Raw genomic sequence first — 54322 nt, forward strand, 5'->3', positions numbered from 1 at the left:
TTCGCGCGGTTGCCGGTCACCGTGTTGGCCCGGATGGTCACGTGGTCGGCGTTGGTGACCGACATCCCCACCCCCGACACGACCTGGCTGCCGTCGCGGCCGGCCAGGCAGTACCGGTTGTTGGCGACCGCGGCGTTGGCGGTGATCCGGAAGTCGCCGCCCTGGACGTTCCCCGTGGCGTCGGGCACCTCGGTGGCGGCGTCGTCGAACATGAGCACGCCGACGCAGTTGCCGGTGACCGTGTTGCCGGTGATCCGGCCGCCGCGGGACTCGCGGATGAAGATGCCCAGGTTGTAGCCCTGGACCCAGTTGGCCGTGATCCGGGCGTTCGCGCCGTTCGAGTCGCCGATGCCGATCCCGCCGGTGCCGGCGTACCAGGGGGCCCCGCGGTCGACGCCCTTCTCCACGTTCGCGGCGATCCGGATGTTCGTGGAGGCCGCGGCGCTGATGCCGTACCGCTCGTGGCCGGTGCCCGAGGTGGCGTGCACGTCGAAGCCGTTGGCCCCCCACGCGACGATCCCGTTGGCCGGGTGGTTGCGGGTGCTCAGCGAGGAGACCGTGACCGGGCCGTCGGGGTAGAGGAAGAACAGCCCCGAGACGTCGTCGGCCAGGGTCCTCGGGTTGCCCTCGGCGTCCGACCGCTCGTGCGCCTCCCAGCAGGGGTTCGTGGCCACCTCGGGCAGCGGTGCGGCCTGCCCCCAGTCGGGCCAGGTGATCGTCGTCCGCCCCATGCCCGCGCCGACGATCTTCAGCGCCTTGTGGTCGATGCAGACCGCCTCGGTGAAGGTGCCGGCACCGAGCCGGATCGTGTCGCCGGAGGCGGCCCGGTCGACCGCCGCCTGGATCGACTCGCCGGGGTTGACGGTGTGGGTGCTGCCGCCGCGGGCGGCCGCGGTGCCCGCAGGCAGGGCGGCGAGCACGAGGGCCCCGGCCAGGACGACCACCCGGCTCCGGGAGCGCCATCGGCTCCTGCTGGTCCTGGCCGTGCTGGTGCTGCCGGTGGTGCGCATCATCGCCCTCCCCGTTCGAGCCACGCTGGTCGACGAGCCGGTGCGGAGCTGACCTCGGCACCCGGTCCCTGGCGAGGACCACCCTGACCTGCGCGCCCGCCCAGGCCCAGCGGCCAGGAGTCGGCACCTCGGCCCGCCCGAGGTGGCAACCCCCGACCAGCGCCGTGGGCCGGGTACGACCTGGGGCGTGTGCCTGCACGACCGCCGGTGCGCGCCCGCGGCCCGGCCTCCCCCGCCCTGCGACCGATTCGGCCGCGACCTCCCGGGACGACGTCGACAGCGTGTGGCCACCGGAGCACAGTCCGGCCATGCAGCCTGCGCAGACCGTCCGGTCCGGGCCTGCCGCCGAGCGGCCGGCCACCGACGAGGTGGTGGTGATCTCCCGGCTGACCAAGCGCTACGGCTCCCGCGCCGCCGTCGAGGACCTGTCGCTGACCGTCCGCCGCGGGGAGGTCTACGGCTTCCTCGGCCCCAACGGCGCCGGCAAGACCACCACCCTGCGGGCGCTGCTGGGGCTGGTGCGGCCGACCAGCGGGACGGCGACCGTGCTCGGCCGGCCGGCCGGCGCACCGTCGCCGGGGGTCGGCGCGCTGATCGAGGGGCCGGGCTTCTACCCCTACCTCTCCGGGCGGCAGAACCTCCGGGTGCTCGCCCGCTACGCCGGCGCCGCCCCCGACCGGGTCGACGCCGTGCTCGGCACCGTCGACCTCCTCGACCGGGCCGACGACCGCTACAGCACCTGGTCGCTGGGCATGAAGCAGCGGCTGGGGGTCGCGGCGGCGCTGCTCAAGGACCCGGAGGTCGTCGTCCTCGACGAGCCCACCAACGGGCTGGACCCGGCGGGCATCACCGACATGCGGGCCCTGCTCCGCCGGCTCGCCGCCGACGGCCGCACCGTGCTGCTCTCCAGCCACCTGCTCGGCGAGGTCGAGCAGGTGTGCGACCGGGTGGCGGTCATCTCCGCCGGTCGCCTGGTGGTCGAGGGCAGCGTGGACGAGCTCGTGGGGCTGCGCCGGCTGGTGGTCGAGGCCGAGCCGCTGGGCGAGGCCGCCGCGGTCGCCACCCGGCTGCTCGGCGCCGACCGGGTGTCCGTGGTCGACGGGGCGCTGCACCTGCAGGCCGGACCCGAGGACGCCGCCCGGGTCAACCGGGCCCTGGTGCACGCCGACGTCGACGTGACCGGGCTGCGCCAGGAGGCGCAGACGCTGGAGGCGGTCTTCCTGCGGATGACCGGGCCGCCACCGGGCGCCGCCGGCCCGACCGCGGACGGTGCCGGGCGCGGAGCGCTGCGGTGAGCGCGGCGACGATCGCGCGGCCGGCGCCGCGCCGGGCCGCCGGGTCGCTCGGGGCGATGGTGACCGCCGAGCTGGGCAAGCTGCTGCGGCGGCCGGCGACCTGGGTGCTGCTGGGGCTGTGGCCGTCGCTGCAGCTGGTGTTCAGCACCGTCATCCCCTTCGTCAGCTACCGGCGCGGCGCCTCCTACGAGGGCAGCCCGCCGGAGGAGCTGCTGGCGGGCACGCTGCCCGACCGGCTGGTGGAGAACAGCCTGTCCGGGCTCCCGCTGTTCGGTGGCGCCCTGCTGCTCACCCTGGGCGCGCTGCTGGCCGGCAGCGAGTACGGCTGGGGGACGCTGAAGACCCTGCTCGGCCAGGGCCCCCGCCGGACGCAGGTCCTCGCCGCCCAGCTGCTCGCGCTGCTCGTGGTGCTCGCCGGGGCGGTGCTGGTGAGCTTCCTGGTCACCGGGTGCGTCAGCGGGCTGATCGCCGCCGGCGAGTCCGCGCCGGCCGACTGGCCCTCGGCCGGCCGGCTCGCCCGGGGCCTCGGCGGCGGCCTGCTCATCGCCGCCACCTGGGGGGCGCTCGGCGTGCTGCTGGGCACCGCGCTGCGCAGCACCGCCCTGCCGATCGGGCTCGGGCTGGTGTGGGTGCTGGCCGTGGAGAACCTGGTGGTCAACGTGGCCGCGCCGCTGCTGGGGTTCTTCGATGCCGCCCAGGCCGCGCTGCCCGGGGTGAACGCCGGCTCGCTGGTCGCGGCGCTGGCCGGCGAGCAGGCGACGCTGCGCACCCCCGGCGTGGCCGCGATCGTCGACGGGACGCAGGCGGCCTGGGTGCTGGGCGGCTTCCTGCTCCTGTTCACCGCGCTCACCGGCCTGCTGCTGGCCCGGCGCGACGTCGTGTGAGGGGCGGCCCCGGCCGCTAGGCGGCCGGGGAGTGGTCGCGGTTGACCAGGATGGCCAGCTGCGTGCGGGTGCGCACCTCCAGCCGGCGCATCACCGCGGTGAGGTGGCTCTTCACCGTCGCCGGGCTCAGGAACAGCCGGCGGGCGATCTCCTCGTTGCTCAGGCCCTGCGCCACCAGCGCGGCCACCTCGCGCTGCCGCTCGGTGAGCCGGTCCAGGGCCCGGCGCTCGGGGGAGACCTGGGCGCCGTCGCCGGTCAGGTAGGTGACCAGCTGGGTGGTGACCGTGGAGTCCAGCGCCGCCTCGTGCCGGGCCAGCGCCCGGACCGCCTCGACCAGGCGCTGCGCGGCGGCGCGGCGGGGCAGGAAGCCCCGCACGCCGGCCTGCAGCACGTCGACGAGCGCCGCCCGGTTGCCGGCGCAGGACTCGGCCAGCACCAGCACGGCCGTCCCGCGCTGGCACAGCTCCCGCAGCAGCGGCAGGGTGGCGCCGCCCACCAGCCCCTGCCGGACGACGACGACCTGCGTGCCGGGGCGCTCGGCCACCGCGAGCGCCTCCTCGAGGTCGGCGGTCTCGGCCACCACGGCGATGTCGGGCTGGGCCTCGAACACCGCGCGCAGCCCGAGCCGGAAGACCTCCTGGTCCTCGCAGAGCAGCACCTGCACCAGCGGTCGCGGCGGCCGGCTCGCGCAGGGCTGCAGGACGTTCGGTGACCGCCGTTGCTCCGGCACCCGGGCCACGTCGTGGAGGAGGGCGCGTGCCCTCGGCTCCTCCGACGGGCGCAGCTGCAGGCCGCGGTGGCCCGGATCCGTCCCTACGTCGTCGCTGCCCATGCGGACTCCCCTGCTCCGCCCCGTGACGCAGCCCATCCACCGCCCCGGGGGCCGGCGGATCGCGGTCCGCTCGTCCCTGAGCTGACGGTGATTGCGCTGCACAGACGGTAGCGGACGATTCAGTGCGGATGACAGTCGTCTCCCACATTTCGCACAGCCTGCGCACAGAGCCCTGTGCGCCGTGCTGCGCCGCGGCTCAGCCGGCCGGGCCCTCCCCCCGGGCCAGGCCGGTGGCCCGGTGGAACTGGATGGCCAGCTGCGTCCGGTCGCGCAGCCCCAGGCGCCGCAGCGCCACGGTGATGTGGCCCTTCACGGTGGCCCGGCTGACGTCGAGCCGCTCGGCGATCTCGGCGTTGGTCAGGCCCTCGGCGACCAGCCGGGACACCGCCATCTGCCGCGCGGTGAGCGCGCCGCTGAAGGCCGACCGCGCGCCGTCGGCGTGCCGGGGCGTGTCGTCCAGCCGGTGCAGCAGCTCGCCGGTCGCGGCCTCGTCCAGCACCGTCTCCCCCTGCGCCACCGCACGCACCCCGTCGACCAGGCGCTGCGGGCTCACCGTGGTGTGCACGTACCCGCTGGCGCCGGCCTGCAGCGCGTCGACCAGGTCGCTGCCGGCACCGGGCTCGCCGAGCAGCACCACCCGCACGCCCATCCCGGTCAGGGACCGCACCAGGCCCTGCACGACCGGTCCCCAGACCCCCAGGCCGACCACCGTGACGTCGGGCCGGGTCCGGGTGGCGAGCTCGAGCGCCTCCGCCGCGTCCTCCGCCTCGCCGACGACGAGGAGGTCCGGCGCGCGGAGCAGGACCGCGCGCACGCCGTGCCGCAGCACCTCGTGGTCGTCGCAGACGAGGACCCGGACAGCCGCCCGGGCGGCCGGGCCGCCGGCGGGCACGGCGGGGGCGGTGCCGGGCAGGCCGGCACGCACGCCGGGCGAGGCCTGGTCGGCCATGCCGAGGTACGCGTCGCCGGCCATGGGCCCCTTCTCCGCTCCGGACAGGCCGCGTGGACCGAGCCCGATCAGTTCCGGTAGTCGGAAGCTAGGGGATCGCGCTGGTCGGGCGCCACACCTCCCCGCGCGTCGCACCCGATCCGGACCAGGGTTCATACCCGGGTAGGGGGTCCGGCCGCCCGGGGAACGGGGCGGGCCACCCCGGGTGGGGGAGCCCTGCGCCGGAGGGCGGACCGGACCACGCGGACCGGTGGGCGCCGACCGCTCCCTCCGGTGGGGGCGTGCCCCCGACCCCACCCCCGGGTGGCCGCCGGAACCGTCCGTCCGGCCGATGCCCGGCCCTGCACCGCCGCCCTAGCGTCGACGGCGTCCGACGGTCCCGCCAGCGCAGGAGCAGCCGTGCACGAGACGATGATCATCGCGAAGATGGCCCCGGGCGACGCCGACGAGGTCGCCGCCGTCTTCGGCCGCCACGACGCGACGTCGGTGCCCCACGAGATCGGGGTGCGGCAGCGGTCGCTGTACCAGTTCCACGGCCTCTACGTGCACCTGATCGGCTTCGACCGGCCGGCCCCCGAGGCGATGCGGATCGCGCAGTCGCTGCCGGCCTTCCGCGCCGTCAGCGAGGACCTCGCGCCCTACATCGAGGCCTACGACCCGAACTGGCGCTCACCGCAGGACGCGATGGCGCGCCGCTTCTACCACTGGACGTCCTCGCCCGAGTGAGGCTCCGACAGCACCCGGTTGAGAGGCAGCCATGACGCGTTCCCCGATGACCACCCCAGGTGTGCCGGCCCCGCCCGGGCAGGCGGGCTGGACCGCCTGCCCGGCCTGCGGCTGGCTGCTCTACCGCAAGCGGCTGGAACGGGACCTGCACGTCTGCCCGGAGTGCGACGAGCACCTCCGGCTCGACGCCCGCACCCGGATCGACCAGCTCACCGACCCGGGCAGCTTCACCGAGACGGTCGCCCCCTGCCGCGACTCCGACCCGCTCGCCTTCACCGACCTGCGGCCCTACGCCGACCGCGTCCGGGACGCCGCCCGGCGCTCGGGCGAGTCCGAGGCGGTCGTCGCGGGCACGGCCTCGATCGGCGGCTTCCCCGTCGTCCTGGCGGTCATGGACTTCGGCTTCCTCGGCGGCAGCATGGGCGTGGAGGTGGGGCGCCGGGTCGGCGGAGCGGCCGCGCTGGCCCTCGCGCAGGGCCTGCCGCTGGTCACCGTCTGCGCGAGCGGGGGCGCCCGGATGCAGGAGGGCGTGTTCTCGCTGTTCCAGATGGCCCGGGTGAGCGAGGCCTTCGGCCGGCTGCGCGAGGCCGGGCTGCTCTCGGTCTGCGTGCTCACCGACCCGACCTACGGCGGGGTCTCCGCCTCGTTCGCCACGCTCGGCTCGGTCCTGGTCGCCGAGCGGGGGGCGCACGTGGGCTTCGCCGGCCCGCGGGTGGTGCAGGAGACCATCCGCGCCGAGCTCCCCCGCGACTTCCAGACCGCGGAGTTCCTGCTGGCCCACGGCCTGGTCGACCGGGTGGAGACCCGGGCCGAGCTGCGGCCGCTGCTGGTCCGGCTGCTCGCCCTGCACGACCGGACCCGCGTCCCCGACGTGCGCGCCCGGGCGGCGGAGGCCGGCACCGACGACGCGGACCCGACCGGGTGGCTCGGCGACGACGACCCCTGGGACGTCGTCCAGCGGGCCCGGGTGGTCGACCGGCCGACCACGCTGGACTACCTGCACACCGCCTTCGACGACTTCGTGGAGCTGCACGGCGACCGGGCCTGCGCCGACGACCCGGCGGTGGTCGGCGGGATCGCGGCCATCGGCGGCCACCGGGTGGTGGTGGTCGGGCAGGAGAAGGGGCACTCGGTCCGCGAGCGGGTGGCCCACCACTTCGGCATGCCGCACCCGGAGGGCTACCGCAAGGCCCTGCGCCTGCTCGGCCACGCGGAGGCGCACGGGATGCCGGTCGTCACCCTGGTCGACACCCCCGGGGCGCACCCCGGCCCGGAGGCCGAGGAGCACGGCCAGTCGCACGCGATCGCCGAGATCATCATGCGCAGCAGCCGGCTGCGGGTCCCGGTCGTGGCGGTGGTGACCGGCGAGGGCGGCAGCGGTGGAGCGCTCGCCCTGTGCACCTCGGACCGGCTGCTGGTGCTGGAGAACGCCTACCTCTCGGTGATCAGCCCCGAGGGGTGCGCGGCCATCCTGTGGCGGACCGCCGGCGCCGCGCCCACGGCGGCCCGGGCCATGCGCCTGGGCGCCGGCCACCTCTACCGGTCGGGCATCGCCACCTCCGTCGTCCCCGAACCGCCCGGCGGCGCCCACACCGACCCGGCGGCGGCGGCCCGGCACCTCCGGGCGGCGCTGCTCCGCGAGCTCGACGAGCTCGCCGGGTGCGACGTGGAGACGCTGCTGGCGGCCCGGTCACGCCGGTTGTCCGGTCTGGACGGCGAGGGCGCGCGGCCGGTCCGCGCGCTGCAGCCGGTGCTCCCGGGGAGGTCCTGACGTGTCCCCCGGTGAGCTCGCCCCCCGCGCGGCCGTCAACGGCGTGCCCGCGCCGGCCGAGGAGCGCACCCGGACGCTCAGCGACGAGGTGGTGCAGCTGGCCCGCACCCTGCCCGGGGACCTGCGCCGGCTGACCGTCCGCAGCGGCGACGAGACGATCGAGGTCGAGTGGGCGCCGGACGACCGCGGCGCGGAGGGGGCGGTGCGCGCGCCCCGGACGAGCACCGCGACCGCGGACGACCCACCCGGCGTCCCGCCCGACGTCGTCACCGTCTGCGCCCCGCTGGTCGGCACCTTCTACGCGGGACCCTCGCCCGACGCCGGCCCGTTCGTGCGCGTCGGTGACGCCGTCGAGCCCGGCCAGACCCTCGGGATCGTCGAGGCGATGAAGCTGATGAACCCGATCGTCGCCGAGGAGGCGGGCGTGGTCAGCGAGGTCCTGGTCGGCGACGCGGAGTCCGTCGAGTACGGGCAGGTCCTGCTGCACCTGCGCCCCGCCGGGGGGCCGCGGTGATCAGCCGGCTGCTCATCGCCAACCGCGGTGAGATCGCCGTCCGGATCGCCCGGGCCTGCCGGGAGCTCGGCATCGAGGTCGTCGCCGCCTGCTCCACCCCCGACCGGCACTCCGCGGTCGTGGAGATGGCCGACGAGGCGGTGCACATCGGCCCGCCCGCGCCACGGCACAGCTACCTGCACGTGCCCAACCTCATCGAGGCGGCGCTGCGCACCGGCGCGGACGCCGTCCACCCCGGTTACGGCTTCCTCTCCGAGGACCCGGACTTCGCCGAGATCTGCGAGATGGAGGGGCTGACCTTCGTCGGTCCGCCCCCGGAGGTCATGCAGCAGATGGGCAACAAGGCGACCGCGCGCCGGCTGATGGCCGACGCGGGCCTGCCGCTGCTGCCCGGGGTGGTCGAGCCGGTGCGGACGGCGGAGGAGGGCCGGGCGATCGCCGACGAGATCGGCTACCCGGTGATCATCAAGGCCGCCGCGGGCGGCGGTGGCCGCGGGATGACCGTGGTGCGCGCGCCCGCGGAGTTCGCCGACGCCTTCACCGCGACCCGGGCGGTCGCCCGCGCGGTCTTCCGCGACCCGGCCGTCTACGTGGAGCGGTACCTGACCCGGGCCCGGCACGTGGAGGTGCAGGTGCTCTGCGACGGCCACGGCGCCGGGATCCACCTGGGCGAGCGGGACTGCTCCCTGCAGCGGCGGCACCAGAAGCTGCTCGAGGAGGGCCCGGCCGGCCACCTCACCCCCCGGCAGCGCGCCGAGCTGGGCGCGCTGGCGGTGCGCGGGGCGCTCTCCGTCGGGTTCACCGGCGCGGGCACGGTCGAGTTCCTGGTCGACGACGCCGGCGCGTACTTCATGGAGATGAACGCCCGGATCCAGGTCGAGCACCCGGTCACCGAGGTGCTCACCGGGGTCGACCTGGTGCGCGAGCAGCTGCTGGTCGCCGGTGGCCGGCGGCTGCAGCTGCGACAGGAGGACGTCGTGACCCGCGGCGCCGCGATCGAGTGCCGGATCAACGCCGAGGACCCCACCCGCGGGTTCGCCCCCGCCCCCGGGCACCTCGACGTGCTGCGGCCCCCGGGCGGCCCGTGGACCCGCTTCGACACCGGCTACCGGCAGGGCGACGACGTCAGCCCGCACTACGACTCGCTGCTGGGCAAGCTCGTGGTCTGGGCGCCCGACCGGGACCAGGCGATCCGCCGGATGGACCGGGCGCTGGCCGAGCTGCGGGTCGAGGGCCCGGGCCTGCGCACCACCACCGCGCTGCAGCGGGCCCTGCTGCGGCACCCCGACGTGCGCGCCGACTGCCACGACATCGAGTTCCTCGACCGCTGCCTGCCCGACCTGCTGGTCGAGGCCACCGCTCTCAGCGCGACGCCCACGGCCACCCTGCCCGCCCCGCGCGGCCCCCTGCAGCTCGTGCCCGCCCCGTCCGACCAGGACTGGCCGGGACCCCTCGCCCACGCACCGCTCACGGAAGGAACACCGCCATGACCGCACCGTCGTTCACCCTCGAGGACCTGATGGACCTCCTCGCGGAGAAGGCCGGGCTGCCGCCGGAGCAGCGCACCACCGACCCCGACGCCCACTTCGCCGACATCGGCCTGGACTCGCTGGCCTTCCTGTCCATGCAGACCGAGCTGCACGACCGCTTCGGCACCGAGATGCCCGACGACAGCCCCGACGGCTACACGCTCGGCGACATCGTCGCGACCGTCTCGGCGGCGCAGTCCCAGATGGCCTGATCGCCGCACCGATCCGCCCCCACCCACGCACGACCGCCGGAGGACCCAGATGAGCACCCTCGAGGACCAGAGCCGGACCGTCGGCCACACCGACAACTCGATCGTCATCGACGCCGACATCGACCACGTGTGGCGGATGACGAACGACCTGCCGTCCTGGCCCGACCTGTTCACCGAGTACGCCGAGGTGGAGGTGCTCGCGCAGTCCGGCTCCACCTTCCGGTTCCGGCTGAAGATGCACCCCGACGAGAGCGGGCGGGTGTGGAGCTGGGTCTCCGAGCGCACGCTCGACGAGTCCCGGCACGAGGTGGTCGCCCGCCGGGTCGAGCCCGGGCCGTTCGAGTTCATGGACATCCGGTGGAGCTACGCGCCGGAGGGCGCGGGCACCCGGATGCGGTGGGTGCAGGACTTCCGGATGCGCCCGGACGCACCGATCGACACCGCGGCGATGACCGAGCGGATCGACGCCAACAGCAAGGTCCAGATGGCGGTGATCCGGGACAAGGTCGAGGCGGCCGCCCGGCAGCGCCCGGAGCCGGCGCGGTGACCGGCCCGCTCCGGGAGGCCGCCGTCGTCCTCCCGGGCGAGGACGCCGTCGTGCCCGGCGCGCTCGACCCGTGGCTGACCGACCAGGCCGCCCGGGACGTGGTCGAGGAGGCCTCGGAGGTGCTGGGCCGCAACGTCGTCCCGTGGTGGCGCGACCGGCTCAACCTCTGCGACCCGGTGGCTGCGGCCCTGGCGGCCGTGGTGACCGGGGTGGCCGGCGCCCGCAGCCTGGTCGCCCAGGGCCTGCAGCCGGTGGCGTACGCCGGGCACGGCGTCGGGGAGTACGCGGCGCTGGTGGCCGCCGGCGCCCTCCGGCTGGACCAGGTCGTGGCCCTGGTCGACTGGCGGGCCGAGATGCTCACCCACGCGCCGCGGCCGTGCTGCGCGGGCATGGCCGCCGTGGTCGGCCCGGGCGCCTCCGAGGTCGCCCGCCGGGTCGTCGCGGACGTCGGGGCCACCGGCAGCCTGACCGTCGCCTCGGTGGACGCCCCCGCGCAGGTGGTGCTCTCCGGCGGGTGCGACGAGCTGGCCCGGGCCCGCACGGCCGTCACCGCCGCCGGGCTGGACCTCGTGCGGCTGCCCGGGCGGGTCGCCTGCCACGGGCCGCTGGTGGAGTCCGTCGCCGCCCGGCTGGCCGCCCCGCTCGCCGACCTGGACTGGTCCGTCCCAGCGGTGCCGGTGCTGCCCAACGTCGACGGCCGGCCCACCCGCGACCCCGACCAGCTGGCCCGCGGCCTGCGCCGGCACCTGACCTCGCCGGTGCAGTGGGAGGCCACCTCCCGGGCGCTGGTGGAGGCCGGCGCCCGCTGCGTCGTCGAGGTCGGGGCGGTGCCCACCCTCGGCCCGCTGATCCGCCAGGTCCACCCGGACCTCCCCGTCCAGCTGGCCGGGGGTCCGGGGCTGCCCGCTCCGGCCACCCGCCCGGAACCCGTGCTCACGGGTCCGGCGCCCACCCGAGGAGAGAGATGACGACGATCCAGCACCCCGTGGCCACCGTGCGCTGCGGGCCGACCGTGTCCCGGGCGGACACCCTGCCCAACCGCCGCCGCGGCGGTGACATCCGCGTGCTGCTCTCCCCCGCCAGCGTCGGGTCGACCGCCGGCTTCCTCGGCACCCTCACCCTGGAGCCGGGCGAGGTCGTCACCGAGCACTGGCACCCGTACTCGGAGGAGTTCCTCTACTGCGTCGCGGGCGAGGTGGTCGCCACGCTGGACGGCGAGCAGCGCCGGCTGCCGGGCGGGTCGGCGGTGCACATCCCGATCGGGGTGCGGCACCGGATCGTCAACGACGGCGCCGGCCCCGCCGAGCTGGTGTTCTTCTGCGGCCCGCTGGCCCCGCGGCCCGAGCTCGGCCACGTCGACACCGAGCCCGCGCCGGGCACCCGATGAGCCGCGCCACCGGGCGCCGGGTGGTGCTCACCGGCATCGGCGTGGTCGCGCCCGGCTCGATGGGCCGGGAGGGCTTCTGGGACATGATCACGGCCGGCCGGACGGCGACCCGGCGGATCACCTTCTTCGACCCCAGCCGCTTCCGCTCGCAGGTCGCGGCCGAGGTGGACTTCGACGGCCGCAAGCTGGGCCTCACCGCGCACGAGGTGGCCCGCAACGACCGCTTCGTGCAGATGGCGATGGTCGCCGCCGACGAGGCGGTCGCCGACAGCGGGCTGCGGTTCGGCACCGGCGGCGCCGACGACGCGCCGGACCCGGACCGGGTGGGCGTCGTGCTGGGCACCGCCGTCGGGGCGACCATGCGGCTGGAGAACGAGTACGTGGCGGTCAGCGACGCCGGCACCCACTGGCTGGTCGACCCCCGCTACGCCTCGCGGTTCCTGCACCACGCCCTGGTGCCCAGCTGCGGCGCCACCGAGCTGGCGGTGCGCTTCGGCGCCCACGGGCCGGCCACCGTGGTCTCCACGGGCTGCACCTCGGGCATCGACGCGGTGGGCTACGGCAGCCAGCTGATCGAGGACGGCGACGCCGACGTGGTGATCTCCGGTGCCAGCGACGCCCCGATCTCGCCGATCTCGATGGCCTGCTTCGACACCATCCGGGCGACGACCGGCAACAACGCCGACCCCGAGCACGCCTCCCGCCCGTTCGACGCCCGCCGCGACGGTTTCGTGATGGGCGAGGGCGCGGCGGTGCTCGTGCTGGAGGAGCTCGAGCACGCCCGGCGGCGGGGCGCGGAGGTGTACTGCGAGGTCAGCGGGTACGCCAACCGCTGCAACGCCCACCACATGACCGGGCTGCGCCCCGACGGCGTCGAGATGGCCGAGGCCATCCGGCTGGCGCTGGACCAGGGCCGGGTCGACCCCGACGAGGTCGGCTACGTCAACGCGCACGGGTCGGGCACCAAGCAGAACGACCGGCACGAGACGGCGGCGGTCAAGCTCAGCCTGGGCCCCACGGCGCAGCGGGTCTCGATGAGCTCGATCAAGTCGATGGTCGGCCACTCCCTCGGCGCGATCGGCTCGATCGAGATCGCCGCCACCGCGCTGGCCGTGCAGCGCGGCGTCGTCCCGCCGACGGCGAACTACGGGGTGCCCGACCCCGAGTGCGACCTGGACTACGTGCCCAACACCGCGCGCGAGCAGAAGGTGGACGTCGCGCTGTCGGTGGGCAGCGGCTTCGGCGGCTTCCAGTCGGCGATCGTGCTGGCCCACCCCTCGCGGAGGACGGCATGACCCGGCTGGTGGTGACCGGGATCGGCGTGGTCGCCCCGACCGGCATCGGCGTCGAGGCGCACTGGTCCTCGCTGGTGCGCGGCGAGGCGGCGATCCGGCCGATCGAGGGCTTCGACCCCGCGCAGTACGGCGTCAGCCTGGCCGGGCAGGTGCGCGACTTCGAGCCGAAGGCGTTCGTGGCGCCCCAGCTGATGGTGCAGACCGACCGGTGGACCTGGACGTCGCTGGCGGCGGCCACCCTGGCCGCGCAGGACGCCGGCTACTCCGAGCCCGAGGACGCCTACGCGACCTCGGTGTTCCTGGCCGCCGGCTCCGGTGGCAACGAGTTCAGCCAGCACGAGATCCAGGGGCTGTGGGCCAAGGGGCCCAAGTCGGTCGGCGCGTACCAGTCGATCGCCTGGTTCTACGCGGCCAGCACCGGCCAGATCTCCATCCGCGACGGCTACAAGGGCCCGTCGGGGGTGGTGGTCAGCGAGGGCGCGGGCGGGCTGGACAGCATCGGCTGGGCGCGGCGCGTCGTCCGGCGCGGGACGCCGGCGGTGCTGGTCGGGGGCACCGAGGCCGGCGTGACGCCCTACGCCCTGCTGTGCCAGGCGACCAGCGGCCGGCTGTCGACCGCGACCCGTCCGGAGGACGCGTACAAGCCCTTCGACCGGCGGGCCGACGGCCACGTCGTCGGCGAGGGTGGCGCGATCCTGCTGCTGGAGGAGGCCGGCGCCGCCCGCGCCCGCGGGGCCCGGCAGGTGTGGGGCGAGGTCGTCGGCCACGGCGCCACCCACGACGCCCACCACCACGAGGACCCCGCGCCCGACGCCACCCAGTACGCCCGGGCGATCCGGCTCTCCCTGGCCGACGCCGGGGTGACCCCCGACGAGGTCGACCTGGTGCTGGCCGACGGGGCCGGCGTGCCCGAGCTGGACGCGCTGGAGCTGGAGGCGCTGCAGCGGGTCTTCGGCGGCCGGGCCACCCCCGTGCCGGTGACCGCGCCGTCGTCCTGGACCGGGCGGCTGATGGCCGGCGGCTCGGCGCTCAACGTCGCGACGGCGCTGCTGGCGATGCGCGACGGGATCGTGCCCGGCACCGCGTTCCTCGACGACCCGGTCGACGCCCCCGGCGTCGACCTCGTGCAGCAGCACCGGGTGCAGGAGGTCGGCACGGTCGTCGTCCTGGCCCGCGGCTTCGGCGGGTTCAACAGCAGCCTGGTGCTGCGCCGTCCCCAGGAGGAGACCTCATGACCGCTGTCCAGGACCCACCCACCACCACGCAGGGCGGCGCCGTGCGCACGCTGCTGCGGATGCGGGTGCGCGAGGGCTGCGAGGCGCAGTTCGAGGAGGCCTGGCAGGCGGCGGCCGCGCAGATCGCCGCGGAGCCGGGCAACGTCCGGCAGGAGCTGCTGCGTGACGCCGACGACCCGCGGACCTTCCTCATCGCCGGCGACTGGGCCGACCGGGCCGCGGCGGACGCCTTCGGCCGGTCCCGGGCCCGCGAGACGCTGACCGCCGCCCTCCGCGACCTGCGCGAGGACGCCGACCGCAGCACCTACGAGGTGCGCTGCGGCATCGCCGGCGGGGAGCAGGGCTCGCACGTCCGGGTGGACATCAGCACCCGGGTCGGGCCCGGCGAGGAGGAGGCGTTCGAGCGGGCCTACGCCGTCGTGACCGACCGGCTGCGCGGGACGCCGGGGCTGATCCGGGAGGAGCTGCTCCGCGAACCGGGCTCGGACATCTACCACATCTTCGCCGAGTGGGAGTCCGACGAGGACTTCCGCAACTGGGTGGACGACCCCTCGCACGCCGACCAGAGCGGGCCGCTGATCCGCTGGCTGTCGGTGTTCTTCGAGCGCAAGCTCTACGAGATCCGGTTCCGCCCGCAGGAGGCCGGCGTCCGCGGCGTCCGGGCCGCGACGACCACCCCGGCCCCGGCCGGCCCGGTGGCCGAGTCGGTGCCCGCGCCCCGCCCCGCACCGGCGGCCGCCCCGGTCGCCCCGCCCGCGGCCGCGCCGGTCCGCACCGCCTGCGAGGTGCTCGTGGTGGGCGCCGGGCCCACCGGGCTGACCGCGGCGATCGAGCTGGCCCGCCGGGGCATCGCCGTCCGGGTCGTGGACAAGCGGAGCGCGCCGGCCGCCCAGGCGGACAAGGCGATCGGCGTGCACTGCCGGACGATGGAGATCTGGGAGGACCAGGGCGTCGTCACCGAGGCGATGGACGCCGGCAGCTGGCTGTACGGCCAGACGGTGTTCGTCAACGGCCGGCAGACCCACCAGGTCGACTGGTCCGGGCTCGAGGAGCTGCCCTACGCCCACCTCGGGCTGCCGCAGTACGAGACCGAGCGCATCCTCGGCGACCGGCTCGCCGCGCTGGGCGTGCGGGTCGACCGCGGGGTCGAGCTCACCGGCTTCAGCCAGGACGACGACGGCGTGACCGCGGAGCTGGTGGACGCCGACGGTGCCCGGTCCAGCACCCGGGCGCAGTACCTGGTCGGCGCCGACGGGTCGGGCAGCGCGGTGCGCGCCCAGCTCGGGCTCACCTTCGACGGCGGCCTGTCGATGTTCCCGCAGCTGTTCATGCTCGGCGACGTCGACGTCGACTGGGAGATGCCACCGGGGCACCTGGTCCGCTGGGTGCGGATCGAGGAGGACGGCGACTTCACCGGCATGCTGGTCTGCGTCCCGCTCAAGGGCCGCAACCGGTACCGGGTGGCGACGCTGGCGCCGCAGCGGCTGCAGCAGACGATCGGCAGCGGGGTCGTGCCGCCCGGGTTCTGGAAGGAGTACGACCCGCCGGGGCTGGCCGACATCCAGGCCGCCATCGACGACCTCGGCCCGGCCGGGACCACGGCGACCAACCTGCGCTGGTCGTCGGTGTTCCGGGTCAAGCACGGCATCGTCGACCGGTACCGCGACGGCCGGGTGTTCGTGGCCGGCGACGCCGCGCACCTGCACCCCCCGGCGGGCGGGCAGGGCATGAACACCGGCATCCAGGACGCCTGGAACCTGGCGTGGAAGGTCGCCCTCGCCGTCCGCGGGCAGGCCTCCCCCGGCCTGCTGGACAGCTACCAGGCCGAGCGGCGTCCCGCGGGCAAGGCGATCGTCGACCGCGCCGTGGCCATCGCGTTCACCGACGAGATGGACATGGACGACGAGCGGGCGCAGTTCCTGCTCGAGATGCAGATGACGATGAACTACGCCGGGAGCCCGCTGGTCGGGGAGGTCACCGACTCGCAGGGGTTCGCCGGGGGGCCGGAGCCCGGCCACCGGGCGCCGGACGTGCTGGGGCTGCGCCGGTTCGGCGTCGCCCACGACCTGCGGCTGTTCGACCTCACCCGGGGCACCCACTCCACGCTGCTGCTGCACGCCGGGCCCGGCACCTCGCCCGACGAGCTGCGGGCGCTGGAGGAGCTGGCCGTGGCGGTCCGGGCGTCGACCGGCGGCCAGGTGCGCCCGTACCTGCTGGCCGCCCCGGGGACGTCGGTGCCGCCGCTGGTCGACCTGCCGGTGCTCAGCGACGCCCGCGGCGCGTTCGCCACCGCCTACGGCACCACCGGCAGCGGGACGGCCGCGTACCTGGTGCGGCCCGACGGGCACGTCGGCTTCCGCACCCGCCCGGTGACCGAGCAGGCGCTGCGCGCCCACCTGGCGCAGGTGTTCACCGGCTGACCGGCGGCGCGCTCACCGGGCGACTCTTCCGGTGCAGGTATCTCATCGCTAAGGTTTCTCGGCATGAGTGCTCGGCGCGTGCGCATCGGCATCGACACCGGGGGCACGTTCACCGACGTCGTCGCCGTCGACGAGGAGACCGGCGAGGTCGCGACCACCAAGACCCCGTCCACCCCCAGCGACCCGGCCGACGGCTTCCTCGCCGGCGTCCAGAAGGTCCTCGGGCAGCTGGGCCTGGACGGCAGCGCCGTCACCGCGGTCAGCCACGGGACGACGGTCGCCACCAACCAGCTGCTCGAGGGCAAGCTCGACCGGATCGGGTTCATCACCACCGAGGGCTACGAGTCGGTGCTGGAGATCGCCCGCCAGTCGGTGCCCGACGGCTACGGGAACAGCTACTTCTGGGTCAAGCCGCCGCGGATCGTCCCGGCCGACCTGGTCCGCACCGTGCGCGGGCGGCTCGACGTCACCGGCGCCGAGGTGCGCCCCTTCGACCGGGACGACGCCGTCGCGGCCGCCCGGTTCTTCCGGGACGCCGGGATCACCACCATCGGCGTCTGCTTCCTGCACGCCTACGCCGACGACGCGCACGAGCGGGCCATGCTCGACGTGCTCCACGTGGAACACCCCGGCGCGGTGGTCTCGATCAGCTCCCAGGTGCTGCGCGAGTACCGGGAGTACGAGCGCTCGGTCACCACCCTGGTCGACGCCGCGGTGAAGCCCAAGGTCGGCGCCTACGTGTCCGGCATCCGCCGCCGGCTCGACGAGATCGCGCCCGGCGTCCCCTTCTACGTGATGAAGAGCAACGGCGGCGTGCTCAGCGCGGCCGAGGTCGTCAACCAGCCGATCACCACGATGCTGTCCGGCCCGGCCGCCGGAGCGCTGGGCGCGGCGCTGATCGCCGGGACGGCGGGCTTCGACCGGGTGCTCACCTGCGACGGCGGCGGGACGTCGACCGACGTCACCGTGGTCATCGACGGCGAGCCCACGCTCACCACCGAGGGGTCGGTCGGCGACTACCCGTCCAAGATCCCGATGATCGACGTGGTCACCGTCGGAGCCGGCGGCGGCTCGATCGCCTGGCTCTCCCCCGAGGGCACGCTCAAGGTGGGCCCGCGCTCGGCCGGCGCCGACCCGGGCCCGATCTGCTACGACCAGGGCGGCGACCAGCCCACCGTCACCGACGCCCACGTCGTGCTCGGCCGGATCCCCCCGCACCTGCTGGGTGGGGAGATCCCGCTGTCGGTCGACGCGGCCCGGGCCGGGCTGGAGCAGCTCGGCGGACAGCTGGGCATGGGCGTCGAGCAGCTGGCCACCGGGATCCTGGAGATCTCCGCGTGGAACCAGGCCAACGCGCTGCGCCAGGTCACCGTCGCCCGCGGGCTCGACGTCCGGGACTTCACGCTGACCACGTTCGGCGGCTCCGGCTCGCTGCTGGCCTGCCGGTTGATGGACGTCCTCGGGCTGCCGCGCACGCTGGTGCCGCCGAACCCGGGCAACGTCAGCGCGTTCGGGCTGCTCACCGTCGACGTCCGCAACGACTACGTGCAGACGATGGTGTCCCGGCACGCCGAGCTCTCCCCGGAGTCCGTCGCCGGCGCCTTCGCCGCGCTCGAGGCCCAGGCTGCCGCCGCGCTGGACGAGGAGGGCTTCGGCCGCGACCAGCAGCGGGTGCAGCGCACCGCGGACCTGCGCTACGTCGGCCAGGCGTTCGAGGTCCGGGTGCCGGTCGGCGCGGGCGAGCTGGACCCCGCCGCCCTCGACGCCGTGGCCACCGCCTTCCACGCCGCGCACCACCAGCTCTACGGGTACGACTTCGCCGACGACCCGCGGCAGGCCGTGGAGTGGGTCAACCTGCGGGTGAGCGGGATCGGGCCCATCCGCCGTCCCGACGTGGTGGAGCTGGCGCCGCGCGAGGGCGGGGTGGACCGCTCCGTCACCGGCACCCGCCGGGTCTTCTTCGACGAGTGGACCGACGCCCCGCTGCACTGGCGGCCGGACCTCGCCCCCGGCGACGTCGTCGTCGGCCCGGCGGTCGTGGAGGAGTTCGGCTCGACCGTGCCCGTGCACCCCGGTTTCGTCGCCACCGTCGACCGGTACGGCAACCTGCTGCTGACCCGAGAGGACGCCCGATGACCACCGCCGACCCGGTCCTGGTCGAGATCGTCGCCGGCACGCTGGCCGCGATCGAGAAGGAGGTCGAGACGTCGATCGGGCGCACCTCGCGCTCGCCGATGATCCGCGACGCCCACGACTTCCGCGCCGGCATCCACGACCGGCAGCTGCGCAAGCTCACCGGCCGGTCGTACTCGGCGCTGGTGCACCCCGTCGTCCGCGACCACCCGATCCCGACGATGAACCCCGGCGACGTCTACTTCCACAACGACGTCTACCTGTCCGAGGGCGGGATCGGCCACCTGCCCGACCTCTGCGTGACCGTGCCGGTCTTCGCCGCCGGCCCCGACGGCCAGCCGGAGGTCGTCGCCTTCGTCCAGGCGTTCGGCCACCACGACGACATCGGGGGCGCGGTGCCCGGGTCGATGCCCTCGGCCGCGACGTCGGTGTTCGAGGAGGGGCTGATGGTCCCCCCGATCAAGCTGTGGGACCGCGGCGTCCGCAACGAGGCCGCGCTGACGATCATGACGCGCAACTCGCGGATGCCCGACTCGCTCGCCGCCGACCTGGACGCCGAGTGCTCGGCGTGCCTCGCCGGTGCCCGGCGGCTGGGCGAGCTGTTCGACCGGTACGGCGTCGCGGCGGTGGAGGCCTGCTTCGAGGCCATCCTGTCCAGCTCCACCGCGGTGTACCGCCGGGAGGTCCTGTCCCAGATCCCCGACGGCTCCTACGTCTGGGAGGACTACGCCGAGCACGACGGCGTCGAGGAGCCGCAGCTGCACCGGCAGCGGATCACGCTGACCATGGACTCGACGGCGGAGGTGCCGCTGGTCATTGACTTCACCGGCACCGGACCGCAGGCCAAGGGGCCGATCAACCACTGCGGCGACTACGCCGACGGCAACTTCCTGAAGAAGTGGCTGGCGCCTGTCCTGCGCAACCTGGCCGCGACGCCGGAGCGGATGGCCGAGCTCGACGTGAACGAGGGCGTCGTGCCGCTGATCGAGATGCGCTTCCCGGAGAAGGGCACGCTGCTCACGCCGATCTTCCCCGCGCCCACCAACGCCCGGACGTTCGTGATCCTGCGGCTGCTCGGCGTGCTGGCCGGCGTGCTGGCCAAGGCGACCGGCGGCCGGATGCCCGCCGACCAGGAGACGATCCGCTACACCGGCGTCTACGGCACCGACGCCGCCGGCGAGCCGTACCTGATGCGCGAGGTGCTCGGCGGCGGCTCGGGCGGCCGCTACTACGCCGACGGCGAGGACACCATCCACGTCGTCCCGGACTCCCGGAACCTGCCGACGGAGTTCACCGAGTCCCGGTTCCCGCTGCGCATCGAGCGGCTGGGCCTGGCCGTCGACTCCGGCGGCCCCGGCCGGTACCGCGGCGGCTGCGGCTACGAGAAGGACATCCGGGTGCTCCGCGACGCGCACTTCATGTCGATCGCCGACCGCTCGATCCTGTCCTGCTGGGGCGTCAACGGCGGGAAGGCCGGCCGGCCGTTCTCGATCACCGTCGACCCGGGCGGCCCGGACGAGCACGAGGTCGACGCGCTGGCCGACGCCGAGCCGCTGCGGGCCGGCACCGTCGTGCGGGTGCGGACGACCGGTGGCGGCGGGTGGGGCGACCCGCTGGAGCGCCCGGTCGAGGAGGTGCTGCGCGACATCGCGTGGCGGAAGGTCAGCGTCGAGGGGGCCCGGCGCGACTACGGCGTCGTCGTCACGGCCGACGGGACGGCCGACCACGCCGCGACCGAGGCGCTGCGGGCGGAGGTGCGCGCCGGGCGGGACGACGTCCAGCCGTTCTTCGACCGCGGCCCCGGCTACGCCCTGCTCTCCGGCGGCGCCGCCTACAACGAGTTCGACCTGCTCTAGCCACCACCGGCACTCGGCGCCGGGACCGGAGCGGGTTCCGGCGCCGAGAGCTGGTCGGGATGCGGGGCTGGCTAGTCAGTGCCGAGGTCGGTGCTGCCGGCGGCGGGCTTGGCGCTGTCGCCGGTCTGGCCCTCGTCACCGGTGTTCGTCGGGTCGTCGGTGCTGCGCGGGTCGTCGTCGGAGTGCTCGACCGACCCGGGCACGAGCGGCGTCTCCTTGAGCACGTCCTCGCGGGCCTGGTCGCGGTCCGTTCCTGGTACCTCGGTCACGGTGGACCTCCGTCCTCTCGGGAGCCCTGCGCCTACCCGGCTGCCCGGCCGCGCACCCGTCGGCGGTGTTCGCCGTGCGCGAAGCGCCGCCGGTGGGCAGGCTCGCGGCATGAGCGAGCACGAGGGCGAGAAGGTCAACCTGCACCCCGGGCAGTACGACGAGGGCGGCCACGGGGGCATGGCCACCCGCGAGCTGGCCGCCCACCACGGTGCGGAGCCGGTCGAGGTCGAGGTCCTGGCCGAGGACACCGAGGACTGACGGTCAGGCCGCCCGGCGGCGCCACCAGCCGCGTCGCCGGGACGGCGGGGGCTCCGCGACGGCCGGGGCGGGCGGCGTCGGCGGCCGCGAGCGGCGCCACTCGGCGACCACCTGGTCGACGTCGGCCATGCCCACCGGCACCCACACGCCCTCGACCGGACGGCGGTAGTACTGGTCGACGCGCTCGTTGTGCGCCTCGACCAGGGCTCGCACGGCGTCCTCGGAGGTCTGCTGGGCGACCTTGCCGGGCAGCTCCTCGCGCTCCTTGCGCAGCGCCAGCCCCGTCGGCAGCATCGCCGCGACGTCGGCCTCCTCGCGCCGCGCCCACTCCAGCGCCCACTCGTAGCTGGTCTTGTCCCGGTCGCGGCGCGGCAGCGGCTTCCCGGCCAGGGAGAGCCCCTCGAAGGCGCCCTCGTCGTGCGCCCGGCGGATCTGCTGCTCGACCCAGGTCTCGAACGTCATGCCCTGCGGCTTGCGCTCCGTCATCGGCGTCCTCCCGTCTGCCAGGCTAGGTCCCGTGCGCGCGACGAGCAGCCGGGAGGTCTACCGGAACCCGTGGATCCGGGTCCGCGAGGACGCCATCGAGCGGGACGACGGCTCGACCGGCATCTACGGGGTCGTGGAGCGGGACCACTTCGGGCTGGTGATCCCGGCCGAGCGGGACGGCTTCTGGCTGGTCGAGCAGTACCGCCACCCGCTGGGCCGTCGCTCGTGGGAGTTCCCGCAGGGCACCTGGCCGGCCGGGCACGACGGTGCGGCCGACGACCTCGCCCGCGCCGAGCTGGCCGAGGAGACCGGCCTGCGCGCCGCCGAGCTGCGGCACCTCGGGCACCTGGACCTGGCACCGGGGCTGATCACCCAGGAGTTCGACGTCTGGCTGGCGGCCGGGCTCACCCAGGGGCCGACCGCCCGCGAGGAGACCGAGGCCGACATGCGCACCGCGTTCGTGCCGGAGACCGAGTTCCGGGCGATGGTCCGCGACGGCCGGTTCACCGACGGCCCCTCGCTGGCCGCCTACAGCCTGCTGCTGCTCAGCCGGCCGTAGCGGTCGCGGCCGGCTCGGCGACCGGGCGGCGCAGCGGGAGCAGCGCGGTGGTCAGCCGGAGCAGCTCGTCGAGCATCCCGTTGCCGCCGGCGGTCAGCTGCTCGTTGGGCTGGAACTCGCCGTCCTCGGTGAGGAACTGGGCGAAGAACGGGATGGTGGCGGCCTCCACGACCGGCACCATCCGCAGCGAGGTGAGCACCGGCTTGAGCGCGGTCGCCGCACGCAGGCCGGCCGAGACGCCGCCGTAGGAGACCAGCCCGGCGGCCTTGTCGGCCCACTCGACGTTCAGGTAGTCCAGCGCGTTCTTCAGCGACGCCGGGAAGGAGTGGTTGTACTCCGGCGTCACGAAGACGTAGGCGTCGGCGCGCGCGACCACGGCGCTCCAGTCGCGGGTGTGCTGGTGGGTGTACTGCTGCAGCCGCGGGTGGTTCGGCTCGTCGAACACCGGCAGCGCCACCTCGGCCAGGTCGACCAGCTCGACGTCGAAACCGCCGTGCTGCTGGGCCAGCTGCTGCACCCAACGGGCGACCGCCAGGCCCTTGCGGCCGGGGCGCGTGCTGCCGACGACGACCTGGAGGACGGGCTGGGACACGGGGCGGCTCCTGGGTGCAGCGCTGGTTGAGGCCTCAACCGTAGCTGCCGCGGCATGAACTGCGCCCCGATCGGGCAGGACGGGGGCATGGAGGAGACCGATCCCAGCGTCGAGGTCACCGTCACCGAGCAGGACACCGAGCACGCCGCGATCCGGCTGGTCGGCGAGCTCACCGAGAGCGCCCGCCGCCCGTTGGTCCGGGTGATGACCGACCTGCTGCTCGGCGCGCCCCAGCTGCGCCGGGTCCAGCTCGACACCTGCGCGGTCGGCTTCATGAACTCCGCCGGCATGTCCGCGCTCGTGCAGGTGCAGAAGATGTGCCAGCCGCGCGGCATCGACCTCACCCTGGTCGTGCACGGCAGCGCCGTCAGCCGCCCGCTGCAGCTGAGCGGGCTGTGGCACCGGTTCACCGTCATCGACCGCCGGGACGACGCCCCGCCCGTCGTCCACGAGGCGACCCACGAGCGCACCGAGCACAGCTGAGGGACGCCGTCCCGGCTCAAGCCCCCTTGAGGTGATGAGCCCGCAGCCTGCACACTCGCGGGCGTGGACGAGCTGCTGGGCATCGGTGAGGTCGCAGCGCGCTCCGGTGTCTCGGTGCCGGCGGTGCGCTACTACGAGACCCGGGGGCTGCTGACCAGCGTCCGGGACACCGGCAACCGCCGCCGCTACCCGCGCACGGTGCTCCGCCGGCTGGCCTTCGTGTCCGCGGCCCAGCGGGTCGGGCTGTCGCTGGAGGAGATCGCCGCGTCGCTGGCCGAGCTGCCCGAGGGCCGCACGCCGACCCGGGCGGACTGGACCCGGCTCTCCCGCTCCTGGCGCGGCCGCGTGGACGCCCGGATCGCCGAGCTCGAGGCGCTCCGCGAGGACCTCGACGGCTGCATCGGCTGCGGCTGCCTGTCGCTGCGCCGCTGCGCGCTGTCCAACCCCGGCGACGCCGCGAGCGCGGAGGGGCCCGGGTCCCGCTGGCTGCGCCAGGCCCGCGCCGGCCGCCGGGTGGGCTAGCTCGCGTCCGGGACGCTCCCGGGCACCCGGCCCAGCGCGACCAGCCAGCGGCGCAGCAACCCGGCCAGCTGGTCGGTCTCCTGCTCCGACAGCCCGGCGAGCATGGCGCGCTCGGTCTCCAGGTGGTCGGGCAGCGCGGCGTCGAGGGCGCGCCGCCCCTCCTCGGTGAGCGTGACGACGACCGCCCGGCCGTCGGCGTCGCTGCGCCCCCGGGTGATCAGGCCGCGCTCCTCCAGCCGGTCCAGCCGCTGGGTGATCGCCCCGGAGGTGACCAGCGCCGTGCGCATCAGCGCGGTGGGCGTGAGCTGGTACGGCTCGCCGGCCCGGCGCAGCGCGGCCAGCACGTCGAAGGACGGCGCGTCCAGGCCGTGCCGGGCGAAGGTGGCGCGCTGGGCCAGGAACACCTCGCGCTGCAGCTGGCTGATCCGGCCGATGACGCCCATCGGCGAGCAGTCCAGGTCGGGGCGCTCCCGGGCCCACTGCTCGAGGATCACGTCCATGGCGTCGCCCACGCGCTGCACCGTAGTGGGCTCGCTCACCGGGTCGGCCGGGTCACCGGGACGCGGCGCCGGGCACCGGGAGGTCGGCCAGGTGCTCGGCGAACGTCCGCGGCGGGCGGCCCAGCAGGTCGGTGAGCACCCGCGGGCTGCCGGTGAACCCGTTGGCGCGGTAGTGGTCGAACATCGTGCGGCGGCAGCGGGCGGCGTACCCGGTCGGCACCTCACCGCCGGGGACGACGTCGTCGGCGACGACCTCGTCCCCGAGCCAGGCGGCGATCCGCTCGGCCAGGTCCGGCGCGGTCAGCGCCTCCGGCCCGGCCGCCTCGAAGGTCCCGCCGTCCAGGCCGTCCTCGGTCAGCAGCACCGCGGCGGCGGCCGCGACGTCGCGCAGGTCGACCAGCGACTGCGCCGTCCGCAGCCCCCAGTAGCTGCGCAGCACCCCGCTCACCTGGGCCGCCTCCAGCTGGCCGTCGAGGTTGTCGGCGTAGGCGCACGGCTGGAGCACCCGCCAGGCGCGCAGCCCGCTGGCGTCCAGCGCCTCCTCGGCACGGTCCTTGGCCGCGTGGTGCGGCATCGCCCGCAGCTGCGGCCGGAGCACCGAGTGGTAGACGACCCGGGGCACGCCGGCGCGGCGCGCCTCGGCGAAGACCGCCGGGGCGCCCTCGGCCTCGTCGGGGTCGAAGTTCGGCCAGATCAGGTAGAGGGCGTCGACCCCGGTCAGCACCTTCGACCAGGCCATCGGCTGGGTGAGCTCGCCGACGACCACCTCGGCGCCGAGCCCGGTCAGCTCCGGGCGGGGGCCGCGGTGGTTCACCACCGCGCGCACCTGCTCGCCCCGGGAGCGCAGCTCGCGCACCACTGCCGTGCCGGTGGGCCCGCCGGCCGCGGTCACCACGATCACACCGGACACCTTAGGGCTGAGGTATCGAGACCGCTCGGTCCTGCGCAGGCAGCCCCGCGGTCAGTGCAGCGGCGAGCTCAGCCGCACGGTCAGGCCGTCGGCGCCGGTCAGCAGGTCGACGTGGTCCCAGAGCTTGCGCGCCAGCCACAGCCCCATGCCCCCGCGGGACAGGTCGTCACCGTGCGCCGGCTGGAAGCCGGCCAGCTCGTCGCGGTAGCTGGTGCCGCGATCGGTGATCGTGCAGACGATCCAGCCGTCGGCGGCCCACACCCGGGCGGAGACCGGCGGCGTGCCGTGCCGGAACGCGTTGGCGGCGATCTCGCTGACCGCCAGGTGCAGGTCCTCCCGCTGCTCGCGGTCGGGCACCTGGGCGGCGAGGACGGCGGCGAGCTGGTGCCGCAGGTCGGCCAGCGTCGGCGCCCCGGCGACGGCGTAGACCGGCTCGCCCTGCTCCAGCGGCTCGCGGGGCAGCGGCAGGTCGCGGACGTAGTCGCCGGGCCGCCGGTAGGCCGGGTTCTCGGCCCGGACCCCGCCGGTCAGCAGCAGCGGGTGGGTGGCGGAGGCGCTGGCCGCGGCCTGCTCGGGGAGCTGGCGCTGGTCGTAGAGGCACAACGCCTCGACCGGCGAGCCCGCCAGCAGCCGGTTGAGCACCGACTCGTAGCGCTGGGCCTCCCGCCAGTCGCGCGGGGCGGCGCCGAAGTCGGGCGCCCCGAGGATGCGCAGCCGTCCCGACGGGGCCTCCGCGGCGCGGTCGAGCAGCCGGCGGATCGCGACGACGCCGTCCGGCGGCCGGACGCCGCGCAGCGAGACGCGCGGCTCGTCGACCAGGCCGGCCGGCCGGCCCAGCTCGTCCCGCAGCAGCTCGGCGGTGCCCTGGTCGCAGGAGAGCACCGTCAGGTCGCCGGCCGCCAGCCCCTCCCGCAGCCACGGGAGCGCGGCGGCGAGCAGCTGCTCGTGGGAGCCGACCACCGCGGCGGCGTGGCCGTGCGGGCACGGGACGGCCGCAGCGGGACCCCCGCCGTCCTCCCGGGCGCGCTGCAGCGAGCGCGTGGGGTGACCTCCGACCACGGGCACGGCACCTCTCGGGGATCGGTGGCTCAGCGAACTGGTTGCATTCTCAGCCACCGACCCCGGCAGCGGGCAATCACCCCCCGCAGCCACCCTCCCACGATCGGGTGACGCACCGCCTGAGCTGGGACGTCGCCGCGCCGGTGCCCGACCGGGCGTGACCGGCCCGGCGTGTCGGCTCAGCGCGGGCGGCGGCCGGCGAGCCCGTCGAGCGCCCGGCGGTCCAGCCCGGTGGCCCGCTCCACCTCGGCGACGTCCAGCGCCCCGCAGTCCAGCCCGCGGAGCACCACCGCGGCGAGCGCCCGGGCGGTGGCCGGCTCGTCGAGCACCCCGCCCTCGACCCGGCTCACGTACGCGGTCAGCCGCGCCGCCGCGGCCGGCAGCGCCGCCCGGAAGAACGCGTAGGTGGCGACGTACCGGGTGACCAGCTGGGCGGGGTGCAGGTCCCAACCCTGGTAGAAGCCGCGCTCCAGCGCCCGGCGGACCAGCCCAGCGTGCAGCTGCCAGGCGGCGTGCACCTGGGCCGTCGTCCCGACCGGGAGCACGTTCGTCGACCCGTCCACGGCGCGCGCCCCGGTGCCGGCCACCGCCACCTGCATGGCCTCCTTGGCGGCGTCGGCCGCCGGGTGGTCGGAGGACTGGTGCGCCGCGGCGATGCCGAGCGAGGCGCTGTAGTCGTAGGTGCCGTAGTGCAGGCCGGTCACCCGCCCCCCGCCGGCGTGCAGCATCCGGGCCAGGGTGGCCGTCCCGTCCGGCCCGAGCACCGCCTGCGGCGTCTCGACCTGCAGCTCGAGGTCCAGCGCCAGGCCGCTGGTGCGCTCCAGCGCGTCGAGCACCGCCAGGAACGCGCTGACCTGCTCGACGGCCGTCACCTTGGGCAGCGTCACGACCGCCCGCTCGCGCCCGGCGCCGGCCAGGCCGGTGAGGAACAGGTCGAGGCTGCGCACCCCGCGCCGCCGGGTGGGCTCCTCCAGCGACTTGGCCCGGATGCCCACGAACGGCGGCAGCACCGGCTCGGCGGCCAGCACCGCGGCCGCGGCCGCGACGTCGCCGTCCTCGGCCGCAGGGGAGCCGCGGTAGCCGTCCTCGGCGTCGACCCGCAGGTCCTCGACCGGCTCACCGGCGAGCTTCGCCCGCACCCGGGGCAGCAGCTGCTCGACGAGTGCCGGGTCCAGCCCCAGGTCGGGCAGGCCGTGCTCGTCCAGCGCGGCCAGCGCCGCGCTCCCCCACGAGGCCACCAGCCCCGGGACGACGGCGTCGGCGGGCACGTAGCAGGTGTGCACCGGCTGGCGGGTCGACGGCTCGCCGGGGTAGGCGGCCAGCCGTGCGGCGTCGACCGGGGTCAGCCGCCGGTCGAGCTCGTCGAGCAGCTCCTCGGGGATCATGGGATGGCATCCTCGCAGCCGTGGCCCCGCCCCTCGCCGACCCGGACCCGCTGGACCGCTTCAACGCCGACCCGTCGCACGAGGTCGAGGAGGCGCTGCGCGCGTGCAACGCCGCGCCGTCCTTCGCCGGCACCGTCGCCGCCGGCCGGCCCTACCCCTCGGCCGACGCGCTCGTCGCGCGGGCCGAGGGGGTCAGCCGGGCGCTGCCGTGGACGGAGGTGCGGGCAGCGCTGGCCGCGCACCCGCGGATCGGCGACCGGGTCGAGGGCACGTCGGCCGAGGCGGCGGCGTCGCGGCGGGAGCAGAGCGCGATGGGGACGGCGGCGGACTCCGTGCGGGCCGCGATGCTGGCCGGCAACCGGGCCTACGAGGACCGCTTCGACCAGGTGTTCCTCATCCGGGCCGCCGGCCGCTCGCCGGAGGAGATGCTGGCCGAGCTGGACCGCCGGCTGGCCAACGAGCCCGAGCAGGAACGGGCCGAGGTGACCGAGCAGCTGGCGCAGATCACCGGGTTGCGGGTCCGGGGGCTCCTGACATGAGCGTGTCGACGCACGTGCTGGACGCCGTCCTCGGCCGGCCCGCGGCCGGGATGGCCGTGCAGCTGCTGGACGCCCACGGCCTGGTCGCCGAGGGGACGACGGACGACGACGGGCGCTGCCGGCTGACCGAGCAGCCCACCGGCACCGGCCCGCACCGGCTGGTGTTCGGCACGGGGGCGTGGGCGGCCGAGCAGGGGCGGGAGACCTTCTGGCCCGAGGTGGTGCTGACCTTCGCCGTCCACGAGCCCGCCGAGCACCACCACGTGCCCCTGCTGCTCTCCCCGTTCGCCTACTCGACCTACCGGGGCTCGTGAGCCCACGTTCCACGTGCAACATCCCGGCAACCCAGATGAGCGAGAGTGCGCGCATGGCGATCGTCCTCGGCCCCAACCAGTACGGGAAGGCGGAGGTGCGCGTCGTCGCGGTCGACCGCTCCACCCCGCGCCACGCGCTGGTCGACCTCAACGTCAGCTCCGCCCTGCGCGGTGACTTCGCGGCGGCGCACACGGCCGGCGACAACGCCCACGTGCTGACCACCGACGCGCAGAAGAACACCGTCTTCGCCTTCGCCCGCGACGGGATCGGCTCCCCGGAGGAGTTCGGCATCCGGCTGGCCCGGCACTTCGCCGGCTCCTACGCGTGGGTCTCCGGCGCCCGGGTGGCGATCGAGTCCTACGGCTGGGACCGGATCACCGTCGGCGGCGCCCCGCACGACCACGCCTTCTCCCGCAACGGCGGCGAGGTGCGCACCGCGGTGGTCACCGTGGACGGCGACGACGTGCACGTGCTCGCCGGGCTCACCGACCTCGTCGTCCTCAAGTCCACCGGCTCGGAGTTCTGGGGCTTCCCGCGCGACCGCTACACGACCCTGCCGGAGACCGACGACCGGATCCTGGCCACGGCGGTGACGGCGCGCTGGCGGTACACCGGCACCGACGTCGACTGGAACGGGACGTACGACTCGATCCGGACGACGCTGCTGGAGACCTTCGCCGGCACGCACAGCCTGGCGCTGCAGCAGACGCTGTACGCGATGGGTGAGGCGGTGCTCGAGCGGCACGCGGACGTCGCCGAGGTGCGGTTCTCGATGCCGAACAAGCACCACTTCCTGCAGGACCTGTCGGCGTTCGGGCTGGACAACGCCCTGGACGGCCCCGGCGCCGTCGTCTACCACGCCGACGACCGGCCGTACGGGCTGATCGAGGGCACGGTCCTCCGCGACGACGTCCCGGCCTCCCCTGCTGCGTGGCTGGGCACCCCCGGCTTCTGCTGAGGGGTTCCGGGGGAGGCGGTCCGGGTACCGGTCCAGCCCACCCACCGGAAGGACGACGTTGGACCTCGCCCAGGAGTACGCCGCCCAGGTCACCGCTGCCGTGCCCGACCTGCCCGGACCCGAACTGCTCCCCGAGCGGCTCGCCCGCGCCTGCGTGGCGGTGCTGCCCGTGGACGGTGCCGGGCTGAGCGCGTTCTTCGCCGCCGACCGGCGGCTGCCGCTGGGCGCCAGCGACCCGCACTCCGCCACCGCCGAGCGCCTCCAGTTCACCGTGGGCGAGGGGCCGTGCATCAGCGCGCACGCCAGCGGGCAGACGGTGTTCGCCGACGCGCAGTCGCTGCACGCGCGGTGGCCGGTGTTCGCCGACGCCCTGGTGGCCCGCACGCCGATCCGGGGCGTCATCTCGCTGCCCCTGCACGGCGCGCTGACGGGGCTCGGCGCCCTCGACCTGTACGTGCTCCGGCCCGATGACCTCCGCGTCCTGAGCCTGACCGACGCGCTGACCGTGTGCGCCGCCCTGAGCGACTGCTTCGCCACCGCGATGGCCGGCGAGCCGCGCCGGGAGGGTGGGCCGTCCTGGCTGGACGCGCCGGCCGCCACACGGCGGGCGCTGGTGTGGCAGGCGATCGGCATCCTCAACGCCGGCCTGGAGCTCCCCAGCCCGGACGCCCTGGCGCTGCTGCGGGCCTGGGCCTACAGCCACGACTCCGACCTGGACGACGTCGCGGCCGCCGTCGTGGAGCGCCGGCTGCCGGTGGAGGCGCTGTCCCTGGCGACGGACCCCACGCGCTGAGCCGGCGCCGGGGTCACGTCACCGGCCCGGTCCCCCACCTGCGACGATCCACCGGTGAGCGACTCCGCCGGCGCCGACCGCGAGACACTGACCTACGAGGACTTCGGCCGGGCGGCCCGTGAGCTGGCCCAGCAGGTCGCCGACAGCGGCTTCGAGCCGGACATCATCCTGTCCATCGCCCGGGGCGGCCTGTTCCTCGGCGGGGCGCTGGGCTACGCGCTGGACGTGAAGAACCTCTTCGTGATGAACGTCGAGTTCTACACCGGCGTGGACGAGCGGCTGGAGCTGCCGGTGGTGCTGCCGCCGACGCTGGACGTGGTCGACCTGACCGGCACGAAGGTCCTCGTCGCCGACGACGTCGCCGACACCGGCAAGACGCTGGAGCTGGTCAAGGACTTCTGCGCCGGGCACGTCACCGAGGTGCGGACGGCGGTCGTCTACGAGAAGCCGCGGTCCGTCGTCCGCTGCGACTACACCTGGAAGCAGACCGACGCCTGGATCGACTTCCCGTGGTCCACGCTCCCGCCGGTCGTCTCCCGCGGCGGCAGCGGCCACTAGGAGGACCTGCAGCCCCGTCAGAGGCGGAAGCGGGCCACCGTGGTGTTGAGCTGGGCGGCCAGCCGGGCCGCCTCGTCGATGGCCACCTGGGCGTCGCCCATGGCGCGGGTGGTGGCGCCGGTCGCCTCGGCGACCGAGCCGACGCTGCCGGCGATCTGACCCACGCCGACCGCGGCCTGCGCGACGCTGCGGCTCATCTCGGCTGCGGTCGCCGTCTGCTCCTCCACCGCGGCGGCGATGGTGCTCTGCGCGTCGTCGATCCGGGCGATGATCGCGGTGATCTCCTCGATCGCCGCGACCGCCCCGCGGGTGTCGGCCTGGATGCTCTCCACCTGGCCGGTGATGTCCCGGGTCGCCCGGGCCGTCTCCTGGGCCAGCTCCTTCACCTCGTTGGCCACCACGGCGAAGCCCTTGCCCGCGTCGCCGGCCCGGGCGGCCTCGATGGTGGCGTTGAGGGCCAGCAGGTTGGTCTGCTCGGCGATCGTGGTGATCACGTTGACGACGGTGGCGATCTCGGTGGAGGACCGGCCGAGCTGGCCCACCGTGGCGGTCGCGGCCCCGGCGACGCCGACCGCCTGAGCGGCGATCCGGGCGACGTCGGTGGCGTTCTGCGCGATCTCCCGGATCGAGCTGCCCATCTCGTCGGTGCCGGCGGCGACGGTCTGCACGTTGCCGGACACCTGCCCGGCGGTCTCCGCGACGATGCCGGTCTGGTGGGCGGACTCCCCCGCCAGCCGGGTCATGTCCTGCGCGGTGGCCGACAGCTCCTCGGTCGCCGAGGCGAGCGTGGTGGAGCTGTCGCCGATGGTGGCGAGGACGCCGCGCATGGTGGCCATCGACGCCTCCAGCGCCGTGGCGATGGCCCCCACCTCGTCGGTGCTGGTGATCCCGGTCGTCCCGCGCAGGTCGCCGTCGGCCAGCCCGTCCACCACCTCCCGGACCTTCCGCAGCGGGCGGACCACCGACCGGGTCACCACCCAGCCGAGCAGCCCGAGCACCAGGACGCCGCCGGTGCCGACGGCCACCGAGGCGGTGATCGCCGCGGAGCGCTGGTCGGCGCTCGCCCGGGCAGCGGCGGCCGCCTCCGCCCCGACGGCCTCCCCCACGGTGGGCAGCGCCTCCTCGAGGCCCTCGAAGGCGGCGAGGAACTCCGGGTACTGGGCGGTGGCGGTGGCCGGGTCGGCGCCGGCCTGCGCGACGATCTGCTGGCCGGCGCCCAGGTAGGCGGCCACCTCGTCGGCGACGTCGTCCACCGCCTGCACGACGTCCGGGCCCAGGCCACCGCCGCGCACCGCGGCCAGCGCGGCCTGCAGCGTCGCGGCGTGGTCGGCCAGGTCGGTGACGGCGGAGTCGTACCGGGTGCCGCTGCCGCTGAGCAGCGCCTGGAGCACGTCGGCCCGCACGGCGTCGTGCATCATGTCCGCCTCGGCCGCCGACCCGGTCGCGGTCGTCGTCCGCAGCAGCTCCTCGGTGCGCTCGCCGGTGCTGTGCAGGGCGGTCACCGAGATGCCACCGAAGACGACCAGGGCGAGCGAGCCGGCGAGGACCAGCGTCGCCAGCTTCACCCCGAGCGGCCGGTCGGGCCACCACGAGCGGGACATGGGCTCTCCTCGGGCACGGCGAGGTGAGCGCGTCCACCCTCGGTGCTGCCAGCATCGGCGGCACCGCCACGGGGTTGAGCCCAAGATCCGGACTCAGCGGTTCCGTCCGCGTGGGGTCAGCGCCGGGTGGACGCCGTGACCGTGAACGTCGGGTCCCGGGTCACCTGGCGGGTCGGGCCGACGAGCCGGCGCAGCGCGTCGCGGTGCGGGAGGTGGCTGTTGTAGACGCACCACAGCTCACCGCCGGGACGCAGCACCCGCGCCGCGCCCGCGAACAGCCGGTGGGCGAGGGTCTCCGAGACCGCCACCCCCAGGTGGAACGGCGGGTTGCAGACCACCAGGTCGACGCTGCCGTCGGGCAGGCTCGCCGCGGCGTCGTCGCGCACCACGCGCACCCGGTCGGTGAGCCCGTTGGCGGCGGCGGTGGCGGCCGCCGAGGCGCAGGCCGCCGCCGACTGGTCGGCGGCCACGACCGAGAGCCCGGGCCGGGCCGCGGCCAGCGCGGCCGCCAGCACGCCGGTGCCGCAGCCGAGGTCCAGCGCGGTGGCGGCGTCCGGGACGGCGCCGGGCAGCGCGGCGAGCAGCGCGCGGGTGCCCCGGTCGACCTTCGCCCCGGCGAACGCGGCGCCGTGCGCGCAGACGGTGAGGCCGAGGTCGGCGTGCTCCCGGCAGACCGGGAACGAGCTGCGCACCGGGCGCGGGCCGCGGGCCACCAGCACCCGCGACTTCTGCCGGGCCAGCGTGGCGTGCACGTCGGTGAAGCCCTCGCCGAGCACGTCGTTCATGCCGAGCGTCATGTGCTTGACCCGGCCGCCGACGTGCAGGGTCACCGCCGGGTCGGCGTCCGCGGCCACCACCTGCACCAGCTCGCGGAGCGCCTCCAGGCTCTTGGGCGCCTTGGCCAGCACCACCCGGGCACCGCGCACCAGCTCGGGGCCCAGCGGAAGCGACCGGTACGAGCCGGCCAGCCCGGTGCGCTCGGCGTTGGCGGCCAGCGCCAGCTCGCCGACCAGCAGGTCCTGGTGCACCCGCACCCCGGTGGCCCCGTGCAGGCCGGCGGCGCCCAGGGTCAGCGCGCCGTGGCCGTCGTCGACCACCACGACGGCGTCCGGGGCCGCGGCGATCGCGGCGGCCGCCTCGTCGAGCAGCAGCCGGTCGGTGGCGTCGACGGCGACGAGGTCGGGGGCATCGACGTCCGGCTCGCGGCGGAGCTGGGCGAAGAGCTCGGCGGGGTCGGGCACGGCGTCCACTGTGCCCGGCGCGCCACACCGCCCCTGCACCGACCCGTTCGCCTGATCAGGTGATCTCGTTCCGGAACAGCGCCCGGGGTGCCGATGGGCGTACTGCCGGCCGCGATCCCGCGGGCGGAGCACCTCCTTGGGAGACCCCCGATGCCCCGCTCCACAGGCCTGCCCGGCGCGCAGTGGTTCGCCGACCGCCCGGTCCGGATCAAGGTCCTCGCCTCCACGGCCGCCGCCGGCGTCGTCGCCGCGGTCATCGGCGGCCTCGGCCTCACCGCGCTCGCCGACTCGGCGGCCACCAGCGAGGCCATCTACGCCGACAACGTCCTCAGCATCGAGGAGATCGGGCTGATGATCGACGACGTCGAGCAGATCCGGCTGTCGATCAGCGCCGCGACCGCCGTCGACACCCACGCGCCGCCGCTGTCGGAGGTGCACGCGCTGGTGGCCGACTACGGGCGCCAGGTGAGCGCCTACGCCGCCGCCCACCGGTCCGGGGCGGAGCACGAGCTGGTCGTCGAGGCGACCGACGACCTGGCGCAGATCGACTCCCTGACCAGCAGCGTCCTGCTCCCCGCCGCCACCGCCGGCGTGACGACGGCGGTGCCTGCGGGCGCCGAGGCGGTCGACCCGCTGCTCACCGAGGTGATCGAGGACCTCGACGAGCTGCGGGCGATCGACACCCGCGAGGCGGCGGCCGCGGCGGCCAGCGCCCGGGCGTCCTACGAGCACCACCGCACCGTGGCCCTGGTCGTGCTCGGGGTGGGGCTGGCCGTCGCGGCGACCATCGGCCTGCTGGTGGCCGCGGTCATCACCCGCGGCGTCCGGTCGGTGCAGCATGTCGCCGAGGGCCTGGCCCAGGGCGACCTGACCCGCACCACCGGCCTGTCCAGCAGGGACGAGCTGGGCCGGATGGGCGCGTCGCTGGACGAGGCGACCGGGACGATGCGCGGCGTGATGGCCGACGTCGGAGCGTCCGCCGACGCGGTCGCCGCGGCCGCGGAGGAGCTGTCCGCCTCCGCCGCGCAGATCGCCTCCTCCGCCGAGGAGACCAGCGCCCAGTCCCAGGTGGTGAGCGCGGCCGCCGAGGAGGTCTCCCGCAGCGTCAGCACGGTCTCCGCCGGCGCGGAGGAGATGGGCGCGTCCATCCGGGAGATCTCGCAGAGCGCCAACGCGGCGGCCGGGGTCGCCGCCACGGCGGTGACCCAGGCACGGGAGGCGACGGCCACCGTCTCCGCCCTCGGTGAGTCCAGCCGCGAGGTGACCGCGGTGGTCGCCCTGGTCACCTCGATCGCCGAGCAGACCAACCTGCTCGCCCTCAACGCCACCATCGAGGCCGCCCGGGCCGGCGAGGCCGGCAAGGGCTTCGCGGTCGTGGCCGGCGAGGTCAAGGAGCTGGCCGAGCAGACCGCCCGGGCCACCGACGAGATCGTCCGCCGGGTGGAGGCGATCCAGGCCGACTCCGCCGGCGCCGTCACGGCGATCGACCGGATCAGCGGTGTGATCGGGCAGATCAGCGACCACCAGACGACGATCGCCAGCGCCGTCGAGGAGCAGACCGCGACCACCGCGGAGATGGCCCGGTCGGTGACCGAGGCGGCCAGCGGGACGGGCGAGATCGCCGGCAACATCACCGGGGTGTCGAGCGCGGCCGAGTCCACCACGGTGGCGCTGGCGCAGACCCGCACCGCGGTGGACGACCTCTCCCGGATGGCGGCCGGCCTGCGCACGACGGTGGGCCGCTTCCGCTGGTGACGCCGGCCCGGTGACGTGCCGACGCCCCCCGCTCGTCCTGCGACCCACCGCGGCCTGGTCCAAGGTGATCACGGCGCGACGCCGCGCCGCTGGACGAGGAACGGGAGCAGATGAGCACTGAGCAGCTGTCGGGACGGGTCGCGCTGGTGACCGGGGCGGCGAGCGGGCTGGGCCGGGCGGTCGCGGCCGCGCTGGCCGAGGCCGGGGCGACCGTGGTGCTGGGCGACATCGACACCGAGGGCGCGGAGAAGAGCCGCGCGCAGATCGGCGCCGACGCCGAGGTGGTGGAGCTCGACGTCACCTCCGACGACGCCCGCCGCCGGGTGGTCGCCGACCTGTTCGAGCGGCACGGCGACCGGTTCGACCTGCTGGTCAACGTCGCCGGCATCGACCGGCCCGGCTACATCACCGACATCGACCTGGCCGACTACCGGATGGTCCACGCGGTGAACTGCGAGGGCCCGGTCTTCCTGACCAGCGAGTTCCTCAAGGTGGTCCAGCACCGCCCGGCCGACACGGTCGCCGACGTCGTCCACGTGACGTCGCTGTCCGCGGTCACCTCCGGCGCCGGCGCGATCGCCTACAACAGCTCGAAGGCCGCCTTCCGCAGCGCGACCCGGTGCATCCAGCGGGAGCTGCGCGAGAAGGCCACCGTCGGCCCGGACGGCGCCGAGACGCCGTTCCCGGCCCGGGTGCACAGCATCGTCCCGGCGGCGATGGACACCCCGATGATGGAGCGCTGGGGCATCCCGGTGCACCGGATGATGCCGCCCTCCGACGTCGCCCGGATGGTGCTGACGATGGTGACGATGCCGGGCACCAGCTTCGTGCCCGAGGTGTTCGTGGTGCCCCGCAACGAGCCGGACTTCCCGCGGTGAGCATCCCGACCCGCGAGTGGCAGCTGGTCCGCCGCCCGCACGGCGAGCCGGTCGACGAGGACTTCGCGCTGGTGTCGATGGAGCGGCCGGACCCGGCGCCCGGGGAGGTCGTCGTCCGCACCCTGGCGATGTCGGTCGACCCGTACATGCGCGGGCGGATGAACGCGACGAGGTCGTACGCGCCCAGCTGGGAGCTCGGCGAGACGATGCAGGGGGGCGCGATCGGGCAGGTCGTCGACTCCCGGTCGGACGAGGTGCCGGTCGGCGCGCTCGTGCTGCACGGCCTGGCCTGGCGGGACGTCGCCGTGGTGCCCGCCGCGCACGTGTCGGTGGTCGACCCGCTGCCGGGGCTGCCGCTGTCGCTGTACCTGGGCGTGCTCGGGATGCCCGGGCTCACCGCCTGGGCGGGGCTCTTCCGGCTGGCCGCGTTCGCCGAGGGCGACGCCGTCTTCGTCTCCGGTGCGGCCGGCGCGGTCGGCAGCCTGGTGGGCCAGTTCGCGAAGCTGCGCGGCGCCTCGCGGGTGGTGGGCAGCGCCGGGACGGCGGAGAAGGTCGCCTGGCTCGGCGAGATCGGGTTCGACGCCGCCTTCGACTACCACGCCGGTGCGGTCGCCGACCTGCTCGCCGAGGCGGCACCCGACGGCATCGACGTCTTCTTCGACAACGTCGGCGGCGAGCACCTCGAGGCCGCGATCGGCGCGTTCCGCACCTACGGCCGGGCCGCGCTGTGCGGGTCGATCTCGGGCTACAACGCGGTCAGTGCCCCGCCGGGGCCGCGCAACCTGTCGCTCGTCGTCGGCAAGCGGTTGTCGCTGCGCGGCTTCATCGTCGGCGACCACGCCGACCTCCGGCCGGAGTTCGTGGCCGCGGTGTCCGGCTGGCTGCAGGACGGGTCGCTGGTCGCGAGGGAGACGGTGGTGGAAGGGCTGGACTCCGCCGTCGAGGCGTTCCGGTCGCTGCTGGGCGGCGGCAACACCGGGAAGATGGTCGTCCGGCTGGCGCCCGACCCGGCCTGAGGGGCAGCGGACCGCGCGGTCCGGTTGACCGGGGTCCGGAGCGGGCAGACTGCTGATCATGTGGCTCTTCCTCACCCGCCGGTTCCGCATGTGGGTCGTCCTGACCGTCCTCGCCCCGCTCGCCACCAAGGTGCTGCGGTCGCTCGGCCAGGCCCTCCAGCGGCGCAACGGGCCCAGCGCGATCAGCAACGGCCTGCTCAAGGCCGGCGACGTCGGCGAGCGGGCGCGCGTCCGGCTGGGCGGCAAGCCGCGCCGCCGCTGACCGACCGCTCGGGGCGTCGGCGCCGGACGCCGGACGCCCCTCCCGCCGACACCCCGAGGACGACGTGAGCTCCGATCACCCGTTCGCCAGCCCCGACGCCGACCGGCCCGACCCCGGCTCCCCCGCGCTGGAGCAGCGCGCCACTCAGGGCGAGACCCGGGGCATCGCGCTGTTCTGCCACGGCGGCACCGCAGCCAGCCTGGAGCCGCCCAAGGAGCGCGCCCTCTCGCTGGTGCGGATGCGCGCCTTCGAGAACTTCGTGCACTCCTCCGCCGGCGCGCAGGGGATCGTCACCGCGCTGATCCGCTACCGGGTCGCCGGCTGGAACGGGGAGGCCGCCGATGCGTTCCAGGACGTCCGCTGGGCGATCGCGCAGCTGCGCGAGCAGCACGGCACCGACGTGCCGGTCGTGCTGGTCGGCCACTCCATGGGCGGCCGCGCCGCGCTGCGGGCCGGCGGCGAGCCCGCGGTGACCGCGGTCTGCGCGCTCGCACCGTGGACACCGCCCGGCGAGCCGGTGATGCACCTGCGCGACCAGACGGTGGCGATCTTGCACGGCCGGGCCGACCGCTGGGTGCCCGCGCGGCTCTCGGCCGAGTTCGCCGTCCGGGCCCGGCGGGCCGGCGCGCGGGTCGCCCGCTTCGAGATCGACGGCGGCCACACCATGGTCCGGCGGGCCCACCGGTGGCACACCTTCGCCCGGGACGTGGTGCTGGCCGGCACCGGGATCGAACCGATGCGCCCCGACATCACCACCGCCCTGCACCAGCCCACCCCGGAGGGCCTGGCGGTGCCGCTCTAGGGCCTGGGACCGCGCGCCCTGCTGACCACCGCGTGCGCCCCCTGGACGGGTGACCGGCTCACGCACGGTCACCGGATCCGGGCCAGGTGCACCCGATCGGACGACCCGTTCCACCCAGCCGCCACCGGCGGATCGGCGTTGACTCTTCGTGAGCACCCGATGACCGATGGTGGAGGGAGGCGCGATGACCGAGCACGAGTCCCGCGCCACCCGTCTGCCCCGCTGGGCCGGGCGGGCGCTGCTGCTGACCGGCCTCGGGACCGGGCTGTGGCTGATCGGCGCCGCCGGCCCCGCCTCCGCCTCGGAGGTCCCGGCGCCCTCCGCTCCGCTGACCGCGCTGGCCGGTGAGCTGCTCGCGCCGCTGGAGCCGGTCACGGCCCCGGTGGTGCAGCAGGTGCTCACCCCGGTCGTCGAGGACGTCGTCGTCCCGGTGGTCGCGCCGGTCGCCACCCCCGTCGTCGAGCACGTCGTCACGCCGGTGCTCCGCCCGGTCGTCGAGCAGGTGCTCACCCCGGTCGTCGAGCAGGTGCTGACCCCGGTGGTGACCCCGGTCGTGGAGCAGGTCGTCGCACCGGTCGTCGTCCCCGTGGTCGCGCCCGTCGTCACGCCGGACCCCTCTCCGGTGGTGCAGGACGTCGTCGCACCGGTCGTGACCGGCGTCCCGGCGTTGCCCGCCGATGCCCTCGGTGCGGCCTCGGCGACCGGGGCCCCGGCCGCACCCGCCACCGACTCCCCGTCGGCTGCCCCGACGGCTGCCACCGAGGCCGCCGTCGCAGCGCCCGCCGGCCTCCCGCTCGGCCTGCCGACCGGCCTCCCGGCCGGGCTGCCGGTCGCCGCCGTGCTGACCACGTCGGTGTCGTCGGCGTCCTCGGCCGGCGAGCAGCTCCCCGCAGACCTCCCGTCCTCCGCCCGGACCCGCACCCTCACCGCCCTCCCGGCGGTCGGTGCCCCGGGCTCCGGAGCGCCGGGCAGCACCCCGTTCGACCCCTCCTTCTCGCCCGACTGAGCGCGCCGCCGTCAGCGGTCTCCCGCTGACCTGCGGCACTCCCCGGTCCACCGCCTGTGCGGGACCGGTCCCCCTCAGTCCGGCACCACCCTCGAGAAGGAACCCCTCATGAACGTGTGGATGAAGCGCGCCCTGCAGACGGGCCTGTTCACCGGCGGCCTGCTCGCCCTCGGCTCGGGCATCGCCTCGGCCGACGACAGCGCCGTCGACGTGACCGTCCCGGTCACCATCACCGACAACGCCCTGGCCGTGCTCGGCGCGACCGGCAGCACCCCGGCCGAGGTCCAGCTCCCCGCCGTGAGCGGCACCATCGCCGCCGACCTCGGGGCGATCACGGTCGCCGTGCCGATCACCCTCGGCGGGAACGCCGCCGACGCCGCGGGCATCGACGTCGCCCAGCCGGCCGCCGCGCCGGCGTCCGGTGGGCAGGACGGCTCCGTCGTGGACGCCGACGTCCCGGTCACCGTCACCGGCAATGCGGTCGCCGTGCTCGGTGAGGCGGCCGCCAGCGGCACCGCGCCGGCGGGCAGCGCGGGCGGTGACGGCAGCAGCGCCTCGCTCGCCGACGTCGACGTCCCGGTGCTGGTGTGCGGCAACGGCGTCGGTGTCCTCGGCGACGCGAGCGGCGCCTGCACCACCCCGGTGGCGCCCGCTGCCGGCTCGGGCGGCGACTCCGTCGTCGACGCCGACGTCCCCGTCCTGGTGTGCGGCAACGGCGTCGGGGTCCTCGGCGACGCCAGCGGCGCCTGCACCACCCCCGCGGCCACCACCCCGGGCACCCCGGGCACCGGCGGCCAGCCCACCGTGGACGTCGACGTCCCGGTGACCGCCTGCGGCAACGGCGTCGGCGTCCTCGCCGACGCGAGCGGCGCCTGCACCACCCCGGCGGCCACCACCCCGGGCACCCCGGGCACCGGCGGCCAGCCCACCGTGGACGTCGACGTCCCGGTGACCGCCTGCGGCAACGGCATCGGCGTCCTCGCCGACGCCAGCGGCGCCTGGACCACGCCGGGCACGCCGGGCACCCCGGTCGAGCCGGCCACCCCGGGGACGACCGAGCCCCAGCCCCCGGTGTCCGGTCAGCCCGGCGCCTTCCCCGGCGTCGTCGGGTCCGCGTCGTCCGGCCTGCCGGTCCCGCGGGACGGCAGCACCGGCACCAGCACGGCCGACACCAGCACGACCGGCACCAGCACGACCAGCACCAGCGCCGACGGCGAGCTCGCCTACACCGGCACCCCGGTCACCGGGATGCTGCTCACCGGGCTGCTCGCCCTGGCGCTCGGCCTGGGCCTGGCCGTCGCCTCCCGGCGGCGCGTGAGCTGATCCAGGACACCCGCGGGCCCGGCCACCACCTGGTGGCCGGGCCCGCGGTCGTGCCTTCAGGAGAACAGCGCGCTGTAGCCGTTGAGCGCCGGCTGCCCACCGAGGTGGGCGTAGAGCACGGTGGACGACGGGTCGATCTCGCCGCGGCCGACCAGGTCGATGGTGGCGGCCATCGACTTCCCCTCGTAGACCGGGTCGGTGACCATGCCCTCGGTGCGCGCGGCCAGCTCCATCGCGGCGATCGTGGTGGCGTCCGGGATCCCGTAGATGCCGGCGTGGAAGCGCTCGTCGAGCTCGACGTCGTCGGCGGTGAGCTCCCGCTGCAGGCCGATGGCGGTCGCCGTCCGCTGGGCGATCCGGAGCACCTGGTCCCGGGTCTCCACGGGCTTGGCCGAGGCGTCGATGCCGAGCACCCGCCGCGGCCGGGCGCCCTGCTCCTCCAGCTGCGCGAAGCCGGCCACCATGCCGGCCTGCGTCGACCCGGTGACCGAGCAGACGACGACGGTGTCGAAGAAGACGCCCAGCTCGGCCTCCTGCGCCGCCACCTCCTGCGCCCAGCCGGCGAAGCCCAGCCCGCCCAGCGGGTGGTCCGACGCGCCGGCCGGGATCGGGTAGGGCTTCCCGCCGCGCGCCTCGATCTCGCGCAACGCGGTCTCCCAGCTCTCCTTGAAGCCGATGCCGAAGCCGGCCTTGACCAGCCGCACGTCGGCGCCGGCCAGCCGGGAGATCAGGATGTTGCCGACCTTGTCGTAGACGGCGTCGGGCCAGTCCACCCAGCTCTCCTGCACCAGCACGCACTTCAGGCCGACGTGCGCGGCGACAGCGGCCACCTGCCGGGTGTGGTTGCTCTGCACGCCGCCGATCGAGACCAGCGTGTCGCAGCCCTGCGCCAGCGCGTCGGCGACCAGGTACTCGAGCTTGCGGGTCTTGTTGCCGCCGAACGCGATGCCCGAGTTCACGTCCTCCCGCTTGGCCCAGACGGCGGCGCCGCCGAGGTGGGCGGTGAGCCGGTCGAGGCGGTGCACCGGCGACGGGCCGAAGAGCAGCGGGTGGCGCGGGAAGTCACTCAGCATCAGGGGTCTCCAGTTCCGACAGCAACGCCGTCCAGATCTCGGTGGTGGTGGCGACGGCGGCGGCGACGTCGTGCTGCGCGCAGGCAGCGATCAGGGAGTCGTGCAGCGCGACCGACCCGCGGCCGTGGGCGGCGGCGAAGCGCTGCCGCTCGAGCCGCCGGACGGCCGGGGTGAAGCGGTCGATCGTGGCCCGCACCGCGCCGTTGCCGCAGCGGGCCAGCAGCACCTCGTGCAGCTCGTCGTCGGCGGCCAGGGCGGCGTCCAGGTCACCGGACCCGACCGCTGCGGCGAACCGCTGGTTGGCCGCGCGCATCGCCGCGACGTCGTCCTCGGTGACGTCGCCGGCGGCCTCGGCGACCGCGAGCTCGTGCATCGCCCGCACCACGACCGCGGCGTCGCGCACCTGCTGCAGCACCAGCGGGGTGACCCGGGTGTGGCTCTGCGGCTTGCTCTCGACCAGCCCCTCGTCGGCGAGCCGGGCCAGCGCGGTGCGCACCGGGGCCACCGACAGACCGAGCCGGCCGGCCAGCTCGGTGTCCTTGACGACGGCGCCGGGCGCCAGCTCGCCGCTGACGATCGCCGACCGGATCAGCGAGACGGCCTGGTCGCGCAGCAGCACGCGGGACACCGGGGCGAGAGGCACAGCTGACATCTGACATGTCAGTGCGCTCGGATGTCAATGCCTCTGCACTTTCCGCGGAAGGTGAACAGCTCTGCGCCGGCGCTTGGGCGGCGGGATCGTTGCGATGCGGGGCGGTCCAGCCACTCGTCCGGACGGCGGGCGGTCCCTAGCGTTCCGCCCATGAGCCTGGACTGGACCACCGACCCCGCCGACGCCGCCGCCCACTTCGCCCGCCGGCTGGCCGTGGAGACCGACGTCTCCGACGTCCACGCGGCCCTGGAGTCCGGCCGGCCGGGCTTCGTGCTGGTCGACAGCCGCAGCGCCGAGTCCTGGGCGCAGGGGCACGTGCCCGGGGCGGTGCACCTGCCGGGCCGGGAGATCGCCGGGCGGGCCGCGGCCGAGCTCGACCCCGCCGTCCCGGTGGTCACCTACTGCTGGGGCCCCGGCTGCAACGGCGCCACCCGCGCGGCGCTGACGCTGGCCCAGCGCGGCTACCGGGTGCGCGAGATGATCGGCGGGTTCGAGTACTGGGCGCGCGAGGGCCTGGCGGTGGAGACCGAGCACGGCACCACGCGCCCGGACGTCGACCTGCTCACCGCCCCCGCCGGCGCCAGCTGCGGCTGCTGAGGGTCAGCAGTCCCCGGTGCAGCGCTCGACGGGGAGGCTGTCCCGTGCCCAGTCGGCGAGCTGCTCGAGCACCGGCCGCAGGGCCGAGCCGGCCTCGGTGAGCTGGTAGCTGACGGCGACCGGGGGCCCGTCGTCGACGGTGCGCTGCACCAGCCCGGCCAGCGCCAGCTCGGTCAGCCGGTCGGACAGGACCGAGTCGCTGATCCCGCCCACGGCCCGCCGCAGCCCGGTGAAGCTCGCCGGCCCACCGGCCAGGACACCGATGATCAGCCCGTTCCACCGCTTGCCCAGGAAGCCGAAGGCGCGCACCAGGGCGCCGTCGCACGCCTCGGGCGTGTGCAGCAGCTCCTCGGTCACGCCGACATCCTAGGCCGCGCTCGCCTTTTCGTAGCGCTCGTCTTTCCGTAGTGCTAGCTTTCCCGAAGCGCTAGCTTTCCGCTAGCAACTAGCTTCGAGGGAGTCCCACCATGTCGCTGTTCCGTCTGGACGCCAGCATCCGGGTCGAGGGGTCGGCCAGCCGCGAGATCGCCGACATCGTCGAGCGGGAGTGGCGGTCGGGGAACCCCGACGCCCCGGTGACCCGCCGGCACGTCGGCACCGAGCCGATCCCGGCCACGAGCTGGGCCGAGGCGGTGAGCGGGTCGTACCTGCCGGCCGACCAGCGCACCCCCGCCCAGGCCGAGGCCGCCGCCCTCGCCGCCACGCTGGCCGACGAGCTGGCCGACGCCGAGGCGCTGCTGTTCGCCGTCCCGCTCTACAACTTCGGCGTCTCGCAGCACGTCAAGAGCTACGTCGACATGGTCATCACCGACCCGCGCTTCGGCCCTCGCGCCGAGGCTCCGACCACCGGGAAGCCCGCGGTGCTGGTCACCGTGCGCGGCGGCAACTACAGCGCCGGCACGCCGCGCGAGGGCTGGGACCACGCCACCAGCTGGATGCGCCGCATCCTCGAGGACGTGTGGGGGATGGACCTGCGCGTCGTCGAGCGCGACTTCACCCTGGTCGGGGTGAACCCGGCGCTGGACTCCTTCGCCGAGCTGGCCGCAGAGCTCAAGCAGACCGCCGAGCGCGAGGCCGCCGAGCACGGCCGACTGCTCAGCAGCGCCCGCGTCGCCGCCTGAGGCGGTGGCCCGGCCCCCGGCTCACCGTCGCGCCGGGGCAGGGTCGTCGCTCAGCCGGCTCCACAGCAGTTCGTCGTGCCGGACGCCGTCGCCGTAGCGGTGCGACCGGCGCAGCCGTCCCTCGCAGGTGAAGCCCGCCTTGGCCGCCACCCGGCCGGACGCCGTGTTCTCCACGGCGTGGTACAGCTGGACCCGGTCCAGCTCCAGGGTGCCGAAGGCCCAGCGGCAGGCCGCGTCGGCGGCCCGGGCCGCGATCCCCCGCCCCCGCGCGGCGGCCACCGTCCAGTAGCCCACCTCGCCCTCGGCCTGCTCGCGGTCGATCTGGTGCAGGGACATCGACCCCACCAGCTGGTCGGCGGCGACCACCGCCCAGGAGCAGTGGTCGCCGCCGGTCCAGTCGGCCCGGCGGGCCAGCAGCGCGAGGACGGCGTCCCGGTGGGAGGAACCGGTCGCGTTCCACCGCCGCAGGTCCGGGTCCTGGAACGCCGCCCACACCGCGTCGACGTCGTCCGCGCGCCAGGGGCGCAGCAGCAGCTCGTCCACCGCGAGCTCGACCGGCTGCACGGCTCAGCCCGCGCCCAGCTCGACGGTCATCTGCACCTCGTAGCGGTCGCCCCGGTACGTCGACTCGGCGTGCTCCACCGGGCGGCCGCCGCTGTAGGAGACCCGGTCGAAGACGAGCACCGGCCGGCCGGCGGGCAGCCCGAGCACCATCGCGGTCTCCCGGTCGGCGTCGGCGGCCCGGACGGTCTGCTCGGCCCGGTCGATGGTGCAGCCGTAGCGCTCGTCGAGCAGCGTGTAGAGCGAGCCGGTGAGGTCCTGGGTGTCGAGGTCGGGCAGCAGGTCGGCGAGGTACCAGGCGTCGTCGATGGACATCGGCTGCCCGTCGGCCAGCCGCAGCCGCCGCACGTGCCAGGCCGGCGCGCCGGCCGGCAGCTCCAGCGCCCGGCGGGTCGCCGGCGGGGGCACCAGCCGCGCCACGGCGAGGACGGCGGTGCTCGGCTGCAGCCCCAGCCGGCGCATGTCGTCGGAGAAGGAGGCCAGGTGCAGCCGCGAGCGGGCGGCCCGCTCGGCGACGAAGGTGCCCTTGCCGCGCACCCGCACCAGCACGCCCTCGCTGACCAGCTGCCCGATCGCCTCGCGCACGGTGATCCGGCTGACGCCGTGCTCGACGCAGAGCTGGCGCTCGCCGGGCAGCGGTGCACCGGCGGGCAGCCGGGCCGCCAGCTCGGTGAGCCGGCCGCGCAGCTGCTCGTGCTTGGGCACCACCCCGTCGACGATCAGGGGTTCGGCGGACACGCCGGCCATGCTGCCAGTGCGCCCGCCGCCCGGCCGACGGATGGTCACCACCCCTGGTCGGCCAGCTTGTGCCCGAGCACGTAGCGGTAGTGCGCGGCGCGGGCCAGCCGGCTGCCGGCCGCCTCGTCGACGACCAGCGTGACGTGCGGGTGCAGCTGCAGCACCGAACCCGGGCAGGACGCCGTCAGCGGCCCCTCGACCGCGGCGGCCACCGCCTCCGCCTTGCGCTCCCCCGTCGCCACCAGCACCAGGTGCTGCGCGCCGAGGATGGTGCCCAGGCCCTGGGTGATCACGTGCCGCGGCACGGCCTCGACGTCGCCGCCGAAGAAGCGCGCGTTGTCGACCCGGGTCTGCTCGGTCAGCGTCTTGATCCGGGTGCGGCTGGCCAGCGACGAGCCCGGCTCGTTGAAGCCGAGGTGCCCGTTGGCACCGATGCCGAGCACCTGGACGGCGACCGGGCCGGCGGCCAGCAGCTGCTGCTCGTAGTCGCGGGCGGCCTGCAGCGGGTCGGCCGCCGACCCGTCGGGCCCGTGCACCACCGCCGGGTCCAGCCCGAGGGAGTCGGTGAGCTCCCGCCGGATCACCTCCCGGTAGGACTCCGGGTGCCCGGCCGGCAGCCCGACGTACTCGTCGAGCAGGAAGGCGTGCACCCCGGCGAAGGACAGGCCCTCGTCGCGGTGCCGGCGCAGCAGCTCGCGGTAGGCCAGCAGCGGCGACGAGCCGGTGGCCAGGCCCAGCACCACCGGCCCGCCGCGGGCCAGCGCGGCCAGCACCGACCCGGCGACGGCGTCGGCGACCACCCGCCCGCAGTCCTGGGCGGTGGGCAGCAGGACGACCTCCACGGTCAGCTCTCCTCTCGGCGCACCCAGCGGCCGGCCCGGAGGACCCCCGTCGGGTGCAGTTCTCGGTCGGTGACGAGCACGTCGGCGCGGGCGCCGGGGGCGAGGTGGCCCACGTCGTCCCGGCCGAGCAGCCGGGCGGGGGTGCCGGACGCCGCGAGGACGGCGTCGGCCAGCGGCACACCCGCGGCCACGGTCTGCCGGACGACGTCCACCAGGCGCGCCGTCCCACCGGCGATCGCCCCGGGTCCGTCTCCGGTCACCAGCCGGGCGACGCCGCCGGCGACCTGCACCGGGAGCGCGCCGAGCTGGTAGCGGCCGTCGGCCACCCCGGCCGCGGCCATCGCATCGCTGACCAGGGCGACCTGCGCCGGGCCGACCAGGTCGAACACGGCGGCCACGGTCTCCGGCGCCAGGTGCACGCCGTCGGCGATCAGCTCCAGCACGATCTCGCCCCGGGCGGCCGCGGCCAGGCAGGCGCCCACCGGGCCGGGGGCGCGGGACAGCAGCGGCGGCATGCCGTTGAACAGGTGGGTGGCCGACAGCCGGCCGTCGGGTGCGGCCGCGCGGACGGCGGCGGTGGTCTCCGCGGCGGAGGCGTCGGTGTGCCCGAAGCTCGGCAGCACGCCGTGCGCCCGCAGGACGGCGACGAGCTCCGCGGCGTGCGCGGTCTCCGGGGCGAGGGTCACCGAGACGACGACGCCCGTCCCGACCAGCTCCTCGAGCAGCGCCGGGTCGCCGGGCACCAGCGCCGCGGGGTCCTGGGCACCGCACCGGGCAGCGGAGAGGAACGGGCCCTCCAGGTGCACGCCGGCCAGCTCGCCGGCCCGGACCAGCGGGGCCAGCAGCGCCAGCCGGTCGCGCAGCACCGCGGCCGGCGCGGAGACCAGGCTGGCGACCAGCGTCGTCGTCCCGTGCGCCCGGTGGTGCGCGGCCGCGGCGAGGACGCCGTCCAGGTCGTCGTCGGGGAAGCCGTGGCCCGCCGCGCCGTGGCAGTGCACGTCGACCAGCCCGGGCAGCAGCAGCCGGTCCGGCGCGGGCGGTGGCAGCTCACCCCCGTGCCAGCCCGCCGCCGGGCCGGCGTAGGCGACCCGGTCGCCGACGACGGTGACCACACCGTCGTCGACGACCGAGCCGCCGGTCACGAGCCGGCCCCGCAGCACGGGGCCGGCGGGTGGGGGGACGTCGGTCAGGACCGGTCCCTGCCCTCGACCGTGCTGGTGGGGGCGACCGTCTCCGGCGTCGCGGCCGGGGCCGCGCCGTCGTCGGTGCTGCCCACCGTGGCGTCGGCGTCGTCCTCGCGACCCGGCGTCTTGAGGTTCCACCTCCGGATCACGAAGCGGAACAGCACGTAGTAGATCGCCGCGTAGACCAGGCCGATCGGGATGAGCCACAGCGGCTTGTCCGCCTGCCCGAAGTTCAGCAGGTAGTCGATCGCCCCGGCGGAGAAGGTGAACCCGTCGTGGATCCCGAGCGCGTTGGTCAGCGCCAGCGAGGTGCCGGTCAGCAGCGCGTGCACCAGGTACAGCGGCCAGGCCACGAAGAGGAAGGAGAACTCCAGCGGCTCGGTGATGCCGGTGAGGAAGGCGGTCAGCGCGGTCGACAGCATGATGCCGCCGACGATCTTCTTCTGGTCGGGCCGGGCCTCGTGCCAGATCGCGATCGCCGCGGCCGGCAGGGCGAACATCATGATCGGGAAGAAGCCGGTGGTGAAGATGCCCGCGGCGGGGTCGCCGGCGAAGAACCGGGAGATGTCGCCCTGGACGCCGTCGAACTCGCCGAGCTGGAACCACACGACGGTGTTGAGGATGTGGTGCAGGCCCAGCGGGATCAGCAGCCGGTTGACCGTGCCGAAGATGCCGCCGCCGACCACGCTGTTGCCCTCGACCGCCTCGCCCAGGTCGGTGAGCACGCTGTCGAAGGGCTTGTAGACGAAGGACATGACGACCGCGAGCAGCATCATGCTGACCGCGGTGATGATCGGGACGAACCGCCGGCCGCCGAAGAAGGCCAGGTAGGTGGGGAGCTTGATCCGGTAGTACCGCTGCCAGAGCATCGCGGTGAAGACGCCGACCAGGATGCCGCCGAGCACCCCGAAGTTGATCATCTCCTGCTCCTCGCCCTCGGCCGCGGCGCCCAGCACGATGGGGCTCATCGCCTCGAAGACCTCGGACAGCACCAGGTAGCCGACGACGGCGGCCAGCGCGGTGGAGCCGTCGGCCTTCTTCGCCCAGCCGATCGCGATGCCCACGGCGAAGATCAGCGGCAGGTTGCCGAACAGGGCGTTGCCGGCCGCGGCGAGCACGGCGGCCACGTCCTCCGTCGACGACCAGCGGCCGAGCATGTCGGCCTGGCCGAGGCGGAGCAGCAGGCCGGCCGCAGGCAGGGCGGCGATGGGCAGCATGAGGCTGCGGCCCAGGCGCTGGAGGCCGGCGAGACCTCGACGCTCCTTGGGCGGTGCGGCGGTGAGGGCGGTCATGGAGCGGTCTCCTCGTGGAGTGCGCGGACTGGTGACGTGCCTGCGGGGACTGCGTTCACCGGCCATTCCCTCGGACGCCCACCAACCGGTACCGTCCGGTCATGACCAGTTGACCGGGGAGGATGGCGGGCACGACCGTTGCCTGTCAACACCCTGGACGCGAGCCGGTCCGGTGCCGTACCTCTACGACTCCAGACCAGCTGACCGCGGCCGTCGCGCCGCCGGGAGGAGCACTCCGTGGGCAAGGCAGAGCAGATCGTCGCCGGACTCGGCGGCGCGGCCAACATCGACGACGTCGAGGGCTGCATCACCCGGCTGCGGACCGAGGTCAAGGACCCGTCGCTGGTCGACCAGGCCGCGCTGAAGAAGGCCGGCGCGCACGGCGTGCTGGTCGCCGGGAAGATCGTCCAGGTCGTCGTCGGGCCGGAGGCGGACATGCTGGCCGACGACGTGAACGACCTGCTGTGACGCCGCCGCTCGTCGTCACCGCACCGCTGCCGGGCACCGTCCTGGCGATCACCGACGTGCCCGACCCGGTGTTCGCCGCCTCGATGGTGGGGGCGGGCGTGGGGATCGAGCCAGCACCCGACGCGGGCCTGGTCGACGTCGTCGCACCGGTGACCGGGCGGCTGCTCAAGGTGCACCCGCACGCGTTCATCGTGCTCACCCCGGAGGGCCGCGGGGTGCTGGTGCACGTGGGCATCGACACCGTGCGGCTGGACGGGGCGCCGTTCACCCTGCACGTCACCGAGGGCGACGACGTCGCGGCCGGCGACCGGGTGGTGACCGTCGACGTGGCCGCGGTGCGCGCAGCCGGCATGTCGCCGGTCAGCCCGGTGGTGGTGATGGACGCGGCCGCGGACACCATGCCCCCGGTCGGTGCGGGCGCGACGGTGGCCGCGGGTGACGCCTTGTTCGAGTGGCCGGTAGCGTCGGTTGGGTGATCGAACCGACCCGCGAACGCACGTACACCTGGGGCGACCCGTCGCTGAGCGCGGAGGCGGCCCGGACGTCGGCCGGTCTCGAGGTGCTCCAGGCGATGGCGGCCGGTGAGCTGCCCGCCCCGCCGGTGATCGCCACGCTCGGCTTCACGATGGACTCCGCGGAGCGGGGGCGCGTGCAGTTCTCCTTCGAGCCGGCCGAGTACCACTACAACCCGATCGGCTCGGTGCACGGCGGCGTGTACGCCACGCTGCTGGACTCGGCGACCGGCTGCGCGGTGCACTCGGCGCTGCCGGCCGGCGTGGGCTACACCAGCCTGGACCTGACGGTGAAGTTCCTGCGCCCGATCACCGTGGACACCGGGCGGGTGCGCTGCATCGGCACGGTCACCCACCTCGGCGGCCGCACGGCGCTCGCCGAGGCGCAGCTGCTCGACGGCGCCGACCGGCTGCTCGGCACGGCGGTCAGCAGCATCCTGGTCATCCGCCCGCAGCCCGGGGCCGCGGTCAGCTGACGACGGTGCGCACCCCCGGCGCGGCCTCGACCAGCCGGTCGGCGAGCCCCGCGGCGGTCAGCGCGGCCCGGACGTCGTCCCGGTCCTCGCTGAAGTGCGCCCACGAGTCGCAGTGGACGACGACCACCCGGCCGGCGTCCAGCCGCTGGACCGCCTCCGCCACGTCCGCGCCGGTCAGGGTGAGCGGCGCACCGTCGAACAGCGCGGTGCGGGCGGCCCCGGCGAAGAGCACGGCCACGTCGACCTGCGGGAACGCGGCCCGCACCTCGTCCACGCAGTCCAGCGACGCGTTGTCGCCGCTGACGTAGACCGTCGGCAGGCCGTCGCCGTGCAGCACGAAGCCGGTGACCGGGCCGGTGAGCCGCTCGGCTCCCGGCGGGCCGTGCTCGGCGCGCGCGCCGGTGACCTGCAGCGGGCCCAGCGGCACCGTCTCGCCGGTGCGGAGGGCGCGCGCCGCGCCACCCAGCCGCTCGGCAGCCGCCTCGGTGGTGAGCACCAGCGGTGCGTCGGCGAGGGCGGCCCGGCCGGCGGTGTCGAGGTTGTCCGGGTGCTGGTCGTGGCTGAGCAGGACGGCGTCGACCGGTCCGACGTCGGCGGCCGAGAGCGCCGCCGGCGCGGTCTTGGTCAGCGACCGGCCGCCGCCGAGCGGGTACTCACCCGGCGGGTCGAACGTCGGGTCGACCAGCAGGCGCAGCGCCCCCAGCTCGAGCAGGGCGGTGGGCCCGCCGGTCAGCGTGACGGCGAGGACGTTGATGGCCACCCCGCCACCGTGTCACGCCGGGACGGACACCCCGATGCCGCCCTTGGTCTGCGCGCCGTAGCGGGTGATCTCGGCCTCCAGGTCCAGCGGCCGCGTGGTGGCGCCCTGGGCCTCGACGTCCGGGGTGATCAGGGCGGCGGGCAGCAGCCAGGAGACCTCGAACTCGATGCCGTCGGGGTCGCGGGCGTAGAGCGCCTTGGTGGTGGCGTGGTCCGACGCCCCGGCGAGCGCACCGGCCTCGGCGAGCGCCCCGCGGATGCGGGCCAGCTCGGCCAGGGTGTCGACCTCCCAGGCCAGGTGGTACAGCCCGACGGTGCTCCGCCCGGCGCCCGAGGGCCCGGCGGCCGCACCCACCGCGAACAGGCCCAGGTCGTGGTCGTTGGTCGACCCCTCCGCCTGCAGGAACACCGCCCGGCCGGGCATCTCGACCTTCACCCGGAAGCCGAGGACGTCGCGGTAGAAGGCGGCGCTGCGGTCGACGTCGCGGACGAAGAGGACGGCGTGGTTGAGGCGCTGGACGGGCACGGTGCACTCCTGCTGTTCGGTGGGGACCACCAGTCTCCCCCCAGTTACTTGATAGTTCAAGTACCTGTCGCACGAGTGCCCCGGCCCGCCTCCGCGGTCAGCCCACGCCGAACGGCATGCGGCCCTCCGGCAGCGCGGACGCGTCGGTGAGCACCGAGTCGACGAGGCCGTAGCCCACCGCCTCGGCCGGGGTGAACCAGCGGTCCCGGTCGGAGTCGCGCTCGATCTGCTCGACGCTCTGCCCGGAGTGCGCTGCCTGGAGCTCGTTGAGCTGCCGCTTCATCTTGCCCAGCATGTCGGCCTGGATGGTGATGTCGGCAGCGGTGCCGCCCAGCCCGGCCGACGGCTGGTGCATCATGATCCGCGCGTGCGGCAGGGCGAACCGCTTTCCCGGCGTGCCGGCGCTCAGCAGGAACTGGCCCATCGACGCGGCCATGCCCATCGCGTAGGTGGCGACGTCGCAGTCGACGAACTGCATCGTGTCGTACAGCGCCATCCCGGCCGTGACGCCGCCGCCGGGTGAGTTGACGTAGAGGTGGATGTCCCGCCGCGGGTCCTCGGCGGAGAGCAGCAGCATCTGGGCGGCGAGCTGGTTGGCGATCACGTCGTCGACCTCGCGGCCGAGGAAGACGATCCGCTCGCGCAGCAGCCGCTCGTAGACGGCGTCGCCCAGGGTGGCGGTGGTGCTCGGGGTGGTCATCGGGGCAGTTCCTCTCCGGCAGTGGAATGGACGACGCCAGCCAATCCGGGCGCGCCGGGAAAAGCGACACCGGAATGGCACATTGCGCTCTCCGCGCAGTTCTTCTGCTGTCAGGGAAATGGTCTGGACGGCGTCCGGGTCCGGCTGCGTGGTCTGATGGCGCGGTGACCGAACCACCCGCCGTCCGGGTCGCCACCCGCGCCGACGTCCCCCGGATCGCGGCGACCCTGGCGGCCGCCTACCCCGACTACCGGTGGACCTCCTGGGCGCTGCCCGAGGACGGCCGGGCGCAACGGCTGTCGCGCTGGGCCGAGCTGTGGGGCGGGCTGGTGCCGGTGCTCGCCGGGACGGCATGGGTGACCGACGACGTGAGCTCGGTGGCGGCCTGGACCGCCCCCGACGCCGAGCCGCACGCCGCTGACCTGCAGGCGGTCATCGACCGGGACCTGCCGCGGGTGTTCGGGGCCCGCCAGCCGGTCGTGCTCGCCAGCGAGCGGCTGGGCGCCCTGGGCCGCCCCGACGAGCCGCACTGGTGGCTGCACGCGGTGGGCACCCGGCCGGCCAGCCGGCACGCCGGCCTCGGGGCAGCCGTGCTGCAGCCGGTGATCGAGCGGTGCGACGCCGAGGGGGTGCCGGCCGCGGCGACGGTCTACACCTCCACCGTCGTCCGCTGGCTGCAGCGCTCCGGGTTCGCCGTCACGCACAACACCCGGACCGCGGTCGACCACGAGCTGCCGATCTGGACCCTGGTCCGCCAGCCGAAGCGGAGTTGACCCGCAGGGGCCACGGCTCGGCACGGGGGTGACGTCCGGGCCGGGGATGACCACGCCGTCCGCACACCGCGACGGAGGAGACCCCGTGCCCGAGTACACCCTGCCCGACCTGCCCTACGACCACAGCGCGCTCGAGCCGCACATCAGCGGCCGGATCATGCAACTGCACCACGACAAGCACCACCAGACCTACGTCACCGGTGCCAACACCGCGCTGGAGAAGCTGGCCGAGGCGCGGGCCACGGGGAACTTCGACACGGTCAACCAGCAGGAGAAGAACCTCGCGTTCAACCTCGCCGGCCACGTCAACCACTCGGTGTTCTGGCCGAACATGACCCCCGACGGCGCCGGCCGCCCCGAGGGCGAGGTCGCCGCCGCCATCGACGACCAGTTCGGCGGGTTCGACGGGTTCCAGGGGCACTTCACGGCCACCGCGCTGGGCGTGCAGGGGTCCGGCTGGGCGGCGCTGACCTGGGACTCGGTGGGCCAGAAGCTGCTGGTCAACCAGTTCTACGACCACCAGGGCAACCTCGCGGCGGGGCTGGTGCCGCTGCTGCTGCTCGACATGTGGGAGCACTCGTTCTACCTGGACTACCAGAACGTGAAGGCCGACTACGTGACGGCGTGGTGGAACGTCGTCAACTGGGCCGACGTCGAGCAGCGCCTGGCCCGGGCCCGGACGGCGACCAGCGGGCTGATCGTCCCGGCGTGAAGTGAGCCTGTCCTGACCCCCGGGGGCCACAGGTCGGCCCGAGCGGCCCCCGCGGGTCGGGCAGGACAGGGGTGACCGCTCCTGCCCGACCGCCCCCCGCGAGGTCACCGTGTACCTGTCGAAGACCGAGGCCGCCGTCCTCACCAGCACGCTCCCCCGCACCGTCACCCGGCCGGCGCCGTCGCCGTCGAAGCGGCGGCTGTGGACCATGCTCGGACCGGCGTTCGTCGCCGCCGTCGCCTACGTCGACCCGGGCAACTTCGCGACCAACTTCTCCGGCGGCGCCTCGTTCGGCTACACGCTGCTGTGGGTGATCGTCGCGGCGAACCTGATGGCGATGCTCATCCAGTCGCTCACCGCGAAGCTGGGCCTGGCCACCGGGCGCGACCTGGCCACCAACTGCCGCGAGCGGCTCCCCCGGCCGGTCACCTGGGGCCTGTGGGCGCAGGCCGAGGCGGTCGCCATCGCCACCGACCTGGCCGAGATCGTCGGCGGCGCGGTGGCGCTGTACCTGCTCTTCGGCGTGCCGCTGCCGATCGGCGGGCTGATCACCGCCGTCGTCGCGTTCGTGCTGCTGGCGGCGCAGTCGCGAGGGCACCGCCCGTTCGAGCGGGTGATCACCGGGCTGCTGCTGGTCATCGGCGGCGGGTTCGCGTACACGCTGGTGGGC

General features: G+C 75.3%; 62 protein-coding genes (2 of these 62 cut by a window edge). 39 read left to right on the forward strand and 23 right to left on the reverse strand.

The annotated features are described in order from the left end of the window. Positions 1 to 944: the 5' portion of a right-handed parallel beta-helix repeat-containing protein gene (locus FHX36_RS23590; RefSeq protein WP_146251699.1), read on the reverse strand. Its footprint begins 274 nt before the window's first position; 944 of the gene's 1218 nt are visible here — the first part of the coding sequence; it begins with the start codon at positions 942 to 944; its stop codon lies beyond the left edge, outside the window. Positions 945 to 1318: 374 nt separating this feature from the next. On the opposite strand from FHX36_RS23590, the gene FHX36_RS14850 reads away from it, so the two are divergent. Beyond that, entirely contained in the window at positions 1319 to 2305 is a 987-nt protein-coding gene (locus FHX36_RS14850) for an ABC transporter ATP-binding protein (RefSeq protein WP_183513859.1), read from the forward strand. Then, complete coding sequence (locus FHX36_RS14855; protein WP_343056626.1) at positions 2302 to 3189, forward strand: ABC transporter permease subunit; 888 nt, start codon at positions 2302 to 2304, stop codon at positions 3187 to 3189. The genes FHX36_RS14850 and FHX36_RS14855 overlap by 4 nt, the downstream gene beginning before the upstream one ends. A gap of 16 nt (positions 3190 to 3205) precedes the next feature. Here the strand turns inward: FHX36_RS14855 and FHX36_RS14860 are convergent, their stop codons facing one another. Together FHX36_RS14860 and FHX36_RS14865 are read right to left on the reverse strand one after the other, a co-directional pair. Continuing rightward, entirely contained in the window at positions 3206 to 3919 is a 714-nt protein-coding gene (locus FHX36_RS14860) for a LuxR C-terminal-related transcriptional regulator (protein ID WP_258372879.1), read from the reverse strand. Positions 3920 to 4217: 298 nt separating this feature from the next. Beyond that, entirely contained in the window at positions 4218 to 4994 is a 777-nt protein-coding gene (locus FHX36_RS14865; protein ID WP_110553124.1) for a LuxR C-terminal-related transcriptional regulator, read from the reverse strand. A 375-nt stretch (positions 4995 to 5369) separates the two neighbouring features. Between FHX36_RS14865 and FHX36_RS14870 the strand changes: the two genes are divergently transcribed. The 13 genes from FHX36_RS14870 (at position 5370) to FHX36_RS14930 (ending at position 20595) form a co-directional block, all read left to right on the forward strand. Next, positions 5370 to 5696: a TcmI family type II polyketide cyclase gene (locus FHX36_RS14870; protein ID WP_110553123.1), complete on the forward strand. Its 327-nt coding sequence runs from the start codon at positions 5370 to 5372 to the stop codon at positions 5694 to 5696. A gap of 46 nt (positions 5697 to 5742) precedes the next feature. Then, positions 5743 to 7467, forward strand: a complete 1725-nt coding sequence (accA, locus tag FHX36_RS14875) for an acetyl-CoA carboxylase carboxyltransferase subunit alpha/beta (RefSeq protein ID WP_246405491.1) — start codon at positions 5743 to 5745, stop codon at positions 7465 to 7467. A gap of 1 nt (position 7468) precedes the next feature. Then, positions 7469 to 7981, forward strand: a complete 513-nt coding sequence (locus FHX36_RS14880) for an acetyl-CoA carboxylase biotin carboxyl carrier protein (RefSeq protein WP_258372877.1) — start codon at positions 7469 to 7471, stop codon at positions 7979 to 7981. Then, positions 7978 to 9471 carry an acetyl-CoA carboxylase biotin carboxylase subunit gene (locus tag FHX36_RS14885; RefSeq protein WP_258372876.1) on the forward strand — a complete coding sequence of 498 codons (1494 nt, stop codon included), beginning with the start codon at positions 7978 to 7980 and terminating at the stop codon, positions 9469 to 9471. Before FHX36_RS14880 ends, FHX36_RS14885 begins: the two co-directional genes overlap by 4 nt. Continuing rightward, positions 9468 to 9722, forward strand: coding sequence for an acyl carrier protein (locus tag FHX36_RS14890; protein WP_110553121.1), 255 nt, complete (start codon positions 9468 to 9470; stop codon positions 9720 to 9722). Before FHX36_RS14885 ends, FHX36_RS14890 begins: the two co-directional genes overlap by 4 nt. Before the next feature lie 49 nt (positions 9723 to 9771). After that, the gene (locus FHX36_RS14895) at positions 9772 to 10269 is read left to right on the forward strand and encodes an SRPBCC family protein (RefSeq protein WP_110553120.1); all 498 of its coding nucleotides are present in this window, start codon (positions 9772 to 9774) and stop codon (positions 10267 to 10269) included. Beyond that, the gene (locus tag FHX36_RS14900; RefSeq protein ID WP_183513860.1) at positions 10266 to 11237 is read left to right on the forward strand and encodes an acyltransferase domain-containing protein; all 972 of its coding nucleotides are present in this window, start codon (positions 10266 to 10268) and stop codon (positions 11235 to 11237) included. The genes FHX36_RS14895 and FHX36_RS14900 overlap by 4 nt, the downstream gene beginning before the upstream one ends. Then, a complete protein-coding gene (locus FHX36_RS14905; RefSeq protein WP_110554063.1) occupies positions 11234 to 11656 on the forward strand; it encodes a cupin domain-containing protein in 423 nt (140 codons plus the stop codon). Before FHX36_RS14900 ends, FHX36_RS14905 begins: the two co-directional genes overlap by 4 nt. Beyond that, entirely contained in the window at positions 11653 to 12951 is a 1299-nt protein-coding gene (locus tag FHX36_RS14910; RefSeq protein ID WP_110554062.1) for a beta-ketoacyl-[acyl-carrier-protein] synthase family protein, read from the forward strand. The genes FHX36_RS14905 and FHX36_RS14910 overlap by 4 nt, the downstream gene beginning before the upstream one ends. Continuing rightward, positions 12948 to 14186 (forward strand): beta-ketoacyl synthase N-terminal-like domain-containing protein, encoded by a 1239-nt coding sequence (locus tag FHX36_RS14915; protein WP_110554061.1) that lies wholly within the window; start codon positions 12948 to 12950, stop codon positions 14184 to 14186. Before FHX36_RS14910 ends, FHX36_RS14915 begins: the two co-directional genes overlap by 4 nt. Next, complete coding sequence (locus FHX36_RS14920; protein WP_183513861.1) at positions 14183 to 16606, forward strand: FAD-dependent oxidoreductase; 2424 nt, start codon at positions 14183 to 14185, stop codon at positions 16604 to 16606. Before FHX36_RS14915 ends, FHX36_RS14920 begins: the two co-directional genes overlap by 4 nt. A gap of 63 nt (positions 16607 to 16669) precedes the next feature. After that, positions 16670 to 18742 carry a hydantoinase/oxoprolinase family protein gene (locus FHX36_RS14925; protein WP_110553059.1) on the forward strand — a complete coding sequence of 691 codons (2073 nt, stop codon included), beginning with the start codon at positions 16670 to 16672 and terminating at the stop codon, positions 18740 to 18742. Further along, a complete protein-coding gene (locus FHX36_RS14930) occupies positions 18739 to 20595 on the forward strand; it encodes a hydantoinase B/oxoprolinase family protein (RefSeq protein WP_110553058.1) in 1857 nt (618 codons plus the stop codon). Before FHX36_RS14925 ends, FHX36_RS14930 begins: the two co-directional genes overlap by 4 nt. 71 nt (positions 20596 to 20666) lie before the next feature. On the opposite strand, the gene FHX36_RS14935 is transcribed toward FHX36_RS14930, so the two are convergent. Further along, positions 20667 to 20864: a hypothetical protein gene (locus FHX36_RS14935; RefSeq protein ID WP_110553057.1), complete on the reverse strand. Its 198-nt coding sequence runs from the start codon at positions 20862 to 20864 to the stop codon at positions 20667 to 20669. 109 nt (positions 20865 to 20973) lie between these two features. On the opposite strand from FHX36_RS14935, the gene FHX36_RS14940 reads away from it, so the two are divergent. Then, the gene (locus FHX36_RS14940; protein WP_181428843.1) at positions 20974 to 21123 is read left to right on the forward strand and encodes a hypothetical protein; all 150 of its coding nucleotides are present in this window, start codon (positions 20974 to 20976) and stop codon (positions 21121 to 21123) included. A gap of 3 nt (positions 21124 to 21126) precedes the next feature. On the opposite strand, the gene FHX36_RS14945 is transcribed toward FHX36_RS14940, so the two are convergent. Next, on the reverse strand, positions 21127 to 21609 hold the full coding sequence (locus FHX36_RS14945) for a DnaJ family domain-containing protein (protein WP_110553056.1): 483 nt from the start codon (positions 21607 to 21609) through the stop codon (positions 21127 to 21129). 31 nt (positions 21610 to 21640) lie between these two features. Between FHX36_RS14945 and FHX36_RS14950 the strand changes: the two genes are divergently transcribed. Then, the gene (locus FHX36_RS14950; protein WP_110553055.1) at positions 21641 to 22168 is read left to right on the forward strand and encodes an NUDIX domain-containing protein; all 528 of its coding nucleotides are present in this window, start codon (positions 21641 to 21643) and stop codon (positions 22166 to 22168) included. On the opposite strand, the gene FHX36_RS14955 is transcribed toward FHX36_RS14950, so the two are convergent. Next, a complete protein-coding gene (locus FHX36_RS14955) occupies positions 22155 to 22760 on the reverse strand; it encodes an NADPH-dependent FMN reductase (protein ID WP_110553054.1) in 606 nt (201 codons plus the stop codon). The genes FHX36_RS14950 and FHX36_RS14955 overlap by 14 nt on opposite strands. 87 nt (positions 22761 to 22847) lie before the next feature. On the opposite strand from FHX36_RS14955, the gene FHX36_RS14960 reads away from it, so the two are divergent. Both FHX36_RS14960 and soxR read left to right on the forward strand, forming a co-directional pair. Beyond that, the gene (locus tag FHX36_RS14960) at positions 22848 to 23243 is read left to right on the forward strand and encodes an STAS domain-containing protein (protein ID WP_110553060.1); all 396 of its coding nucleotides are present in this window, start codon (positions 22848 to 22850) and stop codon (positions 23241 to 23243) included. A gap of 63 nt (positions 23244 to 23306) precedes the next feature. Further along, complete coding sequence (gene soxR, locus FHX36_RS14965; protein WP_183513863.1) at positions 23307 to 23765, forward strand: redox-sensitive transcriptional activator SoxR; 459 nt, start codon at positions 23307 to 23309, stop codon at positions 23763 to 23765. Here the strand turns inward: soxR and FHX36_RS14970 are convergent. From FHX36_RS14970 to FHX36_RS14985, 4 genes are all read right to left on the reverse strand, one after another. Beyond that, positions 23762 to 24277 (reverse strand): MarR family transcriptional regulator, encoded by a 516-nt coding sequence (locus tag FHX36_RS14970; protein ID WP_183513864.1) that lies wholly within the window; start codon positions 24275 to 24277, stop codon positions 23762 to 23764. The two genes, soxR and FHX36_RS14970, sit on opposite strands and share 4 nt — an antisense overlap. A 40-nt stretch (positions 24278 to 24317) precedes the next feature. After that, positions 24318 to 25166 carry an SDR family oxidoreductase gene (locus tag FHX36_RS14975; RefSeq protein WP_110551282.1) on the reverse strand — a complete coding sequence of 283 codons (849 nt, stop codon included), beginning with the start codon at positions 25164 to 25166 and terminating at the stop codon, positions 24318 to 24320. A gap of 60 nt (positions 25167 to 25226) precedes the next feature. After that, complete coding sequence (locus FHX36_RS14980; protein ID WP_181428673.1) at positions 25227 to 26240, reverse strand: sensor histidine kinase; 1014 nt, start codon at positions 26238 to 26240, stop codon at positions 25227 to 25229. 173 nt (positions 26241 to 26413) lie between these two features. Continuing rightward, positions 26414 to 27619, reverse strand: a complete 1206-nt coding sequence (locus tag FHX36_RS14985; protein ID WP_110551280.1) for a DUF6986 family protein — start codon at positions 27617 to 27619, stop codon at positions 26414 to 26416. Positions 27620 to 27639: 20 nt separating this feature from the next. Between FHX36_RS14985 and uraD the strand changes: the two genes are divergently transcribed. Genes uraD through FHX36_RS15010 form a run of 5 tightly spaced genes read left to right on the forward strand, consistent with a single transcriptional unit; the run spans position 27640 to position 30782 of the window. After that, complete coding sequence (gene uraD / locus FHX36_RS14990; protein WP_110551279.1) at positions 27640 to 28158, forward strand: 2-oxo-4-hydroxy-4-carboxy-5-ureidoimidazoline decarboxylase; 519 nt, start codon at positions 27640 to 27642, stop codon at positions 28156 to 28158. Continuing rightward, entirely contained in the window at positions 28155 to 28472 is a 318-nt protein-coding gene (gene uraH / locus FHX36_RS14995; protein ID WP_110551278.1) for a hydroxyisourate hydrolase, read from the forward strand. Before uraD ends, uraH begins: the two co-directional genes overlap by 4 nt. A 53-nt stretch (positions 28473 to 28525) precedes the next feature. Beyond that, entirely contained in the window at positions 28526 to 29431 is a 906-nt protein-coding gene (gene pucL / locus FHX36_RS15000; RefSeq protein ID WP_110551277.1) for a factor-independent urate hydroxylase, read from the forward strand. A 58-nt stretch (positions 29432 to 29489) separates the two neighbouring features. Further along, complete coding sequence (locus tag FHX36_RS15005; protein WP_181428672.1) at positions 29490 to 30224, forward strand: ANTAR domain-containing protein; 735 nt, start codon at positions 29490 to 29492, stop codon at positions 30222 to 30224. A gap of 54 nt (positions 30225 to 30278) precedes the next feature. Further along, on the forward strand, positions 30279 to 30782 hold the full coding sequence (locus FHX36_RS15010; protein ID WP_110551276.1) for a phosphoribosyltransferase: 504 nt from the start codon (positions 30279 to 30281) through the stop codon (positions 30780 to 30782). A 17-nt stretch (positions 30783 to 30799) separates the two neighbouring features. Here the strand turns inward: FHX36_RS15010 and FHX36_RS15015 are convergent, their stop codons facing one another. Further along, entirely contained in the window at positions 30800 to 32383 is a 1584-nt protein-coding gene (locus tag FHX36_RS15015; RefSeq protein WP_110551275.1) for a methyl-accepting chemotaxis protein, read from the reverse strand. Between the two features lie 116 nt (positions 32384 to 32499). Beyond that, positions 32500 to 33624, reverse strand: a complete 1125-nt coding sequence (locus tag FHX36_RS23990; protein ID WP_181428671.1) for a class I SAM-dependent methyltransferase — start codon at positions 33622 to 33624, stop codon at positions 32500 to 32502. A gap of 150 nt (positions 33625 to 33774) precedes the next feature. Between FHX36_RS23990 and FHX36_RS15025 the strand changes: the two genes are divergently transcribed. The 7 genes from FHX36_RS15025 (at position 33775) to FHX36_RS23595 (ending at position 40666) form a co-directional block, all read left to right on the forward strand. Further along, positions 33775 to 35379 carry a methyl-accepting chemotaxis protein gene (locus FHX36_RS15025; RefSeq protein ID WP_110551273.1) on the forward strand — a complete coding sequence of 535 codons (1605 nt, stop codon included), beginning with the start codon at positions 33775 to 33777 and terminating at the stop codon, positions 35377 to 35379. 110 nt (positions 35380 to 35489) lie between these two features. Next, entirely contained in the window at positions 35490 to 36257 is a 768-nt protein-coding gene (locus FHX36_RS15030) for an SDR family NAD(P)-dependent oxidoreductase (protein WP_110551272.1), read from the forward strand. Further along, positions 36254 to 37273: an NADP-dependent oxidoreductase gene (locus tag FHX36_RS15035; protein WP_110551271.1), complete on the forward strand. Its 1020-nt coding sequence runs from the start codon at positions 36254 to 36256 to the stop codon at positions 37271 to 37273. Before FHX36_RS15030 ends, FHX36_RS15035 begins: the two co-directional genes overlap by 4 nt. A 58-nt stretch (positions 37274 to 37331) precedes the next feature. After that, a complete protein-coding gene (locus tag FHX36_RS15040; RefSeq protein WP_110551270.1) occupies positions 37332 to 37535 on the forward strand; it encodes a hypothetical protein in 204 nt (67 codons plus the stop codon). Positions 37536 to 37599: 64 nt separating this feature from the next. Next, positions 37600 to 38337, forward strand: coding sequence for an alpha/beta fold hydrolase (locus FHX36_RS15045; RefSeq protein ID WP_110551269.1), 738 nt, complete (start codon positions 37600 to 37602; stop codon positions 38335 to 38337). Between the two features lie 184 nt (positions 38338 to 38521). Continuing rightward, the gene (locus tag FHX36_RS15050; RefSeq protein ID WP_110551268.1) at positions 38522 to 39343 is read left to right on the forward strand and encodes a hypothetical protein; all 822 of its coding nucleotides are present in this window, start codon (positions 38522 to 38524) and stop codon (positions 39341 to 39343) included. A gap of 108 nt (positions 39344 to 39451) precedes the next feature. Continuing rightward, the gene (locus FHX36_RS23595; RefSeq protein ID WP_281371850.1) at positions 39452 to 40666 is read left to right on the forward strand and encodes a hypothetical protein; all 1215 of its coding nucleotides are present in this window, start codon (positions 39452 to 39454) and stop codon (positions 40664 to 40666) included. A 56-nt stretch (positions 40667 to 40722) separates the two neighbouring features. On the opposite strand, the gene FHX36_RS15060 is transcribed toward FHX36_RS23595, so the two are convergent. Both FHX36_RS15060 and FHX36_RS15065 read right to left on the reverse strand, forming a co-directional pair. Further along, positions 40723 to 41739, reverse strand: a complete 1017-nt coding sequence (locus FHX36_RS15060; protein ID WP_220035847.1) for a 1-aminocyclopropane-1-carboxylate deaminase — start codon at positions 41737 to 41739, stop codon at positions 40723 to 40725. Continuing rightward, entirely contained in the window at positions 41729 to 42382 is a 654-nt protein-coding gene (locus tag FHX36_RS15065) for a GntR family transcriptional regulator (protein ID WP_220035846.1), read from the reverse strand. The genes FHX36_RS15060 and FHX36_RS15065 overlap by 11 nt, the downstream gene beginning before the upstream one ends. 159 nt (positions 42383 to 42541) lie before the next feature. On the opposite strand from FHX36_RS15065, the gene FHX36_RS15070 reads away from it, so the two are divergent. Next, positions 42542 to 42988, forward strand: coding sequence for a rhodanese-like domain-containing protein (locus FHX36_RS15070; RefSeq protein WP_110551264.1), 447 nt, complete (start codon positions 42542 to 42544; stop codon positions 42986 to 42988). 3 nt (positions 42989 to 42991) lie between these two features. Here FHX36_RS15070 and FHX36_RS15075 read toward each other — a convergent pair whose 3' ends face one another. After that, complete coding sequence (locus FHX36_RS15075) at positions 42992 to 43345, reverse strand: winged helix-turn-helix transcriptional regulator (protein ID WP_110551263.1); 354 nt, start codon at positions 43343 to 43345, stop codon at positions 42992 to 42994. Between the two features lie 110 nt (positions 43346 to 43455). Here FHX36_RS15075 and FHX36_RS15080 point away from each other — a divergent pair, with 110 nt between their 5' ends. Beyond that, positions 43456 to 44109: an FMN-dependent NADH-azoreductase gene (locus FHX36_RS15080; RefSeq protein ID WP_110551262.1), complete on the forward strand. Its 654-nt coding sequence runs from the start codon at positions 43456 to 43458 to the stop codon at positions 44107 to 44109. 21 nt (positions 44110 to 44130) lie between these two features. On the opposite strand, the gene FHX36_RS15085 is transcribed toward FHX36_RS15080, so the two are convergent. From FHX36_RS15085 to FHX36_RS15105, 5 genes are read right to left on the reverse strand one after another with little or no spacing between them, the layout of a single operon-like run. Continuing rightward, positions 44131 to 44673, reverse strand: coding sequence for a GNAT family N-acetyltransferase (locus tag FHX36_RS15085; protein WP_110551261.1), 543 nt, complete (start codon positions 44671 to 44673; stop codon positions 44131 to 44133). A 3-nt stretch (positions 44674 to 44676) separates the two neighbouring features. Next, a complete protein-coding gene (locus tag FHX36_RS15090; protein ID WP_258372621.1) occupies positions 44677 to 45408 on the reverse strand; it encodes a GntR family transcriptional regulator in 732 nt (243 codons plus the stop codon). A 44-nt stretch (positions 45409 to 45452) separates the two neighbouring features. Beyond that, on the reverse strand, positions 45453 to 46250 hold the full coding sequence (gene nagB, locus FHX36_RS15095) for a glucosamine-6-phosphate deaminase (RefSeq protein WP_110551260.1): 798 nt from the start codon (positions 46248 to 46250) through the stop codon (positions 45453 to 45455). Between the two features lie 2 nt (positions 46251 to 46252). Beyond that, positions 46253 to 47410 (reverse strand): amidohydrolase family protein, encoded by a 1158-nt coding sequence (locus FHX36_RS15100; protein WP_221202900.1) that lies wholly within the window; start codon positions 47408 to 47410, stop codon positions 46253 to 46255. Between the two features lie 26 nt (positions 47411 to 47436). Further along, complete coding sequence (locus tag FHX36_RS15105; RefSeq protein ID WP_110552181.1) at positions 47437 to 48726, reverse strand: PTS transporter subunit EIIC; 1290 nt, start codon at positions 48724 to 48726, stop codon at positions 47437 to 47439. A gap of 237 nt (positions 48727 to 48963) precedes the next feature. On the opposite strand from FHX36_RS15105, the gene FHX36_RS15110 reads away from it, so the two are divergent. Genes FHX36_RS15110 through FHX36_RS15120 form a run of 3 tightly spaced genes read left to right on the forward strand, consistent with a single transcriptional unit; the run spans position 48964 to position 50182 of the window. Further along, positions 48964 to 49194: a PTS sugar transporter subunit IIB gene (locus FHX36_RS15110; protein ID WP_110552180.1), complete on the forward strand. Its 231-nt coding sequence runs from the start codon at positions 48964 to 48966 to the stop codon at positions 49192 to 49194. Beyond that, entirely contained in the window at positions 49191 to 49670 is a 480-nt protein-coding gene (locus FHX36_RS15115) for a PTS sugar transporter subunit IIA (protein ID WP_110552179.1), read from the forward strand. Before FHX36_RS15110 ends, FHX36_RS15115 begins: the two co-directional genes overlap by 4 nt. After that, a complete protein-coding gene (locus FHX36_RS15120) occupies positions 49667 to 50182 on the forward strand; it encodes a PaaI family thioesterase (RefSeq protein WP_110552178.1) in 516 nt (171 codons plus the stop codon). Before FHX36_RS15115 ends, FHX36_RS15120 begins: the two co-directional genes overlap by 4 nt. Here the strand turns inward: FHX36_RS15120 and FHX36_RS15125 are convergent. The 3 genes from FHX36_RS15125 to FHX36_RS15135 form a co-directional block, all read right to left on the reverse strand. Continuing rightward, a complete protein-coding gene (locus FHX36_RS15125; protein ID WP_110552177.1) occupies positions 50175 to 50942 on the reverse strand; it encodes an MBL fold metallo-hydrolase in 768 nt (255 codons plus the stop codon). The two genes, FHX36_RS15120 and FHX36_RS15125, sit on opposite strands and share 8 nt — an antisense overlap. Before the next feature lie 12 nt (positions 50943 to 50954). Next, positions 50955 to 51467 carry a VOC family protein gene (locus FHX36_RS15130; RefSeq protein WP_110552184.1) on the reverse strand — a complete coding sequence of 171 codons (513 nt, stop codon included), beginning with the start codon at positions 51465 to 51467 and terminating at the stop codon, positions 50955 to 50957. 97 nt (positions 51468 to 51564) lie between these two features. Next, a complete protein-coding gene (locus FHX36_RS15135) occupies positions 51565 to 52167 on the reverse strand; it encodes an ATP-dependent Clp protease proteolytic subunit (protein ID WP_110552176.1) in 603 nt (200 codons plus the stop codon). Positions 52168 to 52331: 164 nt separating this feature from the next. Here FHX36_RS15135 and FHX36_RS15140 point away from each other — a divergent pair, with 164 nt between their 5' ends. The 3 genes from FHX36_RS15140 to FHX36_RS15150 all read left to right on the forward strand — a co-directional run. Next, a complete protein-coding gene (locus FHX36_RS15140; protein ID WP_110552175.1) occupies positions 52332 to 52940 on the forward strand; it encodes a GNAT family N-acetyltransferase in 609 nt (202 codons plus the stop codon). Positions 52941 to 53025: 85 nt separating this feature from the next. Continuing rightward, the gene (locus FHX36_RS15145; protein ID WP_110552174.1) at positions 53026 to 53652 is read left to right on the forward strand and encodes a superoxide dismutase; all 627 of its coding nucleotides are present in this window, start codon (positions 53026 to 53028) and stop codon (positions 53650 to 53652) included. Between the two features lie 109 nt (positions 53653 to 53761). Further along, positions 53762 to 54322: the 5' end (the start) of an Nramp family divalent metal transporter gene (locus FHX36_RS15150; RefSeq protein ID WP_181428756.1), read on the forward strand. It continues 732 nt past the right edge of the window; only the first 561 of its 1293 coding nucleotides appear in the window; its start codon is at positions 53762 to 53764; its stop codon lies beyond the right edge, outside the window.

The organism is Modestobacter versicolor (assembly GCF_014195485.1).
Taxonomy (GTDB): Bacteria; Actinomycetota; Actinomycetes; order Mycobacteriales; family Geodermatophilaceae; genus Modestobacter; species Modestobacter versicolor.

Coding starts and splice junctions, on each gene's coding strand:
- FHX36_RS14890 (WP_110553121.1), top strand. CDS start 9,468: ATGACCGCACCGTCGTTCACCCTCGAGGACCTGATGGACCTCCTCGCG.
- FHX36_RS15050 (WP_110551268.1), top strand. CDS start 38,522: ATGACCGAGCACGAGTCCCGCGCCACCCGTCTGCCCCGCTGGGCCGGG.
- FHX36_RS14925 (WP_110553059.1), top strand. CDS start 16,670: ATGAGTGCTCGGCGCGTGCGCATCGGCATCGACACCGGGGGCACGTTC.
- FHX36_RS15015 (WP_110551275.1), bottom strand. CDS start 32,383: ATGTCCCGCTCGTGGTGGCCCGACCGGCCGCTCGGGGTGAAGCTGGCG.
- FHX36_RS14915 (WP_110554061.1), top strand. CDS start 12,948: ATGACCCGGCTGGTGGTGACCGGGATCGGCGTGGTCGCCCCGACCGGC.
- FHX36_RS14865 (WP_110553124.1), bottom strand. CDS start 4,994: ATGGCCGGCGACGCGTACCTCGGCATGGCCGACCAGGCCTCGCCCGGC.
- FHX36_RS14905 (WP_110554063.1), top strand. CDS start 11,234: ATGACGACGATCCAGCACCCCGTGGCCACCGTGCGCTGCGGGCCGACC.
- FHX36_RS15040 (WP_110551270.1), top strand. CDS start 37,332: ATGTGGCTCTTCCTCACCCGCCGGTTCCGCATGTGGGTCGTCCTGACC.
- FHX36_RS15135 (WP_110552176.1), bottom strand. CDS start 52,167: ATGACCACCCCGAGCACCACCGCCACCCTGGGCGACGCCGTCTACGAG.
- pucL (WP_110551277.1), top strand. CDS start 28,526: ATGGCGATCGTCCTCGGCCCCAACCAGTACGGGAAGGCGGAGGTGCGC.
- FHX36_RS14910 (WP_110554062.1), top strand. CDS start 11,653: ATGAGCCGCGCCACCGGGCGCCGGGTGGTGCTCACCGGCATCGGCGTG.
- FHX36_RS14930 (WP_110553058.1), top strand. CDS start 18,739: ATGACCACCGCCGACCCGGTCCTGGTCGAGATCGTCGCCGGCACGCTG.
- FHX36_RS15060 (WP_220035847.1), bottom strand. CDS start 41,739: ATGCTGAGTGACTTCCCGCGCCACCCGCTGCTCTTCGGCCCGTCGCCG.
- FHX36_RS15030 (WP_110551272.1), top strand. CDS start 35,490: ATGAGCACTGAGCAGCTGTCGGGACGGGTCGCGCTGGTGACCGGGGCG.
- uraH (WP_110551278.1), top strand. CDS start 28,155: ATGAGCGTGTCGACGCACGTGCTGGACGCCGTCCTCGGCCGGCCCGCG.
- FHX36_RS14960 (WP_110553060.1), top strand. CDS start 22,848: ATGGAGGAGACCGATCCCAGCGTCGAGGTCACCGTCACCGAGCAGGAC.
- FHX36_RS14850 (WP_183513859.1), top strand. CDS start 1,319: ATGCAGCCTGCGCAGACCGTCCGGTCCGGGCCTGCCGCCGAGCGGCCG.
- FHX36_RS15025 (WP_110551273.1), top strand. CDS start 33,775: ATGCCCCGCTCCACAGGCCTGCCCGGCGCGCAGTGGTTCGCCGACCGC.
- FHX36_RS14920 (WP_183513861.1), top strand. CDS start 14,183: ATGACCGCTGTCCAGGACCCACCCACCACCACGCAGGGCGGCGCCGTG.
- FHX36_RS15080 (WP_110551262.1), top strand. CDS start 43,456: ATGTCGCTGTTCCGTCTGGACGCCAGCATCCGGGTCGAGGGGTCGGCC.
- FHX36_RS14985 (WP_110551280.1), bottom strand. CDS start 27,619: ATGATCCCCGAGGAGCTGCTCGACGAGCTCGACCGGCGGCTGACCCCG.
- FHX36_RS15105 (WP_110552181.1), bottom strand. CDS start 48,726: ATGACCGCCCTCACCGCCGCACCGCCCAAGGAGCGTCGAGGTCTCGCC.
- FHX36_RS14945 (WP_110553056.1), bottom strand. CDS start 21,609: ATGACGGAGCGCAAGCCGCAGGGCATGACGTTCGAGACCTGGGTCGAG.
- FHX36_RS14940 (WP_181428843.1), top strand. CDS start 20,974: ATGAGCGAGCACGAGGGCGAGAAGGTCAACCTGCACCCCGGGCAGTAC.
- accA (WP_246405491.1), top strand. CDS start 5,743: ATGACCACCCCAGGTGTGCCGGCCCCGCCCGGGCAGGCGGGCTGGACC.
- FHX36_RS15070 (WP_110551264.1), top strand. CDS start 42,542: ATGAGCCTGGACTGGACCACCGACCCCGCCGACGCCGCCGCCCACTTC.
- FHX36_RS14895 (WP_110553120.1), top strand. CDS start 9,772: ATGAGCACCCTCGAGGACCAGAGCCGGACCGTCGGCCACACCGACAAC.
- FHX36_RS23595 (WP_281371850.1), top strand. CDS start 39,452: ATGAACGTGTGGATGAAGCGCGCCCTGCAGACGGGCCTGTTCACCGGC.